Origin of the sequence: Enterobacter sp. MGH85, from assembly GCF_001037655.1 — a bacterium.
In the GTDB taxonomy this organism is placed as follows: domain Bacteria; phylum Pseudomonadota; class Gammaproteobacteria; order Enterobacterales; family Enterobacteriaceae; genus Enterobacter; species Enterobacter intestinihominis.
The window spans coordinates 55256-112926 of sequence record NZ_KQ089926.1 but is presented as its reverse complement, the minus strand read 5'-3'; the positions used below and the strand labels follow the sequence as shown (position 1 = coordinate 112926).

The 57671-nt window shown below is 50.5% G+C and carries 54 protein-coding genes and 3 pseudogenes; 20 read left to right on the top strand and 37 right to left on the bottom strand.

Annotated features, from left to right (window positions below):
• Positions 1-123: 123 nt before the first annotated feature.
• Positions 124-1128 carry an IS110-like element IS4321 family transposase gene (locus SK51_RS23190; RefSeq protein WP_000427623.1) on the top strand — a complete coding sequence of 335 codons (1005 nt, stop codon included), beginning with the start codon at positions 124-126 and terminating at the stop codon, positions 1126-1128.
• A gap of 111 nt (positions 1129-1239) precedes the next feature.
• A complete protein-coding gene (locus SK51_RS25800; protein ID WP_309401587.1) occupies positions 1240-1668 on the top strand; it encodes an EAL domain-containing protein in 429 nt (142 codons plus the stop codon).
• 22 nt (positions 1669-1690) lie between these two features.
• Here SK51_RS25800 and SK51_RS24785 read toward each other — a convergent pair.
• From SK51_RS24785 to istA, 10 genes and pseudogenes are all read right to left on the bottom strand, one after another.
• Positions 1691-1949, bottom strand: a pseudogene (locus SK51_RS24785) (IS66 family transposase); the annotation flags it as partial.
• A gap of 49 nt (positions 1950-1998) precedes the next feature.
• Complete coding sequence (gene tnpB, locus SK51_RS23185) at positions 1999-2337, bottom strand: IS66 family insertion sequence element accessory protein TnpB (protein WP_029497456.1); 339 nt, start codon at positions 2335-2337, stop codon at positions 1999-2001.
• Between the two features lie 53 nt (positions 2338-2390).
• Complete coding sequence (gene fecE / locus SK51_RS23180) at positions 2391-3158, bottom strand: Fe(3+) dicitrate ABC transporter ATP-binding protein FecE (RefSeq protein WP_004152282.1); 768 nt, start codon at positions 3156-3158, stop codon at positions 2391-2393.
• Positions 3159-4115, bottom strand: a complete 957-nt coding sequence (gene fecD, locus SK51_RS23175; protein WP_004118246.1) for a Fe(3+) dicitrate ABC transporter permease subunit FecD — start codon at positions 4113-4115, stop codon at positions 3159-3161.
• The gene (gene fecC, locus SK51_RS23170; protein WP_004118243.1) at positions 4112-5110 is read right to left on the bottom strand and encodes an iron-dicitrate ABC transporter permease FecC; all 999 of its coding nucleotides are present in this window, start codon (positions 5108-5110) and stop codon (positions 4112-4114) included. Before fecC ends, fecD begins: the two co-directional genes overlap by 4 nt.
• Complete coding sequence (gene fecB, locus SK51_RS23165) at positions 5107-6009, bottom strand: Fe(3+) dicitrate ABC transporter substrate-binding protein FecB (protein ID WP_004118241.1); 903 nt, start codon at positions 6007-6009, stop codon at positions 5107-5109. Before fecB ends, fecC begins: the two co-directional genes overlap by 4 nt.
• 44 nt (positions 6010-6053) lie before the next feature.
• Positions 6054-8378, bottom strand: coding sequence for a TonB-dependent Fe(3+) dicitrate receptor FecA (gene fecA, locus SK51_RS23160; RefSeq protein ID WP_015572122.1), 2325 nt, complete (start codon positions 8376-8378; stop codon positions 6054-6056).
• Between the two features lie 86 nt (positions 8379-8464).
• Complete coding sequence (fecR, locus tag SK51_RS23155; RefSeq protein WP_004118237.1) at positions 8465-9418, bottom strand: ferric citrate uptake sigma factor regulator FecR; 954 nt, start codon at positions 9416-9418, stop codon at positions 8465-8467.
• The gene (fecI, locus tag SK51_RS23150; protein ID WP_015572123.1) at positions 9415-9936 is read right to left on the bottom strand and encodes an RNA polymerase sigma factor FecI; all 522 of its coding nucleotides are present in this window, start codon (positions 9934-9936) and stop codon (positions 9415-9417) included. Before fecI ends, fecR begins: the two co-directional genes overlap by 4 nt.
• A gap of 429 nt (positions 9937-10365) precedes the next feature.
• The gene (istA, locus tag SK51_RS23145; protein WP_016236494.1) at positions 10366-11490 is read right to left on the bottom strand and encodes an IS21 family transposase; all 1125 of its coding nucleotides are present in this window, start codon (positions 11488-11490) and stop codon (positions 10366-10368) included.
• Positions 11491-11551: 61 nt separating this feature from the next.
• Here istA and SK51_RS23140 point away from each other — a divergent pair.
• Positions 11552-12721, top strand: a pseudogene (locus SK51_RS23140) (IS3-like element ISKpn38 family transposase); the annotation flags it as partial.
• Between the two features lie 17 nt (positions 12722-12738).
• On the opposite strand, the gene SK51_RS23135 reads toward SK51_RS23140, so the two are convergent.
• Positions 12739-13886, bottom strand: a protein-coding gene (locus tag SK51_RS23135; protein ID WP_088581786.1) for an IS3 family transposase whose coding sequence is annotated in 2 segments (ribosomal slippage) — positions 12739-13649 and positions 13649-13886 — 1149 coding nt in all. Because the reading frame shifts where the segments join, the coding sequence is not laid out codon by codon here.
• Between the two features lie 130 nt (positions 13887-14016).
• On the bottom strand, positions 14017-15006 hold the full coding sequence (locus SK51_RS23125) for a tyrosine-type recombinase/integrase (protein WP_016236492.1): 990 nt from the start codon (positions 15004-15006) through the stop codon (positions 14017-14019).
• 225 nt (positions 15007-15231) lie between these two features.
• On the opposite strand from SK51_RS23125, the gene SK51_RS23120 reads away from it, so the two are divergent.
• Positions 15232-16665, top strand: coding sequence for a hypothetical protein (locus SK51_RS23120; protein WP_048207293.1), 1434 nt, complete (start codon positions 15232-15234; stop codon positions 16663-16665).
• Between the two features lie 200 nt (positions 16666-16865).
• Here the strand turns inward: SK51_RS23120 and SK51_RS23115 are convergent, their stop codons facing one another.
• The 4 genes from SK51_RS23115 to SK51_RS23100 form a co-directional block, all read right to left on the bottom strand.
• Positions 16866-17960 (bottom strand): hypothetical protein, encoded by a 1095-nt coding sequence (locus tag SK51_RS23115; protein WP_032670851.1) that lies wholly within the window; start codon positions 17958-17960, stop codon positions 16866-16868.
• Between the two features lie 70 nt (positions 17961-18030).
• Positions 18031-18261 carry a hypothetical protein gene (locus SK51_RS23110; protein WP_015572030.1) on the bottom strand — a complete coding sequence of 77 codons (231 nt, stop codon included), beginning with the start codon at positions 18259-18261 and terminating at the stop codon, positions 18031-18033.
• 528 nt (positions 18262-18789) lie between these two features.
• The gene (locus SK51_RS23105; RefSeq protein ID WP_048207291.1) at positions 18790-19275 is read right to left on the bottom strand and encodes a GNAT family N-acetyltransferase; all 486 of its coding nucleotides are present in this window, start codon (positions 19273-19275) and stop codon (positions 18790-18792) included.
• On the bottom strand, positions 19263-19529 hold the full coding sequence (locus SK51_RS23100) for a type II toxin-antitoxin system TacA family antitoxin (protein ID WP_007869691.1): 267 nt from the start codon (positions 19527-19529) through the stop codon (positions 19263-19265). The genes SK51_RS23105 and SK51_RS23100 overlap by 13 nt, the downstream gene beginning before the upstream one ends.
• A gap of 652 nt (positions 19530-20181) precedes the next feature.
• Here SK51_RS23100 and repA point away from each other — a divergent pair.
• Positions 20182-21195 (top strand): plasmid replication initiator RepA, encoded by a 1014-nt coding sequence (gene repA / locus SK51_RS23090; protein ID WP_032670853.1) that lies wholly within the window; start codon positions 20182-20184, stop codon positions 21193-21195.
• Positions 21196-22084: 889 nt separating this feature from the next.
• Positions 22085-22888, top strand: coding sequence for a DUF4225 domain-containing protein (locus SK51_RS23085; RefSeq protein ID WP_032670854.1), 804 nt, complete (start codon positions 22085-22087; stop codon positions 22886-22888).
• Here the strand turns inward: SK51_RS23085 and SK51_RS23080 are convergent.
• The 3 genes from SK51_RS23080 to SK51_RS23070 all read right to left on the bottom strand — a co-directional run bounded on the left by SK51_RS23080 (position 22866) and on the right by SK51_RS23070 (position 24866).
• Complete coding sequence (locus SK51_RS23080) at positions 22866-23189, bottom strand: hypothetical protein (RefSeq protein WP_015572034.1); 324 nt, start codon at positions 23187-23189, stop codon at positions 22866-22868. The two genes, SK51_RS23085 and SK51_RS23080, sit on opposite strands and share 23 nt — an antisense overlap.
• Positions 23190-23203: 14 nt before the next feature.
• Positions 23204-23974, bottom strand: coding sequence for a TraX family protein (locus tag SK51_RS23075; RefSeq protein WP_032670855.1), 771 nt, complete (start codon positions 23972-23974; stop codon positions 23204-23206).
• Positions 23975-24341: 367 nt separating this feature from the next.
• Positions 24342-24866: a hypothetical protein gene (locus SK51_RS23070; RefSeq protein ID WP_015572036.1), complete on the bottom strand. Its 525-nt coding sequence runs from the start codon at positions 24864-24866 to the stop codon at positions 24342-24344.
• Positions 24867-25007: 141 nt separating this feature from the next.
• Here SK51_RS23070 and SK51_RS23065 point away from each other — a divergent pair, with 141 nt between their 5' ends.
• Complete coding sequence (locus SK51_RS23065; RefSeq protein WP_015572037.1) at positions 25008-25268, top strand: type II toxin-antitoxin system ParD family antitoxin; 261 nt, start codon at positions 25008-25010, stop codon at positions 25266-25268.
• Positions 25255-25551, top strand: a complete 297-nt coding sequence (locus SK51_RS23060) for a type II toxin-antitoxin system RelE/ParE family toxin (RefSeq protein ID WP_015572038.1) — start codon at positions 25255-25257, stop codon at positions 25549-25551. The genes SK51_RS23065 and SK51_RS23060 overlap by 14 nt, the downstream gene beginning before the upstream one ends.
• Positions 25552-25774: 223 nt before the next feature.
• Here SK51_RS23060 and pcoE read toward each other — a convergent pair whose 3' ends face one another.
• From pcoE to pcoA, 7 genes are all read right to left on the bottom strand, one after another.
• Positions 25775-26209, bottom strand: coding sequence for a copper resistance system metallochaperone PcoE (pcoE, locus tag SK51_RS23055; RefSeq protein WP_032670856.1), 435 nt, complete (start codon positions 26207-26209; stop codon positions 25775-25777).
• Between the two features lie 217 nt (positions 26210-26426).
• Entirely contained in the window at positions 26427-27827 is a 1401-nt protein-coding gene (pcoS, locus tag SK51_RS23050) for a copper resistance membrane spanning protein PcoS (protein WP_047746539.1), read from the bottom strand.
• Complete coding sequence (pcoR, locus tag SK51_RS23045) at positions 27824-28504, bottom strand: copper response regulator transcription factor PcoR (protein ID WP_001188930.1); 681 nt, start codon at positions 28502-28504, stop codon at positions 27824-27826. The genes pcoS and pcoR overlap by 4 nt, the downstream gene beginning before the upstream one ends.
• Positions 28505-28558: 54 nt before the next feature.
• Positions 28559-29437 carry a copper resistance inner membrane protein PcoD gene (gene pcoD, locus SK51_RS23040; RefSeq protein ID WP_229692861.1) on the bottom strand — a complete coding sequence of 293 codons (879 nt, stop codon included), beginning with the start codon at positions 29435-29437 and terminating at the stop codon, positions 28559-28561.
• A 55-nt stretch (positions 29438-29492) separates the two neighbouring features.
• A complete protein-coding gene (pcoC, locus tag SK51_RS23035; protein WP_000025662.1) occupies positions 29493-29873 on the bottom strand; it encodes a copper resistance system metallochaperone PcoC in 381 nt (126 codons plus the stop codon).
• A gap of 39 nt (positions 29874-29912) precedes the next feature.
• On the bottom strand, positions 29913-30803 hold the full coding sequence (gene pcoB, locus SK51_RS23030; protein ID WP_001378118.1) for a copper resistance outer membrane transporter PcoB: 891 nt from the start codon (positions 30801-30803) through the stop codon (positions 29913-29915).
• A gap of 5 nt (positions 30804-30808) precedes the next feature.
• Complete coding sequence (gene pcoA / locus SK51_RS23025) at positions 30809-32626, bottom strand: multicopper oxidase PcoA (RefSeq protein WP_000925242.1); 1818 nt, start codon at positions 32624-32626, stop codon at positions 30809-30811.
• 234 nt (positions 32627-32860) lie between these two features.
• On the opposite strand from pcoA, the gene SK51_RS23020 reads away from it, so the two are divergent.
• Together SK51_RS23020 and SK51_RS23015 are read left to right on the top strand one after the other, a co-directional pair.
• Positions 32861-33310, top strand: a complete 450-nt coding sequence (locus SK51_RS23020) for a copper resistance protein (protein WP_001023257.1) — start codon at positions 32861-32863, stop codon at positions 33308-33310.
• Between the two features lie 288 nt (positions 33311-33598).
• Complete coding sequence (locus tag SK51_RS23015; RefSeq protein WP_004388332.1) at positions 33599-34336, top strand: peptidoglycan DD-metalloendopeptidase family protein; 738 nt, start codon at positions 33599-33601, stop codon at positions 34334-34336.
• Between the two features lie 33 nt (positions 34337-34369).
• Here the strand turns inward: SK51_RS23015 and SK51_RS23010 are convergent, their stop codons facing one another.
• The 7 genes from SK51_RS23010 to silC form a co-directional block, all read right to left on the bottom strand.
• Positions 34370-34567, bottom strand: a complete 198-nt coding sequence (locus SK51_RS23010; RefSeq protein WP_004388331.1) for a DUF2933 domain-containing protein — start codon at positions 34565-34567, stop codon at positions 34370-34372.
• 40 nt (positions 34568-34607) lie between these two features.
• Positions 34608-37055 (bottom strand): Ag(+)-translocating P-type ATPase SilP, encoded by a 2448-nt coding sequence (gene silP, locus SK51_RS23005; RefSeq protein ID WP_032670859.1) that lies wholly within the window; start codon positions 37053-37055, stop codon positions 34608-34610.
• A gap of 126 nt (positions 37056-37181) precedes the next feature.
• Entirely contained in the window at positions 37182-37622 is a 441-nt protein-coding gene (locus SK51_RS23000) for a DUF411 domain-containing protein (RefSeq protein ID WP_009654300.1), read from the bottom strand.
• 86 nt (positions 37623-37708) lie between these two features.
• Positions 37709-40855: a Cu(+)/Ag(+) efflux RND transporter permease subunit SilA gene (silA, locus tag SK51_RS22995; RefSeq protein WP_009654305.1), complete on the bottom strand. Its 3147-nt coding sequence runs from the start codon at positions 40853-40855 to the stop codon at positions 37709-37711.
• Positions 40856-40865: 10 nt separating this feature from the next.
• Entirely contained in the window at positions 40866-42158 is a 1293-nt protein-coding gene (silB, locus tag SK51_RS22990; protein WP_032670860.1) for a Cu(+)/Ag(+) efflux RND transporter periplasmic adaptor subunit SilB, read from the bottom strand.
• 113 nt (positions 42159-42271) lie between these two features.
• A complete protein-coding gene (gene cusF / locus SK51_RS22985; protein ID WP_008786772.1) occupies positions 42272-42625 on the bottom strand; it encodes a cation efflux system protein CusF in 354 nt (117 codons plus the stop codon).
• Between the two features lie 28 nt (positions 42626-42653).
• On the bottom strand, positions 42654-44039 hold the full coding sequence (silC, locus tag SK51_RS22980) for a Cu(+)/Ag(+) efflux RND transporter outer membrane channel SilC (RefSeq protein ID WP_015572044.1): 1386 nt from the start codon (positions 44037-44039) through the stop codon (positions 42654-42656).
• Between the two features lie 189 nt (positions 44040-44228).
• Between silC and silR the strand changes: the two genes are divergently transcribed.
• The 4 genes from silR to copM all read left to right on the top strand — a co-directional run bounded on the left by silR (position 44229) and on the right by copM (position 47552).
• Positions 44229-44909 (top strand): copper/silver response regulator transcription factor SilR, encoded by a 681-nt coding sequence (silR, locus tag SK51_RS22970; protein WP_015572045.1) that lies wholly within the window; start codon positions 44229-44231, stop codon positions 44907-44909.
• On the top strand, positions 44902-46377 hold the full coding sequence (gene silS, locus SK51_RS22965; protein WP_015572046.1) for a copper/silver sensor histidine kinase SilS: 1476 nt from the start codon (positions 44902-44904) through the stop codon (positions 46375-46377). Before silR ends, silS begins: the two co-directional genes overlap by 8 nt.
• Positions 46378-46627: 250 nt before the next feature.
• Complete coding sequence (silE, locus tag SK51_RS22960; protein WP_032670862.1) at positions 46628-47059, top strand: silver-binding protein SilE; 432 nt, start codon at positions 46628-46630, stop codon at positions 47057-47059.
• 142 nt (positions 47060-47201) lie between these two features.
• Positions 47202-47552: a CopM family metallochaperone gene (gene copM / locus SK51_RS22955; RefSeq protein WP_032670863.1), complete on the top strand. Its 351-nt coding sequence runs from the start codon at positions 47202-47204 to the stop codon at positions 47550-47552.
• Positions 47553-47618: 66 nt separating this feature from the next.
• On the opposite strand, the gene SK51_RS22950 is transcribed toward copM, so the two are convergent.
• Positions 47619-47879: an AAA family ATPase gene (locus tag SK51_RS22950; RefSeq protein ID WP_032670864.1), complete on the bottom strand. Its 261-nt coding sequence runs from the start codon at positions 47877-47879 to the stop codon at positions 47619-47621.
• 408 nt (positions 47880-48287) lie between these two features.
• Between SK51_RS22950 and SK51_RS22945 the strand changes: the two genes are divergently transcribed.
• Together SK51_RS22945 and SK51_RS22940 are read left to right on the top strand one after the other, a co-directional pair.
• On the top strand, positions 48288-49334 hold the full coding sequence (locus SK51_RS22945; protein WP_048207284.1) for an SIR2 family protein: 1047 nt from the start codon (positions 48288-48290) through the stop codon (positions 49332-49334).
• A complete protein-coding gene (locus tag SK51_RS22940) occupies positions 49331-51139 on the top strand; it encodes an ATP-binding protein (protein ID WP_015572050.1) in 1809 nt (602 codons plus the stop codon). The genes SK51_RS22945 and SK51_RS22940 overlap by 4 nt, the downstream gene beginning before the upstream one ends.
• A 388-nt stretch (positions 51140-51527) precedes the next feature.
• Here SK51_RS22940 and SK51_RS22935 read toward each other — a convergent pair whose 3' ends face one another.
• Complete coding sequence (locus SK51_RS22935) at positions 51528-52460, bottom strand: S-4TM family putative pore-forming effector (protein WP_015572052.1); 933 nt, start codon at positions 52458-52460, stop codon at positions 51528-51530.
• A 3-nt stretch (positions 52461-52463) separates the two neighbouring features.
• Positions 52464-53459: a hypothetical protein gene (locus SK51_RS22930; RefSeq protein ID WP_032664820.1), complete on the bottom strand. Its 996-nt coding sequence runs from the start codon at positions 53457-53459 to the stop codon at positions 52464-52466.
• A gap of 618 nt (positions 53460-54077) precedes the next feature.
• On the opposite strand from SK51_RS22930, the gene SK51_RS22925 reads away from it, so the two are divergent.
• From SK51_RS22925 to SK51_RS25100, 4 genes and pseudogenes are all read left to right on the top strand, one after another.
• Entirely contained in the window at positions 54078-54368 is a 291-nt protein-coding gene (locus SK51_RS22925) for a hypothetical protein (protein ID WP_013087126.1), read from the top strand.
• A 130-nt stretch (positions 54369-54498) separates the two neighbouring features.
• Complete coding sequence (locus SK51_RS22920; protein ID WP_013087127.1) at positions 54499-55029, top strand: hypothetical protein; 531 nt, start codon at positions 54499-54501, stop codon at positions 55027-55029.
• Positions 55030-55047: 18 nt separating this feature from the next.
• Positions 55048-55824, top strand: coding sequence for a site-specific integrase (locus SK51_RS22915; RefSeq protein WP_015572054.1), 777 nt, complete (start codon positions 55048-55050; stop codon positions 55822-55824).
• A 201-nt stretch (positions 55825-56025) separates the two neighbouring features.
• A pseudogene (locus tag SK51_RS25100) lies at positions 56026-56283 on the top strand (tyrosine-type recombinase/integrase); the annotation flags it as partial.
• A 243-nt stretch (positions 56284-56526) separates the two neighbouring features.
• Here SK51_RS25100 and SK51_RS22905 read toward each other — a convergent pair.
• Positions 56527-57537, bottom strand: coding sequence for a RepB family plasmid replication initiator protein (locus SK51_RS22905; RefSeq protein WP_015572055.1), 1011 nt, complete (start codon positions 57535-57537; stop codon positions 56527-56529).
• Positions 57538-57671 lie beyond the last annotated feature (134 nt).

The following is a 57671-nucleotide window of genomic DNA, read 5'->3' as shown; positions in this document are numbered from 1 at the left end:
TTCGCTCATAGCTGCCCGTCATGCCAGCTCAAAAAACAGGCTTAACGTAGGATATTTAATGAGATGGTCACTCCCTCCTTCCCGGTACTATGCTGAGGACAGGCTTTCATTCGGAGAACTATCATGGAAAACATTGCGCTCATTGGTATCGATCTGGGTAAAAACTCTTTCCATATTCATTGCCAGGATCGTCGCGGGAAGGCTGTTTACCGTAAAAAATTTACCCGGCCAAAGTTGATCGAATTTTTGGCGACATGCCCCGCTACAACCATCGCAATGGAAGCCTGTGGCGGTTCTCACTTTATGGCACGCAAGTTGGAAGAGTTGGGGCATTCCCCAAAGCTGATATCACCACAATTTGTCCGCCCGTTCGTTAAAAGCAATAAAAACGACTTTGTCGACGCCGAAGCTATTTGTGAAGCTGCATCGCGTCCGTCTATGCGTTTTGTGCAGCCCAGAACGGAATCTCAGCAGGCAATGCGGGCTCTGCATCGTGTCCGTGAATCCCTGGTTCAGGATAAGGTAAAAACAACCAATCAAATGCATGCTTTTCTGCTGGAATTTGGCATTAGCGTTCCCCGAGGAGCTGCCGTTATTAGCCGACTGAGTACCATTCTTGAGGATAATAGTTTGCCTCTTTACCTCAGCCAGTTATTGCTGAAATTACAACAGCATTATCACTATCTTGTTGAGCAGATTAAAGATTTGGAATCCCAGTTGAAACGAAAGTTGGACGAAGATGAGGTTGGACAGCGCTTGCTGAGCATTCCCTGCGTCGGAACACTGACAGCGAGTACTATTTCAACTGAGATTGGCGACGGGAAGCAGTACGCCAGCAGCCGTGACTTTGCGGCGGCAACAGGGCTTGTACCTCGGCAGTACAGCACGGGAGGTAGGACGACATTGCTGGGAATTAGTAAGCGAGGTAATAAAAAGATCCGAACTTTGTTGGTTCAATGTGCCAGGGTATTCATACAAAAACTGGAACACCAGTCTGGCAAATTGGCCGATTGGGTCAGGGATTTACTGTGCCGGAAAAGCAACTTTGTCGTCACTTGTGCTCTGGCAAACAAGCTGGCCAGAATAGCCTGGGCCCTAACGGCACGACAGCAAACTTATGTAGCATAACGGCAGAAATACACCGGTTTAAAGAATTACTGATCTGGTTTTGCGAATACTGATATTGATGATACTAACGGCCCACCGGCCTGTTGAGGAACCTGTAAAACGGAAAGGCTCATTGAAGCCGTATATTTTCTGGAGGTTCATCAGGCGCGGAACTCATCAAGGCGCGGGAATAAAATCCCATTCAGACGCCGGATAGATTCAAGCAAGCCAACTTGTCGTCAAAATCGGTGTTGCAAAAACGGGAGTGACCATAGATTCCGTTTTCCAAGCGGCCCCCATATTGAATGGCTGACGGTACTGGATTTCGATGAGATAAAAATAGACCGTATTTTTATTGCCAATATTGATGACCCGGTGAAGCGAGCGCTACTTGTTTCTGTGGTGAAAGGGTTACGTGGTACTGGCAAACCACTGATGTTTGAAGGGGTGGAAACGCCAGGACAGTTTGAATTCGTCCGTTCTCTTGGCCCCGGTTACCTAGTTCAGGGCTGGTATACCGGAAAACCCGAAACAATATCTGCGATGAATATTCAGGGTTAAAACGATACGGGGCCCGGCCCGTATCGGCAACCCGACCCGTCAGCGTATCGCTTTCTGTCTGAAGCCGGTTCAGGTCGGCTTCTATCTGCGCGATGCGGCGGGAGATTTATTCAGAACGACTGCCGAAGTTCATCCGGCGAAGCTTATCCAGCTGCGCCTGCAGATGGTCTATTTCGCGCTCCCGGTCGGCCTGCTTTTCCAGCAGGGCGCGGTTCAGCGCTTCCTGTTCGGACAGGCGCTGTTTCAGCAGAAGGATGTCGTCAGGGGGAGGTGTTGTTCATAAGCCCGCATTTTACCAGGCTTATTCAACGACAACCAGGATAAAGAGGCCTACAACATGGTCAGGGACGTAAGCAGTCTTTTAGGCTGCCGCCAGTCGATGCCTTCCAGAAGCATTGCCAGCTGCGCCGGGGTCAGGAACACTTTGCCATCGCGGGCAGAGGGCCAGGCGAAGCGGCCGCGTTCCAGCCGTTTGGTCAGCAGGCACAGCCCGTCGCCGGTGGACCACAGCAGTTTGACCTTACTGCCGCTGCGGCCCCGGAAGATGAAGACATGGCCGGACATCGGGTCATCTTTCAGCATCGTCTGCACCTTTGCGGCGAGACCATTGAAGCCGTTGCGCATGTCGGTGATACCGGCAACCAGCCAGATTTTGGTGCCTGTTGGCAGGTGGTTATCACTTCCTTTATCTGTCCTGTGATGATCCTTATGACTTCGCCAGACTACTTCACCACACACATGGGTCTGCCAGATACCGGTTCGGGATGGATTTCCGCTTCTACGCTGAACACCGTCTTTAGAAGCTCTGGTTTCATCACTGCTTCCGGAGCACCTTGCGCCATCACGCGACCGCTTGCCAGTACCACCAGATGATCGCAATAGCGGCTGGCCTGATTCAGATCGTGGAGTACCGTCACTACGGTTTTCCCCTGCCTTTTGAGTTCAACCATCAGGCGCATCAGTTCAACCTGATGATTGATATCGAGGTAGGTCGTAGGCTCATCAAGAAGAATGAGTGGGGTATCCTGTGCCAGCACCATCGCCAGAAACGCACGCTGGCGCTGGCCGCCGGAAAGCTGGGTTAACCTGCGGTCAGCCAGATTGCGCGTCCGGGTCTGACTCATTGCCACGTTGACCCGCTCGTTGTCTTCCGCGGAGAGTCGCCCCCACAACGACAGCCACGGGCTGCGGCCGTAGGAAACCAGTTCCCGTACAGTGATCCCCTCGGGGGATAAATGGTGTTGCGGCAGTAAAGCCAGGCGGCGAGCCAGCTGGCGGGCGGAAAAACCGGCTATGGGTTTTTCATCAAGCAATATCTCGCCAGAGTCTGGTGTTAACAGGCGAGAAAAACAGTTCAACAGCGTCGATTTCCCGCAACCGTTAGGGCCGAGCAGGGCCGTGATTTTTCCGGCAGGCAGGGCGAGAGAAAGTCCATCCAGCACGGTTTGTGCGCCATAGCTGACGGTCAGATTTTCAGTACGTAATCTCATTTATCGCATTCTCACAAGCAGCCAGACAAACCACGGTGCGCCGATAATGGCGGTCAGCACGCCTGCCGGAAGCTCCAGCGGCGGATGAATGATTCGTGCCAGCAGATCGGCAATGACCAGCAACAACGCGCCCGTCAGGGCCGAAACGGGCATCAGCCAGCGGTGACGCCCGCCGGCGATCCTGCGCACCATGTGCGGCACGACGAGACCAATAAAACTTATCGGGCCACAGACGGCCACGCCGGTTGCTGTCATCGCGACAGCCAGCATCAGCCCCTGGAACCGGGTGCGCTGAACCGACACGCCGAGCGTGGCTGCTCGTGCATCGCCCAGCGCCAGCAGGTCGAGATCGCGACAAAAGCGCAGGCTCAGCGGCAAAAACAGAATGAGCAACGGCACGGCAATCTTCACAAAGTGCCAGTCGCGCCCCCATAAGCTACCCGTCAGCCACAGCAGGGCACTGTTTACATCCTGCGGGTGCAGGAGCATCAGGTAATCCGTCAGGCTCGCCCAGCAGGCGGAAAGCGCCACGCCGGTGAGCGCCAGCTTCATCGGCTGGTGGGTCTTTGCCAGCATCTTCAGCAAGATCAACCCCGCCATACCGCCCGCAAAGGCCAGCAGCGGCAGCACCATCACGGATAGTGATGGCATAAGAAGCAGTGCTCCCACAGAGGCAAGGCTGGCGGCATGGTTAATGCCGAGAATATCCGGTGATGCTAGCGGGTTACGCACAATCCCCTGTACCAGCACGCCCGCCACGGCGAGGGCTGCACCGACAAACAGTGCCAGCAGCAAGCGCGGCAGTCGGTACTCCATCAATACATAATAATGCTCGCGTCCGTCCTGCCAGTCGGTCAGCAGCGCGCGCCACGGCACGGGGATCACCCCCATATGGAGTGATAACAGCGCACAGCCTGCCAGGGCAAGGGTGATGAAAATGACCAGCGCAATTTTCATCCTCGCCTCCTCACCAGCCAGACAAAGCAAGGACTGCCAATCAGCGCCAGCACTGCGCCTGCGGGCAGATCGCCGGGGAAGGCCAGCGCGCGTGCGAGTACATCTGCCATCAGCATCAGCGTGGCCCCCAGCAGCATGCTCACCGGCAGTACGTTGCGCTGATCGAAGCCTGCCCAGAAGCGCGCCAGATGTGGCACCAGCAGGCCGATAAACGCCACCGGACCTGCCACACTGACGCACGCGCCAACCAGAAGCAGCACTAACATATTGATTATCAAACGTAGTCTCGGCAGGTTCACTCCCAGCGTATGGGCGGTACTGTCGCTGACGTTGAGCAGGTTCAGTTGATTCGCCAGCAGCAACACGACAGGGACTGCAGTGACCACCACCGGCAAGAGCTGCCAGACATCCTGCCAGTGGGCGTGGGACACTCCGCCTGCCAGCCAGTAAAAGATGCCGTAAGCATGATCTTCGGCCAGCAGTAGGGTGATGCGGGTCAGGGCCATACAAAAGGCCGACAGCGCGATACCCGCGAGGATCAGTTTGTTTCTGTCCTGGGTATGACGAAACCCGCCTCCTGCGGTCATGACCAGCAGCCAGCTCACGCCGCCCCCGCATGCCGCGATGAACGACAGGGAATAGCCTGCAACCGGCGTCGGACTCAGCGCGCTGGTAAGCGCCATAGCCAGCGCCGCGCCGCTGTTAATGCCGAGCAGTGAAGGAGAGGCCATTGGGTTGTGGGTCAGGGTTTGCAGCAGCGTGCCCGCGAGCGCCAGGCTTGCGCCGATCAGAACGGCGACCAGGCTTCGCGGCAAACGAAGGTTTTGCACCAGCGCTTCTGGTAGCGTTGGCGTGTGTCCAGGCAGCAGGGCGCGGATTGCGTCTGCTCCGGAAACAGGAATGGCCGAGTAGCAAAACAGACTCAGCCAGAAAATAATAATAAGTACTGCAACGGGAAGCCCCCACAGCAGCACCGGGTGTTTTAGCGCGGTCATTTCACATCGGTAAGCGGCTGATGGTGGAAGATTTTTACCGTGTCAGCGGCAATACGCTCTGCGGCAAAAATACCGCGCATCCGCGCCCAGGCGTTACTGTCGACTGAAGCAACCTGCTGCTTCTGCGCGGCGGTTAATATCTGCCAGAGCGGATCTTGTTGCCAGCGTTTAACAATGCTCTCTTCGCGATAGTGGGCAACCAGCAGCCAGGCAGGATTGACCGCCAGCAGTTGCTCCAGGCCGATGGACGGCATGGACGCGCCCGCCATCGCAGCGGGAACGTTCAGCCCCAGAGAAGCCAGCACGCTGCCGGTCCAGGTCTCCTGGGTATGCAGGTTGAATAGCTGTTCGCGTGATGTGCCAAAGGCCACGCGTGTCCCTGTGGGAAGCTGGCTGGCCCACTGCGCCATCTTCTCTTTATGTTGTTCCAGACGCGCCTGCATCTCTCGTTTTTTACCTACCACTTCGCCGATGATAGCCGCTGAGTGCAAATTTTCAGCGTAGGTTTCGTTGCGGGACTTAAGCAGCAGTACCGGCGCGATTTGCTGCAAGGCGGTGTAAATCCCCGCATGGCGACTGCTGTCGGCAATGATCAGGTCTGGTTTCAGGGCAGCAATGGCTTCCAGGCTCGGCTGCGCGCGCGTTCCGACGGACTGCCACGGTTTCAGGTGCGCACGCACTTCGGGCAGGATGCGTTTTGCATCGTTATCGTCGGCAATACCGATCGGGCTGACGTCCACGGCGGCCAGCGCATCGGCGAACGAGAGTTCCAGCACCACAATCCGTTGTGGCGTTTTATCGAGTGTAAACGTGCCGTGTTCGTCCTGAACCGTGGCGGCAAAGGCGTGGCCGATCACCAGCAGCAGGCCTGCAAAAAGAAAACGGATAAATGCCAACATAGTCACATTCCAGCTAAAAGCCCGGCAAGCCGGGCGTTAACACATCAGAACTTCAACGACCCCTGCATATACAGCGTGCGCGGCTGGCCTGCGTAGATGCCTTTGTTGTTGTCGTCATAAGAGCGGATGAAGTAGTCCTGGTCGAAGATGTTTTTCACACCGAACGCCAGGTTCAGATCTGCCATCTGCGGGCCAAAGTCATACGCCACGCGTGCGCCCCAGAGCATGAAGCCGGGAATGCGGCCGGTACTGCCGTCGGCGCTCTCTTTCACCGTATTGGCGTTATCCGCAAACTGGCTGGACTGGAAATCGCTGTTCAGATTGAACGTCCAGTTGCCCGGCTTGTAGTCCACGCCCAGCGTGCCTTTATGTTTCGGGGAGAATGGCACCTGATTGCCATAGGTGTCGCCTTTCTCGCGGATTTCCGCTTTCACATACGCATAGCTGGCGTAGACGGAAACGTTATCAAGCGTTGGCGTTAGCGTACCCAGGTCGTAACGTGCCTGCGTTTCCAGCCCGGTATGGCGCGTTTTGCCACGTGCAGTGACGGTGTCGTTGGTCTGGTTGGAGTCGTACTGATTGTTAAAGTTAATTAGGAACAGCCCCATTTCCGCCGTCAGCGCGCCGTCGTCGTAGCGGGTACCGAGTTCCCAGGTTCGCGCTTTTTCCGGTTCCACATTGCCGCTTTGCACAGCCTTGCCAATCTGGCTGTACTGTACGGTGCCGAACGAGCCTTCAGTGTTTGCATAAAGATTCCAGCTATCAGTCAGGTGATAGAGCACGTTCAACGCCGGAAGCGGTGCGTTATAGCTCACCTCTTCGTGCGTGCCTTTGATGGCGTTGTTCTGGTATGACTCGATATGTTCGAAACGCATACCCGGCGTGATGGTCCAGTTGCCGATGTCGATTTTGTCATCCAGATACCAGGCGTGCGCCTCGGTGCCGGAACGCGTGTCGCGGTCGTAAGGGCTTGAGCCGGACGGCAACTGCCCGCTGCTGGTGGCGGTGTAGTAACGCATTTCATGCGTTGATTCATTCACATAGCGATAGCCCACGCCCACTTCGTGCGCGGAAGGGCCGATCATAAAGCTCTGGCTGTAGCGTGGCTCAATACCGCGCACCCAGTAGTTACGCGGCGAGAGGGTGATGCGTTTGCCTTGCTCCAGGTAGCCGCTGCGCAGGGTTTGGGTGTAGAACCCCTGAATGTTGAATTTATGCTGGCTGTCCGGCTGGAACTGGTAGCCCAGGCTCGCCAGCTTGCGACGGCCCCAGAAGCGGTCATACGGGCGGGTGGATTGCCAGCGATCGGCGTCGTAATCCGCGCGGGACAGGCCGCCGGGCATGTCGGCTTCACCATCGTAATATTGCAGCAGGCTGTTGAAGGTGTGCACCTCATTCGGCGCATATTTGCTTTTCAGCATCAGGTCGTCGATGCGGGTGGCGCTGTGCTCGCGCCAGTCACTGCCGCGCGTGCCGGAGTAGAGCAGCGCGGTGCCAAAACCGTTGTCCGCTGTGCCGCCCACCATCAGGTTGTGCGTCTCTTTCGGGTTGTTTTGTGAAGAGGTTGGGCTGAGCTGACCTTCCACCCCCGCCTCGATACCAAAGTCCTGCGGAATGGCGCGGGTAACAAAGTTCACCACGCCGCCCACGCTCTGCGGTCCGTAACGCACCGCACCACCACCGCGCACCACGTCAATGGCATCCATGTTGCCGAGCGAAACGGGAGCCAGTGAAAGCTGCGGCTGACCGTAAGGGGCAAAGGGGACGGGGATGCCGTCCATCAGGACGGTCGAGCGGCTGGCGAGGCGTGGGTTCAGGCCCCGGATGCCAAAGTTCATCGCCAGGTCGTGGCTGCCGGTGCCGTTGTTTTCCGGCGCGCTGACGCCAGGGATGCGGTTAAGCACCTCACGCATGGTGGTTGCGCCGGTTTTGGCGAAATCCTCACGGCGGATCACGTCACGCGCGCCAGCATGTTCAAATACGTCGTTTTCACGCGCATCGCCCAGCCAGTCGCCGACCACGGTCAGGGCATCTTCTTTTGGCGCGGGCGCGGTCTCCAGCGTCCAGCTGTTATTTCCCAGCGGTTTTACCTGCAGTCCGCTGCCGTCCAGCAGCTGTTGCAGGCCGCTCTCGACGTCGTAATCTCCGTGCAGGCCGTTGCTCTGCTTGCCGCGCGTCAGGCTGGCGTCAACCGAGAGGGTAATTCCGCTGTGTGCGGCATACTGATTGAGCGCTTTGTCGAGCGATCCCGGTGCGATATCAACCTGTGCAGCAAAAGCGGAAAACGAGAGACCGGCCAGCGGCAGCAGGCTCAGGCGAATGGCGTTAACCAAAGGTGTTGTTTTACGATAAACGCGTAACGGCGTCATACCTTCTCCATCATCATTTTTGTTGTGTTCAGCTATGAGTCGAACGAGAAGGGTAAAAAGGACAATCGAAATGAGAATTATTTTTCTTACAGCGGTGAAATGTTTATCCAGTACCGCGTAATAGACTGAATTTTAACGGGAAGCGTTTGAGCGATAACGTTCAGGATCGCATCGGTATTTTTCAGCGGGAACGTCCCGCTCAGGCGCAGCCCGGCAACGGCGGGATCGCAGCGCAGCACGCCGTTGCGGTAACGGCTTAGCGTGGCTATCACCTCACCCAGCGGTTTATCGCTGAAGCTCAGGATGCCCTTCGTCCAGCTTGTACTCTCGTCATCCAGCGGTTTCACTGCGCCAAACTCAGAGGCGCTGAACTGCAGGCTTTCACCAGCGTTCACGATGCGTTTTTGCGCGGGGGCACTGGCGAGAAGCACTTCCACGGCGTGCTGCTGCACGTCAAGCTGCGTGAAATTATCCTGCTGGCGGACGGTAAATTCTGTCCCTAAAGCGGTGAGTTGGCCCTGACGGGTCAGGACGCGGAAGGGGCGTTGCTGCGCATCTTTCGCGGTAGTAATGGCGATTTCACCGTACCAGAGCCGGACGGTGCGCTGATGCGCATCAAAACGCACATCCGCCGCGCTTTGGGTATTCAGCGTGAGCAGGGAGCCATCTTCCAGTTGCTGACGGCTGACTGCGCCTTTGGCGGTGCGGTAATCTGCCCGCAGACCTTCGCCGGTTTCCGACTGCCAGAGTTGCCAGCCTCCGCCAGCGCCGAGCAACAGCAGTAATCCTTTCATCACGTGACGGCGGGTGAGGCGGGTATCGTGCAGCGCCCGGCTGGCAACGTCGCCAGGCACACCGCCAAGCTGGTTGCGCAGGTTTTCAACCTGCTGCCAGGCCCACTGGTTATCCTGATCCTGTTCATACCACTGTTGCCAGCGCGCTTCCTGTTGTGGGCTGACGCGCTCGCCGCTTAGCACGGCATACCAGTGGGAAGCTGAACGCAGCGCCTGACGGCGGGAATCGGTTAACGAAGGATTCATAACCCATGCTCCAGACGAAACAGCAGGCAGTGCTCGACGGCTTTCGCCACGTATTTTTTCACGGAGCTGACAGAAACACCGAGTTTGTGCGCAATCTCGCTGTATGTCAGGCCATCCAGTTGCGAAAGCAGAAACGCTTCACGTGTTTTTCCGTTTAGCCCGTCCAGCATGCTGTCGACGAGTTGTAGGGTCTCGAGCTGGCTTTCGCGTTCCTCAGGTGAAGGCGCTACCCCCTCCGGCATAAGCGCCAGCATCTCCAGATACGCTTTTTCCAGCGCGTTTCGGCGAAACAGGTCCACCATCACGCGTTTGGCGATAGCGCACAGGAAAGAGCGAGGATCGCGGATCGTCGAGAGCGTTTCGCTGCTCATTACCCGCAAAAAAGTGTCCTGGGCAATGTCATCTGCATCAAAGGCAGACTGGAGTTTGCGCGTCAGCCAACTTTTCAACCAGCCGTGATGGGTGTCATAAAGCGACTCGAACGTTAAGGAAGCTGTGGTAGTGGCACGGTCAGACATGCGGAGTGCATCAAAAGTTAATTATCACGTAGCCATATTAATATGAGAATGGTTATCATTACAATTGGAAATAAAATTGTTTCCAATAAACATTTTTAACATGTTGTTTTTCTAAGTGTTATAAGGTAGGTATAAAATGGGATGGATCCTCTGCTTCTGGCATCTGTCGGTCAGAATGACATCATGATGTGGTCAACTATGAGTGTTGCCTGAAATGTCGCCAGCCCCCGGTACAGCAGAAGTATCTCGGGCTTTCTGCGTTTGCTCCTGGTGGGTATGGCCCCCGCAAGCGGGGGTTATTGCTAACTGTCGTTTCAACAAAAAGTAACTTTTTTCACTTTGCCCCTCAGTACAAATTAGGGGCTTGCCGCGGATGTACCATGCCTGAATATCTTCGAGTGATGATTTGGTGCGGCTTTGTTGAATAAATCAGATTTCGGGTTCCACCTGACTGACCTGCTGCCAGAGCGGGGCGTGATGCTCCGGCACGGTCTGCCAGCCGGATGCAGCCGAACAGAGACGGTGCGATGCCATCTGCTGCTCATTACTGTAGATCCGCAGTTCATCATCCAGCGAGATCCGTATTGATACCGGCTGGCCACACAGGCTTTCCGGCACGCTGTAACGGTTTCCGCCAACCTCGATATAGCCATCCCAGGAGACATGACGGATATCGAAGTAGCTGGTATCGAAGTCCGTATCCGGCAACGGCTGCAGATGCTCCTGTTCCTGCGTGAAGCGCTGTTCCGGTGTCTGCCTGAACTGGCGAAGTTCCCGCCTGTCGGCAACGTCAGCCATCCACTGCTCCAGTAGCTGATTAACCTGGGCGAAGCTGTCGAACCGGCGGTACCGGACGAAGAAGTTCTCCTTGAGGTATTTCACAATCCGCTCCACCTTACCTTTGGTTCTGGCCCTTCGTGGACGGCATGCCCGTGGCAGGAAGCCATAGTGATCGGCCAGCAGCAGGAACCCGGAGTTGAACACCATCTTCCCGTTGTTATTTTTCAGCACTGCGGCTTTCTGATTATCGACCAGCACGGTTTTCACGCTGCCGCCGAAGTAGCGGAAGGCGCGGACCAGTGACTCATAGGTATGTTCAGCATCCTGCTTTGGTGCCGCGAAGACATGGAAGCGACGTGAGAACCCCAGCGTGTTAACCGCGAAGTTAACCCTGCATCGTTGCCCGGCAACCTCAGCCTCAACTTCTCCCCAGTCATGCTGGAGCTGGTAACCGGGCTGAGTTTCGAAGCGAACCGTTTTCTTCGATGGCCGCATCTTACGTTTTGGCTGGATGTAGTAACGCAACATGGAGCGTCCGCCGGTATAACCCATCGCTTTGATTTCCGCGAGGATGACCTCGCCGTTCCAGACATTCTCAGCCAGACGCATGTCGATATAGTCCATGAACGGCCTGAGTTTGGCCATTTTGTGGCGTGTTTTTCTGGCCGGAGGTTCCGGGTATTTCAGGTACCGTCTGACAGTCCGCTCAGAGCAACCAACCTGAGTGGCAATATCAACAATATACGCACCCTGCTGGCGCATTTGCTTTATCATGTAAAAGTCCTCATGAGCATGGGGAGTGCGGACGAATTCCTGGACCTTCAGGGGTTAATTTATGCATTCATACGAGGACCGGATCCGGGCCGTCGAACTCTATTACCGGTACGGAAAGAAAGCCTCCGTTGTCGTCATGGAGCTGGGATATCCTTCCACAAAACAGCTGGGCCGTTGGGTTCGGATTTATGAAGAGAAGGGCGATTTACCCAGGGAATTAAAGCCAAGAGAACGCTATTCACGGACACAGAAAATTGCTGCTGTTGAGCATTATCTTACTCACGGTGGTTGCCTGTCGTACACTCGCCGAGCCATCGGCTACCCCAGTAACGAAATTCTAAAGCGCTGGATTGAAGAGTTTTACCCAAATGCGCGTCCCCTGGTCATTCGCTCAGGCACAAACAAATGCTTCAGCCCGGAAGAGAGGTCTCAGGCCGTCCGGGAGCTCTGTAACCGACGTGGAACCGCGCGTAAAGTTGCACAAAGCATAGGCGTCAGCGTCCCGGTCCTGTACAAATGGAAGAAAGACCTTATCAGTGACGAGGCTTATCAATCCATGCGCAAACGAAAGGCAGCCCCTCAAGATAAAAATCAGGATGCTTTACTCGGTGAAATCCAGCGACTCAGGCAGCAGGTTCATCAGCTGCAGCTCGAACGTGACATACTGATAAAGGCGAATGAACTGATAAAAAAAGATCTGGGCATCAGCTTTCTGACACTGAAAAACAGGGAGAAAACCCTGATAGTTGATGCCCTTAAGAAAAAGTACCCCGTTGCTGAGTTGCTAAGCGTTCTGCAACTTGCCCGCAGCTGTTATTTTTACCACAAAGCCAGCAAACGTCTGTGCGATAAGTATGCGGAAATACGCGTGATCATGGCCGATATCTTTGAGGAGAATTACCGCTGTTACGGCTACCGGCGCCTTCACGCGATGCTTCGCGGTAACAACAGGGTTATTTCTGAAAAGGTTGTCCGCAGACTGATGGCAGAAGAGCAGCTCGTTGTTAAGCGCACCAGGCGACGACGATACAACTCTTACTGTGGCGAAATCGGCCCGGCACCGGAAAATTTACTCGCCCGGGATTTTAGTTCCTGCAGGCCAAATGAGAAGTGGCTGACCGATATTACGGAGTTCCAGCTTCCTGCTGGAAAAGTCTATCTGTCGCCGGTTATCGACTGCTTTGATGGCCAGGTTGTAAGCTGGTCGATAGGAACACGCCCGGACGCGACTGAATCGCCACGGATAATCTAGACACTTCCTAGCCGTTGATAATACTGGTTTTCATATTCTGTCGGTGACATCTGATCGCTGGAACCATGCCGACGCTTACTGTTATAAAACATTTCGATGTAATCAAAAATATCGCTGCGGGCTTCTTCCCGCGTTCCGTAGCTCTTTTTCTTTATCCGTTCGCGTTTCAACAACTGGAAAAAGCTTTCTGCAACCGCATTATCATGGCAGTTACCGCGACGGCTCATGCTGCCCTCCAGGCCGTGTGATTTCAGGAACGACTGCCACTCATGGCTTGTGTACTGACTGCCCTGATCCGAATGAACCAGCACCTGTTTTTGGGGATTACGGCGCCATACAGCCATCAGCAGTGCGTTCAGGACAATGTCCTTTGTCATCCGGGATTGCATGGACCAGCCGATAATTTTGCGTGAGAACAGATCAACAACCACGGCAAGATACAGCCAGCCTTCGTGGGTCCTGATGTAGGTTATGTCCGTTACCCAACGCTTATCCGGAGCATCCGGATTGAACTGTCGCTGGAGCCTGTTGGGCGACACGATACTGGCCTCGCCTTTACGTGCCCGCGGGCTCCGGTATCCGACCTGAGCCTTTATCCCGACACGTTTCATCAGTCGCCAGACTCTGTTCACTCCGCACTGTTGCCCGCTGTCCCGCAGATCCAGATGGATTTTGCGATAACCATAGACGCATCCCGATTCCAGCCAGAACTGTTTAATCTGTCCTGTCAGTCTCAGGTCTGCCTGATGGCGTTGTGAATGCGGCTGCTGAAGCCAGGCGTAAAAACCACTGGGATGAACATCCAGCACCCGACAGAGCAGGCGAACAGGCCAGCAACAGGTGTTGTCACGGATAAAGGCGTACCTCAGTCGGACAGCTTTGCGAAGTACGCCGCGGCTTTTTTTAATATGTCCCGTTCGTCGGTAACCCGCTTCAGCTCTTTCTGGAGACGGCGGATCTCGGCCTGAGCATCTGACTGTTCTTTATTAGCGGAAGAATCCGGACCGTACTTCTTTATCCAGGCGTAAAGGCTGTGGGTGGTGATATCGAGACGTGTTGCAACGCTGGCAACAGAATAACCGCGATCAACAACCTGTTTGACTGCTTCAGTTTTAAACTCTTCGGGATAACGCTTACCGCTCATGGGCACCTCTCTTTAAGCCATCTTAAATGACTCTGAGGTGTCTGTTAAACCCGTGGCGATTCAATCGCGTAGCCTGCGAACATATTAACCTGGTATCTTGTTAACTTAACATCTTGCCATCTTGTTAAGTTCATATCAGATCCAGACGGTCACGGGCCGTGCGCAGGCGCGCTTCTCCGCGGCGATCGTACTGCTGGGTGGTGGTGACGCTGGCATGACCCATCGCATCCTTCACCGTGATGAGATCCTCGCCGTTATCCAGCATGGCGGTGGCAAAGGTTCGACGCAAGTCGTGCGGCGCGCATTTGGCTATTCCGGCCTGGCGCTGGCGCACCTGCAGGACATGGTACACCGCCTGGTCGGTCAGGCGGTCATTCGTCAGGGTGTCAAAACGACGGATACGGGTGAACAGCGGCCCCTCTCTCTCCCCCCGAACCTGTTCAATCCACATTGTTAGCCGCTGCCAGGTACCAGCCGGCATGTATGCCAGCCGCTCCTTGTTTCCCTTACCCAGTACCCGGAGCGCCCGCTCATGGGTGACAACGTCACTCAAATCCAGCCCCACGGCCTCCGAGCGGCGCAGCCCGCAGCCGAGAATGACGGCCAGCATTGCCGCATCGCGTACCCCGATGCTGGAGTCATCGGCCTCGCAGGCACCAAACAGCGCCCGTATCTCCTCCGGTGGCAGGGCCCGGCCGCGCGGCAGGCGGCTGCCCCTCAGGTTACGTACCGCCCGGATGTGCTGGAAACTCTCGACGTCCATTAGCTTAAGCATCCAGGCTTCTTTTGCCACGCCCTTCAGTGCCGAAAGATAGGTGTTGACGGTGGCCGTGGCCCGGCCGGTGTCGCGCAGCAGTTCGGTCACGGCCATCACGTGGTGGCGCCGCAGGCTGCCCCAGCTGCAGGACTCCAGGGACGTGGCGCCGAGCATGCCGGCGACGATGCCAAGGAACGAGGCCATGGTCTGCCGGCTGCGGGGTGAATTGAGGGACAGCAGGTAGGCCCGTGCGGGACTGACCAGGGCATTACCACCTGACAGCACCGGCAGGACATCCTCATCTGGCGGAATGACCACCGGGGGCGGGAGCAGCTCGGGTTCGTCGTCGGGCATCAGGATCATGTCGGGCTCCGTCCGGGCCGGAAAGGGACCGGCGCGCTGCGTGAAAAATCGGGGTAAATGATACCGTCAGAGCGTACCGCAGAGAGTCTACTTTTTCAAAGATACATTTTAATAAGTAGAATAAATCGTATTGTATTTTTTGCACACGTTTATACTTTCATGATATGCATAGCAACTGACTAGAAAATCAACTGTGTTACAAATCGATTTTGTGAGGGAACATATATGGCACAAAAAAAAATTCTTACGATAGGTTTTGATCTGGCTGACGAAAGTGCTGAATACAGTTCTTTTGATAACAACATTTCTCTTTTAGACTGGGATGTTATACTCATAAGACCTGATATATATAGTTATATCAATAGAAAGGAGTCTACATTCCAAGGAAACCCATGTTTATCAGATAATGACTCCTTTAAATTAAAAGCGCAGTCTGAGCACTGGCGTAGAGAAATTAAAACAGCCGTAGAACATGGGAAATTAGTAATAGTATATTTATGTGATAAAACACCTGTTTCTATAGCTACTGGAGAAAAACGCACATCTGGTACTGGCAGAAATCAAAAGGTGACAAGAATAGTAACAAGTTATGATAACTATCAGTTTGTTCCCTGTGAATTAGCGCTAACAAGCGGCAAGGGTAGGGAAATGAAACTTTCAAATAATAGTTCTCAGATAGTATCATCTTATTGGAAACAGTTCTCTGCTAAATCAACCTATACTGTTACTATTGAATCTAATAATACAACAAAATTGATACTCACTAAAAACGGAGATAAAGAAGTTGGTTCGTTAATACGAAGTAATAATAGCAATGGAGCGCTGCTATTATTGCCAGACATAGATTTTTATCAGGATGATTTCATAAATGATGAAAATGAATGGACAAGTAAAGGTGAGTTGTTTGCTAAAGAATTGATACGAGAAGTGGTGTTAATGGCAAAATTGATCAACTCAAGCGGGGATATAACTCCTCCACCAAAGTGGGTTGAGTCCGAAAAATTTTTGCTAAAACAGGAAATTACTGCATTTGAGAGCCTTTTGAAAGTTGAAGAGAAAATACAGGCCATCCAGAAAGAAAAGGAGCAGATACTCAGCCAAACAAAAGATCTTGCGCGTCTTAGAAATCTTCTGTTTGAAAAAGGCAAGCCACTTGAGCATGCTATTATTGAGTCATTGGTGCTAATGGGTTTCAGTGTTTCACAATTTGATAATGGCGAGTCTGAATTTGATGCTGTTTTCGTTTCTGAAGAAGGACGATTTATCGGTGAGGCCGAAGGCAAAGATAACAAAGCAATTAACATAGATAAACTTCGACAAATAGCTCTTAATATACATGAAGATCTTAAGCGCGATGAAGTTATGGCACCAGCCAAGTCAGTATTGTTTGGAAATCCTTATCGTTTAGAGCCTGTCGAAAGCAGAAAGAAACCATTTACCGATAAATGTATCGCTTCAGCACAAGCCAGCTCAACAGCACTAATATTTACACCAGACCTGTTTTTAATTGCTAAATACCTTAAAGAAAATAAAAACAAAACTTTTGCAAAGAAATGCAGGCAGTCAATATTTAAAACTGTAGGCAGGGTTGTATTCCCACAGTTACCTAAAAAGAAGAGCGACATAGCGAGCCCTTCAGCAGAGATTCAATCATATTAATTTATAAAGTGGTATCATTTGATGCCACTTTATTTGAATCCTAGGATATATCAATAAAAACACTATCAAAAGGATGTTGATAAAATATAGATACTAAAAATTCCAAGCATCGGCTAGGTAGATATATCCATATATTGAAAAAACCGCTGCGAAAGTATCTCCAGCAACGGTCTCTTTAACATCACAACCTTTGTAAGTAATCATTTAAATAACGATATGATTTTCTTATTGTTATTGGCTTGGAAAAACATTTCTACCTTTTTATTCACCAATCCTTCAGATGCTTTTATGTCTATTTCGGCATCCATATCATCTAAAGTAAGGTAACTTTTATCATCTCTACTTAATATTAAATAACTCATGCTATTGGGCTTAACAATAACCTCTGCCGAATCAAAAAATATCTTCCCCCCGATGACCGTACCGTTCGCATGATACTTTTCAAAAATTTCTTGCTTTGCTTTCTGCTGAGTTTGCTCATCGGCAAAATCACTTATATTTGATATCTCACCCCAAAAGGCATGACTTGAATTTACTTTATAATTTGCCTTAAATGCCATTGGAGAACTTAGTTTATTTACTAGCCTAAATTTATATTGAATTTTACCGTTCAATCTCCTGGCATCAACCAATTCGATTGGATACTCTTTTTTTGCAATGTCGTAATTCTTTATTACTATATCGTTACCAAATGGGGAAATCAGAAAACCATTATTTTTGTAATCACTGTAAAACAGAGAATTGTGTATATATCCGATTGTTTTTTCAGGCGAATCGCCGCTGCTTATCAAGTAACTTAATACGCCTAGTGTTGTCGTAAATAGAGCAATGGTGAACGTTAAGACCCCAGCGCTGGGAGGAACTACATCTTGTGTCAGATATACTCGCCCATTGGCATCTTCTGATTTTATCCGCGGCCTTATTTTCTTCTCTAATTTCCTCGCACCTTCAACCAATATCACCATCGATATTTTTTCTGAAGGAAGAACTCTATCTATAAGTATTTCACCATTTTCATTTTTATAATCATAGGTGGATGATAAAACACTACAACTTAACCCATTAGGCATCTTTATAATTACATTTTTTTCTTTATCTTTTCCGTTGTTATATATACTGGAGTTCATAGTAAATGCATTATCGGCAATTGATGTGTTTTCAATTGAATTCCAACATGACAAATAAAGCTGCCTCTTTCTGAACAGAGACAGTAATTTATTCAAAACAAGAGCGACAAAAAAGGAAATTATAACCTTAAATGTATTCGACAAAATATCTTGCATTTTATTACTCATTTTTTCTTCAGCAAATTATTCTGATTTTTTTATTTCGGCTCAAAATTAGCTCTGAGCCGATAGATAGGCATTACTTGTTTTTTATTTCGCACATTTCTATATAGTGATCTTCTGCTGCATCGACAATTTTAGCCAGACTTTGCCTTTCCGGGCCATCGCGACCATCCAACCCCTCACCTTCAGGGCGATTAAACTTAACAAAATCATATACTTTTTTAACTAGCGTCCTTGCAAGTTCAGCTCGCGCGACTGGATTATCATTGGCTTGAGCATTCAGCCACTTCTCAATTTCGTTATGCATTTCTGATCCTTTCGAAAGGTAATGGGATATTATGGCTTATACATGTCAATTTCTGCCACATAGCGGTTTAGGGTTCTCTGACACCCAAAATTTACCTATGCATTGGGTGGTCTTTTTATATCATACTATTGAAACTATTTCATTTACCGGACATTTAGCCACAATATGAGATTCAACGCCTTGAATGTATCTTGCATGAGCGCTCAAGAAAGCGGCGTCAATATCTCTCAGAGTTCTCAAGCTGGGTGGCTGTAAGACGAATGGTAAGATGGCGTCGGATCCTGAGCCGGTTTTTTCGTTCAATGAGATTAAACTCCGTTCCGTATGCCTTCATCAGTCTCATCCTTTGAAAGTAGTGAGCACTGTGGTTAGACTGTAGCGCGGACATGTCTATTTGGTCAGAGACGGACATCTCAATTTAGCTACTACAACATTGGTGCGTATAACAAAGATTATGTTAAATTCAATAGTAAAATCATTATAAATCAATATCTTAAATATCGAACAAGCCCCTTTCTTCCTCAAACCTCACTGTGGTAACTTTAAAAACAATGTCCGTTCCTGAGTTTGTGATGCCTTAAAGCCATGGTGAAGATAAAAGTTTTTGGCTTCTTCAGTCAGTGCATGAACCATAATCGCACGGACTCCAATATTCTCAGCTACACGGTAACAGCGCAGAACTGCATCATGCAGTAAATCGGCCCCGAGCCCTTGGCCACGGTATGAAACATCAACTGCCAGGCGAGCAAGTATGATTACGGGAATTGGATCTGGCATATTGCGCCTGAGGCTTCCCATTGCTTCCACGTGGTTAACGCTGCCGGTGGCCAGAGAGTAAAAACCGACAACCTGTTTAGTGTCTCTTTTACAAACGACGAACGTTCGTGCTGCACCAAGAGCTTTGTTTTTTAATCCCCTCTGTTTAAGCCAGTCATCAAGTACTGCCTCACCACTGACGAACTCTGCTAGTTGATGGGAGCTGGATAATGGTTCTGGTGCTGTTACACGTCCCACTGAGGTTTCCTTGCCAGAAGTTTATCAATAGCCGCCTCATCCGAAACCGGTGCATCGAGCATATCGATAAACTCTGCATACTGCTCATCGTTAAAATTAAATACGCGACGATCGAGGATCACATTCTCCGCAGCCTGACATGCCATTTCCAGGATGAAGTCCGTGCGTGATTTATGGAGAATCTCTGCTGCAGCATCAATAAGTGCTCTTTGAGATTCTTTAGCTCTAAGGTTGAGCTGAACATCTGATTTCATGAGTGCGCTCCTTGTATAGCGATTGCTTTACAAGCATATCATATGGATTCTGTATAGCAAAAGCTATACGGTTTTTTAAGTGCAGTGAACATACGAAAGAGTCAACTTGCAACTATTAGGTAAAGCTCTTCCTCTAAATTATTTTCCTTGCTCTGGCCTACCAAATCAAACCCAACGCCCTGAATTTACTGCGTGCGATGCTTGCTAGCAGTCTCATCCGGACAATTAGCATGAAAACTATGGATTGTTATCTGGTCTAACATCTGGAAAAGTTACTGATGAGAAGGTAGTATTCGGATCGTCAGCGATCGTCTTGTGGTGGGACAGATTGTTGATTCAGATTACTTTTGTGTCCTAACTCAAACTGACGGTTTGACTGCTTTGTGGTGAGGCAGGCGGGTGGCAAAAGATGGTTTTACGGAAGAAATGCGGACTTCCGGAAACAGACAGGGACAGGACGTGTCCAGTAAAACGTTCAGGAGCAGGTAACGGGATTTCCCGGAGCCTGAATGCACAAACCCCCCGACATCTGTCATCATCTTGGCGGAAGACACAGATATCAGGGGGTCCAAAAGCAGGCGCGTGGCCTGTGAAGGATTATAACGCATGCACCACATAACACAACACCCGGCCGCCATAAGAACAGGCCGCCGTGAATGACAATCAGATTTCTGTTCACTGGTCAGATCTACCGAAAGATGAGCTAACCCGTTTCTGCCAGGATGTCGATGCCGGCACTCAGGGTAATTTCCTCATTGCACCGGTCAAAAAACTGACCCGCCGCAAACGCGGTGAGCATTCCACAAAAGCCAAATGTGAGAACCCGGCCTGGTATCGCCCGGAGCATTATAAAAAGCTCTCCGGACAGCTCGGTCATGCCTACAATCGCCTGGTGAAAAAAGACAAAGAAACCGGGCAGGTCAGCCTGCGCATGCATGTTTCTCGTCACCCTCTCTATGTCGCCGGCCGCCGTAAGGCGGGACGTAAATATGGCTTCCGTCCGGAACGTCAGCGCCTGCTCGATGCGCTCTGGCCAGTGCTCATCAGCTTCTGTGATGCCGGCAAGCATACCGTCGGCATGTGTATCTCCCGTCTTGCAAAAGAACTCAGTGCAAAGGACGCAAAAGGCAATGTCATTCCTGAAACGGAGGTGACGGTGTCACGCCTTTCACGGCTTATTGAGGAACAGGTACGGTTTGGCGTTCTGGGCCTCGCAGAAGAACGCGCCTGGGATCGTGAATCCCGCACCTGGTTGCCAACGTATGTCTATATAACCCCCGTGGGATTCCAGATGCTGGGCGTCGATATGGACAAGCTGTTTAAAGAGCAGGAGAAGAAGCTCCGTCAGAGCGCCGAGCGTGAGCAGCTGATCCGGGAAGGAGTGATGAGCGAACATGATGATGTTCAGGCCCACTCTGCGCGGAAATGCTGGTCTGGCCGTAAGCGTCGGGAGGCACTCGTTTACCGCCGCAAAAAAGGCGCGGAGCGTAAACGTGCCAACAATCTGATTAAGCTGCCGGCAGATGAACGACTCCATGCAATGTCTGAATGGATTTACCGCACCCTCCCGCCTGACGAAGCGTACTGGTGCACATCTGAGCGCCTGAAGGCTCTGGCCATCCAGCATCTTTACCAGCTGGATCTGGCGCTTTCTCCCCCGGACTAGTCACAGACGACACAACAGTCTTCTTGTTTACGGGCCCCTCACTGGGGCTTTTCGTGCTGGTTTTTTTCGGCCACTCTGCTCATTTTTCAACCTTCACTCCGTTCTCCTTCCGGTCACCATGACGTTCTGCTTGTCGTTATGGCCCCCAGTGGCCACTGTCTCTTTTTTTTACACAGAAATCCGCAAACGAATAAGTGAAGTAACCCGGAAACGAATAAAAGACATTCCGCAAAACAGTCTTACTTCACCGTTTTTATCTCTCTGTTCATTTCATTCCAGAGTAGATCTTTGTCTGCAGTCACTCTGTGGATAACGAAAAATGCCTTCGCATGCAGCGGCCTCACGGCCTCGCGCTCAGAACAAAATCAAAAGTACCTCCCGTCGCAAGCGCCGGGCCCCTTTCTGGCCAGAACCCGGCACCGCATACATACCTAACCCCTGCTAAACCGACGCCGCCCCGGCCCAAAGGGCCGGAACACCCTCGCTTTAAGAGGGATGTTGTAACTAGAAATCAGAGCCGCTGCAGTTTGAGTCGCGGTAAGCTCACTGTACACGCTCGTAAGCGCCTCACGGCGCTAACGCGGAGATACAGCCCGTCAGCGGCCTGTGGCCTCGACGTGCTCACTCCGACCGCGCACATCACAATCAGGCGTGGCGGTTAACGGATATGGCTTTGCAGGGTAAGGGATGGGACAGGCAGAACCTTTCAAACCGCAGCGGCTTACGCCGGTCACGGCGCCCATCAACATTCTCGCCCTGTCTGGCCTCAGCTGGCGCCTCCATGCCGCGATGCGGCATCGGTGAGTTCTGCAGGACTGCATGCCCATTTTTTGTTGTCAAAAATCGTTTCGGGAATATGCTTTCAGAAACAGATAAGCGAGGCGATAAAATGGACACGTTGCTTTTACCCGGCCAGAATCCCCGTGCCTGGGCGGAAACCATGATCAACCTGGAGGCCCGGAAGCTGGTGAATACGGCCAACACGGTGGCGGCCATGCACCTTCAGGATGGTTTTATCCGGATTCAATTTGTGGATGAGATCAGAGCATTCATCATGACCCAGTTTGAAGCCGCGCGCCGGGCAAAAACGGATGATGACTGTATGGCCTGTCTGCGGGCCTTACGGGCTGAAAATGCCAGCCTGCTGGAGCAGTCCCGATCGCTCAAAACCGGCTATGCAAAACTCTATGCCGAGGTGAAGGTTGTCCGGGACGAGAACAAAATTGTGGGCTACATCATTTCTGCGGTCGACGTCGTGGTGGCCGGTGCGGCCATTTTTGGTGGGATCGTCATGATGTCTTCGATGACGCCGGTGGGCGTGGTGGCCGGCGCGGTGATTGTCGTAAATGGATTCAATACGATTTCACGGGAAGCCGCGCACAACTTCCTCGGAGATAAGCAGACGGAAGGTATTTTCGCTGACGGCTCGATGGAGATCGCTGAATTTCTGGGATTCAGCCGGCAGCAGGGTCTGGGAACCTATAAGACGGTCACACTTTTCAGTGAAGTCTACGGTGCGTATGGCCTGAGGCTGAAACCCGAAGCACAACGGCTGTGGTACTGGACCAGGCCCGATTTTTTCAGGAAAGTATCCAGCACGCCACGTCCCGCGATGGCGCTTAAAATTGCGGGATGGGGGGTTAAAGCCAAAGTGGCGCTTGATTTGCTGACTATTGAGCCTTCCGGGAAATAGTTTTCTGCAGGCGGAAAGCTTTCCAGCCCAGCGCAGGTGGAAAGGTCACCCAGGCAATGATAAGGACAACAAGGGAGCTCATGCCCCCGGAAAGAATGTGTGTCCGGCTGCCGGCGATGAGGGTGACCAGCATAACCAGAACCAGCGCGACCGTGATCCATGCCGACACCCGGAAGCGCCGTGACAGCGCTTCGATGAGATGCTGCATGGTGCCTCCGCCTGCTGCAAGTCGGCCCTGTAAGTTATCCACTTCGCTCTTGCTGAAACCTGCCTCAAGCAGGTCTTTCTCACTGATAGCCATTACGTCCTCCCTAATCAGGCGAAAGTATACTGTATCAGAACAATAATCCCCAGGTGACCAGCGTAAGCATAGTAAAAGAAATTACGCGGCATGAAACGCTGGCGGCCTTCCGGACAGATTTCCCTGCAGAAAGAAACCACCACCAGGGGGAATACCAGAGTAGGCAGCGTGGCCAGTAATAATGTTTCTGCGGGCAGGTTCGGGATATGCGACAACCCGTTTAAACAAATCAGTGACAGCACGACGCCAGCGACCGCCATTCGCTTCCCTCCGGGCATGCCACTGCCTGATAAGGTTGCCATACTGATGGCCAGCGTAATTCCTGCCAGCCCGTAGCTTTCCGGCTCCAGTGGCCAAATCATTAGGGCCAGGATCAGATATCCCGCAAGCATTCCTTTCCGGCCGTGCCGGTACTGCAGGGCAAGCAGCTGCGTGACGCCGGCAAATACGAACAGAATGTTCAGGGCCCACCAGGGCTGGTGATGCAGGAAGGCCAGGCTGAACACCGGCTGCGTAATGATTGCCCAGATCCACAACCGATTGGCTCTCTTCTGAAGTCGTTCCGGGGTGCGCTGTACGTTCATCGCCCATATAAGCGTGAACAGGGGGAAGGCCATCCGGCCAAGCGCATACATCATCGGCCAGGCTGGCGACAGAAACACCGTATTGGTGTGGTCGATAATCATGGCCAGAAGTGCGAGGAGCTTGACCATATCGAGAGCAGCGGGACTGAGCTGGCACGCGTTCCGGATACTGGGAAGAACGTTGGGTACTGAATGATTCATGCTGTATATTCCCCTGGCGACACGCGGTTAACAGCCAGCCCTGAACATAATGCCAGAATGCCCTGCCAGTTTGCGATGTGACCCTGACCTTTAGTTTCTCCAGAATCTTGCGCACCGCAAATTCTGATTTATCACGCAGCACGCGCATTGCACCTGCCACATCCTTATTCTGAATACAGATATTTAAAATATGAAAATCGTTCATAACACTCCCTTCCTTACTACATATATCGGCAAATATATTGATATATTTAGTTTAAGGAGTGCAATTGCTTATTATTTTACCATATTTTGCATGGAAAGATTTTTATAATTATAAAACATGCTGCTGCAAAATAACTTAATATACATCTCAACCTAAAACCGATTATTCCTGGCTGATATCCGAAGATTGAGCAGGATGAAGCTTTGCATAATCTTCTCGAAGCGATTTTGCCGCGGGTTTCCAGGCTTTCGCCCACTCATCATCCATTCTTCCTACACCAACAATCTTCAGTGCGACAGCATAGGGGGTGCGCCCTTGCTGTTTTGAAAGCCACAGGATGTGATCATCAATTCTGTCATCAGGTATATCGTCGATAATGGAATGGATAACATCGAGATCCTCTGGCAGCCACGGCTTTCCAGTACGGGGAAACACCAGGTCCGGTTCGCGCGGTTTCTTTACCTTCTCGTTTTTAGCGATCTGTCTGGCTTCTTTCTCCGCAGAAATGAGCCGTAGTCGCTCCTTAAGCCCACCCAGTGTGGCAACCGTTTTAATTAAATTTTCTCGCTGTTCGCGAGTAATGCTTTGCTCATCGCAGATCAGGTCGTTCAGGGTATCGATGAGTGTATCTACCCGATTTTCTGTTAATTTCATTTCCAGTTCTCGCTTAAGGCTACAACTCAGCATTCTATTAGATATCTATTTGATTTCGCATCCCTGTTGATCTCATAAATGCAGTCCATAGTCTCGATCACTGAGCATGGAAGCCTGATGCTAAAATGATATACTGATGTAAGAACAAATCTTACATAATGAAACGGAGGGGTTATGGCCCGTACGATGACGGTGGACGTGGGTGATGAGCTGCGCGAATTTATCGATTCCCTGGTTAAGGCTGGTGATTACCGTACCCAGAGCGAGGTCATGCGAGATGCGCTGCGTCTTCTGCGAGAGAAGCAGGCTGAATCCCGCCTTCAGGAACTGCGCGATCTGCTGGCCGAAGGCATCAGCAGCGGCGAGGCGAAACCATGGAACAAGGATGCATTCCTGAATAATGTCAGGGCCAGGGTGGCAAATGAAAGAGATTGAGCTGACACCCAAAGCAGAAGAAGATCTGGAAGCAATCTGGGGCTACAGCTTCCGACAGTTCGGGATTGTTCAGGCGGATGCGTATATCAGCCGTATAGCAGCGGTTTTTAACGTGCTGGCCATGCATGACATCGGCACGCATCGCGCTGAGCTGGGAGACAATATCTGCTCGTTGCCGGTGGAACAGCACATGATCTATTTTGTGCCATCGCATTCGGTGGTTACGGTCATACGTATTCTCAGCCAGTCTCAGGATACGGCACGGCATGAACCCTGGATATAATCGGGCAAGAAACTTTAAATACATAAAAATCAATTACTTAGTTCGTGTAATCTATCTTATGTTAAATTTAGTCCGTCGTTCATTTAGTTCATAACAGGCCGCAGACTACGATTAATCATACACAGACATAATCTTTCATTTGGTTTAAAAAAAACGCTCCCGATCGGGAGCGTAAGCCAGTGACTTCGGCGTCAAATGAGGGTCTGACAAGTGGAGCTGCGGGTTAATTCTGGGTGATCTGGCTGCGATGCTTTTCAGCCTGCTGCTGATGAATAACGGAAGATTGACCATTATTCGCCTTCTCATGCATAACAGCGGCTTTCTCATGCTCGTTCATTTCGGAAAATGATTTTGCTGTTTCGTTAGAAGCTGCTGGCTTGGATTTCATCATTTTTTTATGCATTTCAGCCATGTCCTGATGGGCAGCAGAATTGCCGTTTTGCATCATGTCATGGGACATTGCGGCCTGATCGTGACTGCTCATATCCATCATTGTCATGCTGTCTCCCTGAACTGCGCTTTTTTCAGCAGATGACTGCATCTGATGGGCAGGAGCCTGTGCATTATTTACCTGGTCATGCATGTTCATTGTCTCTGCAGCCATGGCGGATGAAGCGACAGCCATAATGGCAACAAATGATACGAGAATCTTTTTCATGGTTGGGTCTCCGGTGTTTACATACCCAAACAATCAATGGCTTATAACAGAGAAAGCAGTTGATCTCAGGGCGGGTTAATCATCACTCCAGGAACCAGGTGATTGTGTTATCACGCTGCTCCTGATTTATGAATAATTATAAAAAACCGCCTCTGTTTATCGCGTGACTGAATGATGACAATTTTGTCACCTTCCAGGTTTCTCCTGAACAACGGGATTAATCCATTAACAGGCGCACTTTGAACACAATTTCACGCCCCTGCTGTTCTGCTGACAGCTCGCCGCCGTGAGCATGAATGATCGACCTTGTAATTGATAATCCCAGCCCCGCGCCTTCCGTGTTGTGGACCCTTGATGAATCTGCGCGATAGAAGCGGTCAAACAAACGTTCAAGATTAGCGGGAACCGGGCCAGACATCATATTCGTAATCATCACGTTCACACAGTCACTGTCACGCTCAAGGCGTATCGCTGTACAGGTGTTATCGGGAGAATACTTGATTGCATTGGAAAGCAGGTTACTGAAAGCACGTCGCAGCATATCGCTGTCTCCGGCAATAACGCCCTCTCCTTCAACCGTGATTGTCTTTCCTGTTTCGTCTGCCAGGGGCTCGAACAACTCACGTAATTCATTCAGTTCGGCTGCCAGATCCACATCATGTTTATCCAGCCGCAGCAGACCATGCTCTGAACGTGCCAGAAAAAGCATGTCACTGGTCATTCGTGACAACCTTTTCAGTTCTTCCAGGTTAGCGAATAAAATTTCGCGGTAATGCGAAACATCCCTTTCCTTAGCCAGTGCAAACTGCGTCTGCATCATCAGATTACTGACTGGTGTGCGCAGCTCATGCGCGATGTCAGACGAGAAATCTGACAGTTTCCGGAATGCCCCCTCCAGGCGATCAAACATATTATTGAACTCCTGCATGGTCTCAGAGATTTCCGGCGGAGCCAGATCGGGATTTAGACGCTGATCCAGGCTGTGTACAGTCATGGAGGAAGCCAGACTGGTCATTTCCCGTAACGGTTTCAGACCAATACGTGTGGTCAGCCAGCCCAGAAAAACAGAAATAAAGACCAGACCGATATTGAACCAGAACAGCCAGGTACTGAGTTTGTCCATCAACAGGGTGTGATACCCAGTATCCGTGGCAACCGTAATGATGACATGTTTGCTTTTACCCTGTTCCGGCGTCACGGCAACCCGCCGCGAGATACTGCGGTACACGGTGTTATTTTCTTCCGTCTGGATCATATAGTCGAGAATATCACCCGACTTATTAAGCAGGACCGCTGGAACAACAGAATTTTTGGCATAGAGTTCAACAATTTTTTCATTTTCCATGTTTTTTATAGAAATGAATAAACCATTGTGCCCTACCATCGCATCGTTTATTTTTTCTGATAATGACTTAATATCCGTTTTGTTCCGGAACGTCTCTGTTTTAAGAAACTCTTCGGTGAGCTGAAGTTTACCTGTCAGAAAATCGCGGTCCTGATTATCGAAATAGCCATTAAGGGTGCTAATCAGGATAAAACTTGATAACCACCATACCGTAAGCATCACCGCAGAAAAAATCAGGCTCAGGCGTGTGGTCAGGGAAATTTTGAACCTCACTCTTCTCTGATCTCCAGGACATATCCGGCACCGCGAACGGTATGGATCAGTTTTGGCTCAAAGTCATCATCAATTTTACTTCTCAGACGTCTCACGGCGACATCAATCACATTCGTATCACTGTCAAAATTCATGTTCCAGACCAGGGACGAGATAAGACTCCTGGGTAACACTTCTCCGGTGCGTTGCAGCAGCAACTCAAGCAGAACGTATTCTTTACCGGTGAGATGGATCTTCTTCCCCGAACGGATCACGGTCCGGCGCACCATATCAACGGTCATATCGGCGATGGTGCAGACTGTTGCGGCCTGCGAGCGTGCCCGGCGCAGTAGGGTTCTTACACGTGCAACCAGCTCCGTAAAATCAAAGGGCTTAATCAGGTAGTCATCTGCGCCAAGCTCCAGTCCTTTCACTTTGTCCCGCACGTTGTCCTTTGCGGTTAAAAACAGGACCGGTTCTTCGTGCCCGGACTCCCTCAGTGCGCTGATGATTTGCCACCCGTCGAGGAAAGGCAGCATCACGTCCAGTATTATCAAATCATACTGTCCCTTCGACGCGGCCCCGAGACCATCGCGGCCATTATTAAAGAGATCGGCCTGATAGCCTTCCTCAACCAGTCCCTGCTGCAGGTAACGACCTGTTTTTTGTTCATCTTCAACGATTAAAATACGCTGCATGGTCAACTCGCTGATATGAAAGTAAAAATCTCACGCATGAGCTTTGGCTGTCCCCTAGCTGACCTGAGACGGAGCAAGCATTCCGAGCCACGCTACGGCGCCCAGAATGATAATCGCAACAACGAATTCTGTCAGGATGCTGTTTCGCATCAGGGCAACGCTGCGATCATAATTCCCTTCCCTGACCATAACTTCAAGCCGGGGACCCAGGTGAAACCGGTTTGCTGCAGCCAGAAGAAGCATCAGAACAAACAGAGCCGTCTTGGCAAGCAATATCCTCCCCCAGGAACTGTTGAACAAGGGCGTTAAGTTACCCTCAGCAATATACAGATAGTTGACCAGCGCACTCAGGATCAGGGCTACAACAATCACCGTTCCTGCCGTGGCAAATTTTGCCAGGGAGTCAGATATCACAATGACGCTCTGTGCATTATGCTCGTTTCTGCGCATCAGCAGGATAGCAAATGCAACCAGAGCACCTGTCCAGGCACCTGCAGCGCCGAGATGGGTCAGATCGCTCAGTAAATGGAGATAGTAATGCAGACCGTCATGCATAACGGCGTGTCCTCCCCAGGCAAGTGTAGCCAGCGCCACGCCCCCACTCATCGTCATCAGCAGGCAGGACAATACTCTCTTATTAGTGTAAAGGAACAAAGCACCGAGTGTGGTAAACAGGGCACAGAGCCTGACAATCCAGCTAATACCCACATCAGTTTCTTCTATCACCATCTCGATAACATGGATGGATAATTCTCTGAGGTCAGTTACTCCACTCATGGCATTAGATACCAGGAGCATATTAATGCCAGTAAGAATGATGCCTGTAACAACAGCAAAGGTTATAAACGACCTGAAATTAGTCAGGTTATAGGTTTCATGTCTGACACCACTTATTCCATATATCTGAAAAAATGGCAATCCAAATATTACCATCAAATCCAGATAAAGAAGAAAACGAATAACAATCATAATCAGGTCGTTCATAATATTACTTCACTGTAAAGGTGTAATTACCGGTAATAGGGTGCGTATCTGAAGAAACCGCGCGCCAGTCAACACGATAAGTGCCAGCGGGTAAAGGCTCTCGCGGAATAATGACCATCGATTTAGGGTCAGCGCCTGGCGCCACTTTTGCCGCGACCGGCATCGGAGAATGTGATGACATGCCTTTCATACCCGTCATCGTTAATTTTGCACCTGAGAATTTCACGGTCAGATTTTCCGAGAAATTAAGCTGAATCTTTTCCGGGGCCGCTACGGCTGAATCAGCCTGTGGCACAGAGCTTTTTAATTCCGGATGGGCCATAGCAGAGAAAGCAACGCCCATAACGAGGCCACCTGTAAGAATGGCTTTATTTAAAATCGACATTTTATTTACCTGTTTAGTTGAGTGTTTTATATCAGTGCGTTAAAACCAGATTCTGGCTCCCGCCAGGAATACTACCTGATGGTCTTTCTCACCTTCTCTTTTCGCCATATCGGACGTTTTCCCGTAAAGTTGATTCCAGGAAACGCCTATATAGGGTGCAAACTCACGGCGTATTTCATAGCGCAGCCGGAGCCCCAGCTCTGTGTCAGTCAGTCCCCTGCCGCGACCCCGCGATTCATCATCCTGACTGTAGAAATTCACCTCATAGGATGGCTGGAGTATGAGCCGGTTAGTCAGTAAAACGTCGTATTCTCCTCCCAGACGAAGGGCTGCTTTTCCGCCATTACTGACAAAACCCGTAATTTCAGACTCAAAATTATAGAGTGCCAGCCCCTGAAAACCGACAGCAGCCCAGGTCCGGGCAGAAGCAGGTCTGAAATCCTGCCTGACACCCGCAACCAAATCCCACCATGGGCCAACCGCATGTCCCCAGAGTAACTGCGCTTCAGCCGCCTCCGTTTCCCCATTGCTTCGTTCACCTTCACTCTTTAGCCAAATCCGATCTGTGTCGCCTCCAATCCAGCTGTTAACACTCCAGCTGAAATTGTTGGTGTTATCCGACCGTTGCCATTCCAGTTGATCCAGCAGAACCAGATAATTAATCGCACTGTCGTGAATCGCATGCCCCTGTAAATTGCCGAATGCAGCCTTCCGGTCGGCATCGGTAACAGGCGGAATTGGAGTTCTGCTCTCAGTTACAATGGGCTCCATTGACGTCATCTCAGTGAAATTCTCATCTGCTGGCATCTGCATGGCAGACATGTCGTGCCCGGCGTGGGGATCTGCAGAGACGGAGCCCGCCGCAATAGAAAGCTGTGAGGTAAACAAACCGGCGACCAGAACAGGTATGGCCTTCAAATTTCTCTTCATTCGCATCATTCCTCCACCCGGACTTCACGAAACATTCCCATTTCCATGTGATAGAGCAAATGGCAGTGATACGCCCAGCGGCCAAGCGCATCTGCTGTCACTCTGTAACTGCGTTTTGTACCAGGGGGAACATCTATTGTGTGTTTACGAACCATGAAATTACCGTTTTCATCTTCCAGATCGCTCCACATACCATGCAGGTGAATGGGGTGAGTCATCATGGTATCGTTGATCAGCGTGATCCTGAGCCGCTCACCGTATTTCAGCAGCACCGGTGCGGCATCTGAAAACTTGATTCCGTTAAATGACCAGGCAAACTTTTCCATGTGGCCGGTTAAATGCAGTTCTATGGTACGGCCAGGTTCACGTCCGTCAGGATCCTCAAAGCGGCTTTTCAAATCCGCGTACGTGAGAACCTTTCTTCCGTTATTTCGAAGACCAATACCCGGATCATTTAATTTCGGAGAGACGCTCATCGCCTGCATATCAACCAGTGGGTTATCCGTTTCTGACGCAGGATGACTTTGCATACCCGGCATTCCGGCCATCCGGGAATGATCCATACCGGCCATGCTGCTGTGATCCATGGGCGCGGAGGATGTCCCGCTATCCGGAAGGTCAGCACCGTCCATAGACATCATCTCTCCGCTGTTATCCATGCCTCCCATCTGGCTGTGGTCCATTCCTGCCATATCATGTCCCATTCCCCCCATACCCATATCTTCCATGGTCAACAGAGGACGGGGATCGAGGGGGGGAACGGCAGCACTTAACCCCTCTCTCGTGGCCAGTGTCCCTCGAGCGTAACCGGTCCTGTCCATGGATTGTGCGAAGATGGTATAGGCCTCACCCTGAGGCTCCACAATGACATCATAGGTTTCGGCAACGGCAATCCTGAATTCGTCAACGGTAACCGGGTTTACATACTGGCCATCTGCAGCCACGACCGTCATTTTCAGCCCGGGGATACGGATATCGAAATAGGTCATTGCCGAGCCGTTGATAAACCGTAAGCGTATCTTTTCACCGGGACGGAACAGTCCGGTCCAGTTTTTCAGCGGGGCCTGCCCGTTCATGAGATAGGTGTAGGTGTAGCCACTGACATCCGCGAGGTCAGTCGGATTCATTTTCATTTCAGCCCACATTTTCCGATCGGCAATGGTGGCTGACAGCCCCCTGGTATTCACGTCGCGGAAAAAAGAGCCAACGGTTGGTTTATTGAAATTGTAGTAATCCGACTGTTTTTTTAATTTTTTCAGCAGGCTGTGAGGATTTTCATCGGTCCAGTCAGACAACATGACCACATGCTCACGATCGTAAGCAAACGGTTCTGGCTCCCTGGCATCGATGATAATGGCACCGTATACCCCCTCCTGTTCCTGCAGACCGGAATGGCTGTGGTACCAGTAAGTCCCGTTCTGCTTAACCTTAAAGGTGTAAACGTAGGTATCATCAGGCTCTATGCCCATAAAACTCAGCCCCGGAACACCATCCATATTGGCCGGAAGAATAATGCCGTGCCAGTGAATGGACGTCTGTTCATTAAGACGGTTTTTGACCTTCAGGGTAATGGTGTCACCTTCTTTCCAGCGAAGAACGGGCCCCGGCAGGCCTCCATTGATTGTTTTGGCCTGACGCTCACTGCCCGTGATATTGACGGCCGTTTCACCAATGGTCAGGTCAAACTGAGTACCCTGCAGGGATGCGGCAACTGGCAGGCTCAGACTGGAACGCGCATTGAAACTCCATACGCCAAGACTTCCGGCTACGCCAGAGAGGGTTAACCCCTTCAGGAAAGTTCGTCGAGACGTTTTCAACAGCATGCGCATTCCCTTATTTAAAGTATGGTTACTGACAGAATTCGAGAACCGATTTAAATTAAATTACTGGTTCATCCACTTACAATGAAATGAATCTAGCACACCTTAAGAAACAAATTCATTACAATCGTGTAATGTACATAGCTGTATTACATTTACGTCATCTTCCCCACAGGTTGATTATTTTTATATATGATCATAAGGACATCTTTTATGTACCTCAGAAGGTAATTACACATGAATATATTAATCACGACCACTGCGTTTACAGCTTTATTTTGTGGGGCAGCTTTTGCTCAGTCCAGTGATATTGCCCATGAAGCACATCGATTTGTTAATAATGCCTCAGCCGTCAGTCATGTGAATTCCTCGACGCATGAAAATTTACCGGACAGGGTTAATAAAAACAACACGCCCTCATTCTCTGAAATGAATGAACATGAAAGGGCCATTGTTGCTCATTCATTTATGAACAACAGCGCGTCCTATGCGCATCAGAAAATGATTGAGGAACATAAAAAAATGCTGTCCGGCAGTGATGCAAATTCAAAGACCTCGTCTTCTTCTTTTAACGAACTGAATGCCGGAGAAAAAGCCGCTCTCGTGCATGAGCAGGTCAATAATGCCGGTGCGGAAGCACATCAGACGCAGGCAAGAAAGCTTCGCGGGCTGTATTCGACCAGGTAACTGCAGGCGGGTTAGTGCTTAGCGTCAGGTGCGCAGCAGGGCTTTACTGACGGGTTACGTAGCAGGACATGAGCCCCATATTGCTCTGCCGTAACCTGTTTCAGTCCCGTTAATCATCACCGTCGGGCTGGTCATACAGTTCCCAGAGCTTCAGGAGCAAACGGGAAACAAGATATGTTACAAAAATGACGACCATCAACGGTGCTCCCGATTAACTGACAGATGACACGCCTCCTGAAAACCCCTAGCATACGCCGCAGTGTTCATGCTAACGGCGAATTCCAGTAAATGTATTCTACCGATGTCGTAAAAGAAAATGCCTACCTTTCAGCCACCCGCTCGGGGCTGGAATCGAACGAGATCGCTACTCTTCAGCGCTCCTTGCCTTCCCGGTTTAATCTGCGGCATTTGAAAAAAAATGAATCATTAAAACTCGTACTGCAAAAGAAAGCGGGAAAATCACGTGTCGTGGCCTATAAATTTACGTCCGGTTCATTTAATTACACGGCGTATCGTATATCAGATAAAAAGTTCTATAACCTTTCCGATACTTCCGGGAAAGGCAGTCTCGATTATCCGTTACCGGCCACAGCAAGACTCAGTTCGCCTTTCAATCCTGCAAGACTTAACCCGGTATCGGGAAAAGTGAGTCCCCATAATGGCATTGATTATTCCATGCCCATGAACACGAAAATAGTCAGCGTCATCGACGGAAAAATCACCCGGGCCGAATACAACAGTACCATGGGATATTTTGTTGAAGTAACGGGAAAAGCCGGTGTTAAAACTCGCTATCTCCACCTCAATAAAATACTCGTTACTAAAGGGGCCAGGGTTACCCGGGGAGACGCTATTGCGTTATCCGGTAACAGCGGACGTTCATCCGGTCCTCATCTGCATTACGAGCTGGTCATCAATAACAATCCTGTTAACTCACTGGCGTTCCGGACGGCGGCACCCGCTGATAACAAACTCGAACAGCATGCCTTTGCGCATGCCAGAGACTACGAACGATACCTGGACTGATAACGGGACCGCGACGCGGTCCCGTCTGCCGGATTAATTTTTTTTATCGTTTTCACTTCCGTGATGTTGATGATCTCCATGCCCCCCGTGACCGTGGAAAAGATGCATGAGCGGACAAAGCAGCAGTAACAGATATGGCCAGTAGCCTGCCACATGTGACCAGTGTTCGCGCAGGAGAGCAAATGCCGCAATCGCGGCGACAGCAATAAGCGCATAGGTGGTACTTTTCATACCGGACTCCTTCTGTTCGTAACTGACCCTTCACTCAGGGTTATTTCCCGAGCCTGACACTTTTCAGACGCAACGCATTCACAATGACGCTGACGGAGGAAAGAGCCATGGCCGCCGCCGCAATAACTGGCGACAGCAGTATTCCATACACAGGATAAAGCAGACCTGCAGCCACAGGCACGCCAAGTGCGTTGTAGATAAATGCAAAAAACAGATTCTGTCGGATATTTTTCATGGTGATTTCTGACAGATGACGGGCCCTGTTCAGTATCATCAAGTCGCCTTTGAGAAGGGTGACTCCGGCACTTTCAATTGCCACATCTGTACCCGTTCCCATGGCTATACCCACGTCAGCCGCTGCCAGCGCCGGGGCATCATTCACACCGTCTCCGGCCATCGCAACCACATGGCCAGACGCTTTCAGTCGGGTTATCACTGCTTTTTTGCCATCCGGCAGAATCCCGGCTTCAACCTCATCTATTCCCAGTTTCCGTGCGACTGCTTCAGCGGTAAGCTGGTTATCCCCGGTGAGCATAACGATGCGGATCCCCGCCTGACGCAAAGCTTTAAGCGCATCCGGCGTGGTTGCTTTCACGGGATCCGAGATAGCTATCAGGCCTGCAAGGTGCCCGTCTGTGGCCACATAGATAACGGTAGCGCCTTCCATCCGCAACGTATCCGCAACGGCCTTTTGATTATCAATAACGATACTGTTTTCCTGCATAGCCAGTTCATTACCAATAACAACCCGTTGACCTTCGACATCGCCTGAGACACCTTTACCCGACGGCGCATTGAAATGAGTGACTGCGGGTATTGCGATCCCCTTTTCCTGTGCTGCTTTAACTACTGCCATACCCAGCGGATGCTGCGAGCCTTTTTCCACTGCGGCCGTTACACGCAAAAGAGATGTTTCCCCACCCGGATTGAGACTGATAATCCCTGTCACCGTCGGCGAACCTTCCGTGAGCGTGCCTGTTTTGTCGACAACCAGCGTGTCCACTTTTTCAAGACGCTCAAGGGCTTCGGCATTCTTGATTAACACCCCGGCCTGGGCTCCTTTGCCCACCCCCACCATTATCGACATCGGCGTGGCCAGCCCCAGCGCGCAGGGACAGGCAATAATCAGGACCGACACAGCCGCAATGAGACCGTGCGCCATCCTGGGCTCGGGCCCCCAGACAGACCAGATCATGAAAGCAACAACCGCGATAAGTATCACCAGAGGAACAAACCAGCCTGAAACGCTGTCAGCCATTCTCTGGATGGGGGCCCGCGAACGCTGTGCATCAGCGACCATCTGAACAATTCGTGAGAGCATCGTTTCATCACCGACTTTCTCTGCACGGATGATAAGACTACCTGTCTGATTAATGGTCCCCCCGATGACAGGGTCACCCTCCGTTTTGGTAACAGGCATAGATTCCCCAGTCACCATCGATTCATCAACGGTTGTTTTGCCTTCGACCACGATACCGTCGACCGGAATACTCTCTCCAGGTCTGATGCGGAGCTTATCGCCAGGCAGGACATCTTCCGCATTAATATCCGTTTCATGACCGTCTTGATCCAGCCGCCTGGCGGTTTTGGGGGCAAGGTTAAGAAGCGCAGTAATGGCACCTGAGGTTTGTTCCCTTGCCCGCAATTCAAGGACCTGTCCCAGCAGAACAAGCACCGTAATAACTGCTGCGGCTTCAAAATAAACGGCCACCAGGCCATCCATGTTTCTGAACGATGCAGGAAACCAGGAGGGGAAGACGGTTGCAATGACGCTGTAAACCCAGGCTACGCCGGTCCCCATTGCAACAAGGGTAAACATATTCAGGGAGCGGTTACGTAACGACATTACGGCCCGGGCGAAGAATGGCCAGCCACACCACAACACGACAGGGGAGGCCAGAAGCAGCTGCAGCCATGTGTTGTACTGTGGCGGTACTGTATTCCTCAAGTCGGGAAACAGATGAGATCCCATTTCGAGTACCAGAACCGGAAACGCCAGCAACAACCCCAGCCAGAAGCGTCTTGTCATGTCGTGAAGTTCATCACTCGGCCCCGTGGATGCCGTAGCTACGAGCGGCTCCAGTGCCATTCCACAGACAGGACAGCTTCCGGGACCACTGCGGCGTATCTCCGGGTGCATCGGACATGTCCACACACCTTCAGAATTCTCTTTTTCCGCCTGGTGGTGAGGCTGTTTTATCTGATCAGGGCTGACTTCGTGATGATCGTGGTGATGGTGATGGGAATGTTCACTGGCATCTTCGGTAAGATAACGATCGGGATGGGCTGTAAATTTACTCTCACAGCTGGCGGAGCAGAAATAAAGTTGATGGTCCTGGTATCGAATGCTGCTGTGCGCCCTGTCGGGCAGGATGGCCATCCCGCACACGGGATCTCTCACCTTATGCAATACGTGGCCCTCGTCCGGGGATAATGTCTGCTCAGAAGCAGTCTGGTTGTTGTGTTGCACTGCATTGTCATTTTTCACAGTAACTCTCCTTATGCATACCGAAGCATCTTCTGTCTTCAGGGTATGTCATGGATGCGATTACCACGAATATCGCCGGCACAGGAGTGCCTGCTACCGGCGTCCCGTTATCAGCCGTTCCGCTGACTATTCGATTCGCTGGAAGACTTTTTTACTTCCATCCGGTGAGAATGCGATAACATCGTAAGCCTCTTTTCGGGCTCCCATCTCCATTCCCGGGCTTCCTGCTGGCATACCGGGGGTGGCGAGACCGTATATACCCGAACCAGACTGCATTGCCTTATGTATCGTTGTCGCAGGCACATGGCCTTCAATGATCAAATTACCGGCAACCGCGGTATGACAACTTCGTAGTCCTGCAGGAATAGCATGCTTTTCTTTCAGGGCTGACAGCGCCTGATCATTCATGACGTGAGTTCGTACTTCAAACCCGTCTTTTTCCATCGCCTTGCCCCACAGGGAACAACAGCCACAGTTTTCAGATTTGTACATATCAATCACTTTTTCACTCGCCATTGCGGGCAGTGAAAGGCCGAGAGCCAGGGCCACCAGGACCACTTTTTTCATACTCACCTCTGTATATTATCGATATAACCCCTGACGTCAGGATGAATCAGTACAGAAGGGCACCCACAGAGGATGCCCTTACAGGGTTATGACACGCTTTTTTTATGTCTGCGCAGCCAGATTAATTTGTAGGCGGCAGGAATTATGAACAGGGACAGCAGCGGAGCCGTGATCATCCCACCAATCATGGGTGCCGCGATACGGCTCATGACTTCTGAACCTGCACCGGTTCCCCAGAGTATTGGCAGCAGACCCGCAATGATCACCGCCACGGTCATGGCTTTCGGCCGGACACGCAGCACGGCACCATGATAGAGGGCTTCATCAAGACCTTCCGGTGTGAACGTCTCTTTACGGGACAATTCCGGGTGCACTTCAATGGCATGACGCAGATACATCAGCATGACCACGCCAAACTCTGCTGCCACCCCGGCCAGAGCGATAAACCCCGTTCCGGTTGCGACAGACATATGGAAGCCCTGCCAGTACAGGAACCATATCCCGCCAACCAGGGCGAACGGCAGGCTCATCAGGATCAGCAGGGCTTCATCAACCCGGCGGAATGCCAGATACAACAGGATGAAGATGATCATCACCGTCATCGGCACCATCAGCTTCAGTTTCTTGTTGGCATGCTCAAGCAGTTCAAACTGTCCGGAGAATGACACGCTGGTACCCGGTCTCAGTTTCACTTTCTGACTGATCGCCGTTTTAATGTCATTAACCACCGATACCATATCCCTGCCGCGCGCGTCAATGTAAATCCAGCTGGCTGGACGGGCATTTTCCGTTTTCAGCATAGTCGGCCCGGAAACGACCTTAATATCCGCAACATCGCCCAGCGTGATCTGCTGCTTCATCGGGGTCAGGATCGGCATCTGTTTCAGGGCCTGCGGGCTGTTCCGGTAATCCTGCGGATAGCGGATATTAATCGGGTACCGGGCCACGCCTTCAACCGTTTCCCCTACCGTCGCGCCGCCGATGGCTGATGAGATGAACAGCTGCACATCGCCCACCGTCATTCCGTAGCGGGAGGCTTTTTCCCGGTTGATATCCACATCAATGTAGCGCCCGCCTTCCAGTCGCTCTGCGAGAGCAGACACTACGCCGGGTACGGTTTTGGCGACCGCTTCGATACTCTGCGCCGTTGCATCGATATCGGACAGAACCGTTCCGGACACCTTGATACCTATCGGGCTTTTGATCCCGGTTGAGAGCATATCAATACGGTTACGGATTGGCGGCACCCAGAGGTTTGCCAGCCCCGGTAAACGGACGGTCCTGTCGAGTTCTTCAATAATCTTGTCAATCGTCATGCCTGGACGCCACTGATCCTCAGGTTTGAGCTGGATCGTGGTTTCAACCATTTCGAGCGGTGCGGAATCCGTGGCGGTCTCTGCTTTACCGGTCTTGCCAAATACAGAGGCCACTTCAGGAACGCTTTTGATTAACTTGTCCGTCGTCTGCAGGAGCGCTGCAGCTTCAGCCGGAGAGACACCCGGCAGGGTCGACGGCATATACAACAGGTCGCCCTCGTTAATCTTCGGCAGAAACTCACCGCCCACCTGGCTCAGCGGCCAGATAACGGTGAAAATGGACAAGGCCGCAACCAGCAGGGTTGTTTTTGGCCAGTGGAGAACCCGCAACAGCAATGGATGATACGCTTTGATCAGTACCCGGTTCAGGGGGTTACTGGTCTCTGCAGGAATTTTCCCCCGGATCCAGAATCCCATCAGAATCGGAATGACGATGATGGCCAGCGCGGCCGCGCCCGCCATGGAGTACGTTTTCGTGAATGCCAGCGGGCCAAACAGACGTCCTTCCTGACCTTCCAGGGTAAAGATAGGAATAAAGGACAGGGTGATGATCAGCAGGCTGATAAACAGTGCGGGTCCCACTTCAACGGAGGCATCGGTAATCACCTTCCAGCGGGTGGCGTTGTCAATCTGCTCACCCGGATGCTGATGATCCCACTCCTCAAGCCGCTTATGCGCATTCTCAATCATCACAATGGCGGCATCCACCATCGCACCGACGGCAATCGCTATCCCTCCCAGCGACATGATATTGGCGTTCAGTCCCTGGAAGTGCATGACGATAAAGGCGATACACAGACCAAGCGGCAGAGAGATAATCGCCACCAGGGCAGAACGTACGTGCCACAGGAACAGGGCACAGACGATGGCCACCACGATAAACTCTTCCAGAAGTTTGGAACTGAGGTTATCAATCGCCCGGTCGATGAGCTGGCTGCGATCGTAGGTGGTCACGATTTCAACGCCTTCCGGCAGGCTGGCCTTCAGCGTCTCAAGTTTATCCCTCACTGCCGTGATAACGTCGCGTGCATTTTTACCCGACCGCAGGATCACCACGCCGCCAGCGACTTCGCCCTGGCCGTTCAGCTCGGCAATACCACGCCGCATTTCAGGCCCGGTCTGCACGCGGGCAACATCCCGCAGATAAACCGGCACGCCGTTCTCGCCTGTTTTCAGGACGATGTTATTAAAATCATCAATGCTCTGAAGATAACCGCTGGCACGGACCATATACTCAGCTTCGGCCATTTCAACGGATGAGCCACCGGCCTCCTGGTTAGACGATTCAAGGGCCTGTTTCACTTCGGGCAGGCTGATACCATACTGAGACAGTTTTACCGGATTGACCTGAATCTGGTACTGTTTCACCACGCCGCCAACCGAAGCGACCTCAGCCACGTTCGGGATGGTTTTCAGCTCAAATTTCAGGAACCAGTCCTGCAGAGAACGCAGTTCTGAAAGGTCGTGTTTTCCGCTGCGATCGACAAGGGCATATTCAAATATCCAGCCCACCCCCGTGGCGTCCGGACCGATTTCAGAACTCACACCGGCGGGCAGTTTTCCCTGTACCTGGTTCAGGTACTCCAGCACGCGGGAACGGGCCCAGTACAGATCGGTGCCGTCTTCAAAAATGACATACACATACGAATCACCGAACTGTGAAAAACCACGCACGGTTTTTGCGCCAGGCACGGACAGCATGGTGGTGGTAAGTGGATAGGTGACCTGGTTTTCTACAATCTGCGGGGCCTGGCCGGGATAGCTGGTTTTGATAATGACCTGCACATCTGACAGGTCAGGCAAGGCATCGACAGGCGTGTTAATAATCGTCCATGTGCCCCAGATGCTGAGAAACAGGGCCCCCATCATGACCAGGAAACGGTTGGCGACAGAGCGCCGGATAATCCATTCAATCATCGTCGTCTCCTCAGTGCCCTGAATGCATATTTACAGGCTGGTCAGACATTGCTGGCATACTGCTTTCTGTTTTTTCAGGGTGGCGCATACGTTCCAGTGCGCCCGTAATATTGGCTTCAGAGTCAATGAGGAACAGGCCACTGACCACCACGGTATCGCCTTCATTCAGGCCGGAGCCGATGCCGGACTGTTGCTGTGACTCATGCAGAACGTGGATCTGTTTCGGCACAAACTTGCCTTCATCATCAACAGTAATCACGCGCTGTTCTTTGCCGGTATCGATAACGGCCTGGCTTGGTATCAGCAGCATCTCCTGGCTTCTGGTATTCAGTTTCAGATAGGCATTCATGCCCGGCTTGAGAAACTCATCCTTATTAGAAACCTGGAGACGGACCTGAAGCGTACGGGTTGTCTGATCCACGCTGGGAAGAATATTCCATTTTTCGACATGGAATGTTTTATCCGGATAAGCCGGTACCGAAATTTCAAACTGCGACGTATCTTTCAGCAGATAGGCGATAGATTCTGGCACTGCAGCGCTGATCCAGACCGGGTCCATTCCCTGAATCTGAGCCACCACCTTATCTTTCGAAATATTCATGCCGGTGCGCAGGTCAAATGCAGTAATGACACCATCAATAGGTGCTTTAATGGTAAAACGGGTCTGAATGCTCCGGGTAGAACGCAGTCTCTGAATATCCTCTTCCGGCATACCTGCCAGGCGAAGCCGTTCCAGAACGCCTTTAATTTGCGTGGAAGTACCACCGGTGCTGGATAACAGAAGGAATTCACTCTGTGCTTCCACCCAGTCCGGAATGGTAATATCGATAAGTGGCGTCCCCTTCTTCACATGATCGCCAATCGTCATGGGGTAGACTTTTTCGACAAACCCGTCAGAACGCGCCTGCACAATAACAAACTGATACTCGTTATAGCTGACATTAGCCGGGATTGTCTGAGAATAATTCAGCATTCCTCGCGTGACTTTTTGCGTTTTTAATCCCAGATTCTGAACCTGGGTTGGGTCGATACGGATCCCGCCACTGCTTTTATCGCCACTGTCATCAGCATATTTTGGCACCAGGTCCATATCCATAAAGGGCGATTTTCCGGGTTTATCAAATTTGGTATCCGGTTTCATTGGGTCATACCAGAAAAGCACCTTTCGTTCCGGTGCCTTTTGTTCTGTTTTTTCTGTCTTTTGTGCTGAGTTTACATACTGCCAGGCAGTAACCGATATCAGCCCCCCTGCTATGAGGCTGCTGATAATTATTGCAGCATAATTTATCTTTAAAGAAGCCATACAATTTTCCGCTAAAAAATCAAAACACCTGGCATATGCGCCTGACGGTTAACTCACACATATACCTATGTGAATGTACAGGCGCACAGGATGTAATCGCTCCGGACAGCCAATCAGGACTGCGTCACGTTAATGCTTTTAAGTAAAGAAATATTACCCTGCTGAATAAACGAGAAATCGACATGGTTGCCGGTTTTCAGGGCATTGATAGCGTCGTCTGCATTAACAAAAGTGAAGCGCATGGTCATTGCAGGCCAGCCCACCGCAGGGATTGCTTCGTGCGAAATGGTGATCTTTTTACTATTTATATCAATTTCTTTAACGACACCGGTGCCCTTGATAACCTGCTGTACCGAAGCATCACTGGCAGTATTCATATCGCCATGCTGATGTGTTTCAGCATGAAGACCGGCAGAAAACATGACAGAGAAGGCACCAAATAAAACGGCTTTAAGTGAATTACGCATTTTAAATTTCCTGATTAATGAAATAAATTTACTCTACCCAACCGCCACCCAGTGCGGTAAACAGATTAATTTCGTTAACCTGCCGGGAATAGGTAAGATCGAGAATGGTTTGCTGCGTAGCGAAGAGAGAACGCTCTGCATCCAGCACTTCAATGTAACTGACAGCACCACTGGAATATAATCCTCTGGCACGCTGGAGAGTTATCTGAAGTGAATCAAGATAACGCTGCTGTGACTCAAGTTGCTGGCTAAGGCTGTCGCGCAGCGCAAGCGTGTCGGAAACATCCTTAAAGGCTGACTGAATTTTTTGTTCGTAATTAACCACCGACTGTTGCTGGCGAATTTCAGCCAGCTTCAGATTGGCTTTATTCCTGCCAGCATTAAATATAGGAATTTCAATTTTAGGGATAAAATTCCACATTCCACTTCCTGACGTAAACAGGCTGGACAGCTCCGTACTGCTTGCGGAAAGACCACTGGTCAGGGTAATTGAGGGGAAAAAGGCCGCTCGCGCTGCGCCAATATTGGCATCAGCCGCTTTCAGCTGATATTCCGCTTCCATAATATCCGGTCGCTGCAGCAAAATTTGTGAAGACAGATTTGGTGGCAATTTTACTGGGGCTATCTCCCCGCCTTTCATCCCTTTTTCTGGCGGCAGTGCACGGTACGTTCCCAGCACCAGTTGCAGGGCATTGTTTGCCTGAGCCAGATCGCCTTCTCGTTTGGCTATCTCAGCGCGGGTACTTTCGATTTGTCCCCTGGCCTGTTCAAGCGCCAGCACATTCGTACTCCCGGTCACGAGCTGTTGCTCAACGAAAGCATAGGACTGTTCGTAATTTTTCAGCGTTTCCCGCGCGATACGGAGTTGTTCATACGCCAGTTGCTGGCTGAAATAGCTTTGTGAAACGCTGGAGACCAGCAGGATATGTACAGCCCGACGGGCTTCTTCGCTGGCAAAGTAGTTCTGGCGATCAGCGTCACTCATGTTCTTAAGTTTGCCGAAAAAATCGAGCTCATAACTGAACTCCAGACCTGCGTCGTACTTCTGTGTGGTCGGCTTGTCACCTTTCAGACCACCGCTGTAGGTGATCCCGGATGAGGCATTCAGCTGGGGATAACGATCTGCATCCGTGACGTTGAACTGGGCCCGGGCCTCTTCAACCTTCAGTGCAGCCATTCTCAAATCACGGTTATTAGTCAGGGCTTCAGTAATCAGCCGGGTGACCTGGGGATCGACAAAAAAGTTACGCCAGCCCGTATCCTGATAGCCATTCACCGCTGGCGTCAGGCTGTTACGGGACAGTGAAAACTGCTGGGGTACCGGTGCTGCCGGACGCTGATATTCAGGCGCCAGAGAGACACAACCAGCCAGAATGAAGATTGTGCTGATGCTGAGTAGTTTTAATTTGAACATATTGCTTCTCGTCCAGGCAGACCTGGTAAATGGTTCAAATGAAGTCCAGAGTATTACCAGGGTTACTTTACAGAATGCACTCTGTTTGTCGGGTGACAGAATAATGACAATGTTGTCATTTTTACGGTAATTCGTTGATTACGATCGTGTGCGCAATAGAATGACATTAGCAGCCAGACGGGGAGCAAGATGAAAATATTGATCGTCGAAGACGAAATTAAAACAGGTGAATATCTCAGCAAAGGGCTTACAGAGGCAGGGTTCGTGGTGGATCACGCTGATAATGGTCTTACCGGATATCATCTCGCCATGACAGCCGAGTATGATTTAGTCATTCTGGACATCATGCTGCCTGATGTGAACGGCTGGGATATCATCCGCATGCTGCGCACTGCCGGAAAGGGTATGCCGGTCTTACTACTGACGGCCCTCGGCACGATCGAACACAGGGTCAAAGGACTGGAACTGGGAGCGGACGATTATCTGGTTAAACCCTTCGCGTTTGCCGAACTGCTCGCCCGGGTAAGGACCCTACTGAGGCGGGGAAACACGCTGATCACGGAAAGTCAGTTTAAGGTGGCTGACCTCTCGGTTGATCTCGTCTCCAGAAAAGTCAGTCGCGCCGGAAACCGCATTGTGCTCACCAGTAAAGAGTTCAGCCTGCTGGAATTTTTCATTCGCCATCAGGGTGAAGTGCTACCCCGCTCCCTGATTGCCTCTCAGGTCTGGGACATGAATTTTGACAGCGACACTAACGCGATTGATGTCGCCGTAAAGCGACTTCGCGCGAAAATAGACAACGATTACGGGACAAAGCTGATCCAGACAGTCCGAGGCGTGGGCTACATGCTGGAGGTCCCGGATGCATAGCAAACCGTCCAGACGCCCGTTCTCGCTCGCGCTGCGGCTGACCTTTTTTATCAGCCTGTCCACGATACTGGCTTTTATCGCCTTCACCTGGTTTATGCTGCATTCGGTTGAAAATCATTTTGCCGAGCAGGATGTCAGCGATCTGCAGCAAATCAGTACCACACTGAATCGTATAATGCAGTCCCCGGCGGATCCGGATGAAAAAAAAATAAGCAAAATAAAGGAGTCGATTGCCAGCTACCGCAACGTTGCCTTTTTGCTCCTCAACCCCAGGGGGGAGGTGCTCTTCAGTTCAGCGCAGGGGGCAGCACTACGCCCGGCCGTGAATTCAGCAGATTTTAACGAGCACAGCCGCGCACGGGATGTCTTTCTCTGGACGGTGGAAGAGCCTGCGGATCCGATGCACGCCGAATCCGGAATGAAAATGGACACCTACCGGATTATCGCCTCCTCTGGTCAGGCGATTTTTCAGGGTAAACAGCAGAACTATGTCATGCTGACTGGCCTCTCCATAAATTTCCATCTCCACTATCTCGATGCGCTGAAAAAGAATCTGATTGCGATTGCCGTCGTGATAAGCCTGCTGATTGTTCTGATCATTCGTATCGCCGTCCGGCAGGGACATCTGCCCCTTCGTAATGTCAGCACGGCCATTAAAAACATCACTTCCGAGAATCTTGATGCGCGGCTGGAACCGACACGCGTTCCCATTGAGCTGGAGCAGCTGGTTATCTCTTTCAATCATATGATTGGAAAGATTGAGGATGTCTTTACCCGCCAGGCCAATTTCTCTGCCGATATCGCCCACGAGATCAGAACGCCCATCACCAATCTGGTGACGCAGACTGAGATCGCACTGAGTCAGGACCGGACGCAGAAGGAGCTCGAGGATGTCCTCTACTCCAGTCTTGAAGAGTATAACCGGATGACCAAAATGGTCAGCGACATGCTGTTTCTGGCCCAGGCGGACAATAACCAGCTGATACCTGACAGGGTCAGATTTGATCTCAGAGCGGAAGTCCTGAAAGTCTTCGAATTTTTCGAAGCCTGGGCCGAAGAACGCAATATCACGCTCAGGTTTAACGGGATGCCCTGTCTGGTTGAGGGCGATCCACAAATGTTCAGAAGAGCAATCAATAACCTGCTGTCCAATGCCCTGCGTTATACCCCGGAGGGACAGGCCATCACCGTCGCCATCAAAGAACAGGAAAATGTTTTTGACCTGGTGATTGAAAATCCGGGAAAACCAATCCCTGAGGAGCATTTATCAAGGCTGTTTGACCGTTTTTATCGGGTGGATCCGTCCAGGCAACGAAAAGGAGAAGGCAGCGGCATCGGTCTTGCTATCGTGAAGTCCATTGTGGAAGCACATCACGGAAGAGTAAATGTGGAATCGGATATACGTTCGACACGTTTCATTTTATCCGTACCCAGACCGGAGAAAATGAATCCGGCACCTCAACACTGAGAATAAAGATGTAAATGACAAAGATGTCATTAGCCTGTCATGCAGCAAACAGAAGCCATTCGATATAATTAGTGCAACTTATCAGGAAGGCTGGACTGCTTCATATATACCCAGGGTTTAAATACGCCAGGAGCTGAGTATCCAGCCATCTGCCGGAGAAATAAGTACTGCGGAACCTGTTTCAGTTATGGAACTGAAAAAACCGGTTGTACTTCCCCGGACATCACTAATTCAGAAATGGAGAGTTATCATGAAAAATATCGTCTTAGCTGCTGTTATGGGTCTTGGCTTAATCTCGTCGGCGTGGGCCTCAGGGACTATTGATATTCACGAACAAGTTAATAATGCACAGGCACCAGCTCATCAGATCCAGTCAGCTTCAGCTACAAACGCAATAAAGGGGTCTACACCACAAATGGCCAGTATGAATCAGCATGAACAGGCCGTTATTGCTCATGAAACCATGACGAACGGATCGGCGGATGGGCACCAGAAAATGGTGGAAAGTCATCAGAAGATGATGGGAAATAACTCCGTTTCCCCTACCGCGCCGTCAACGTCGTATGCCGCGATGGATGAGCATGAAAGAGCGGCGGTAGCCCATGAATTCATGAATAACGGTCAGTCTGGCCCACATCAGGCCATGGCCGAAGCGCATCGCCGCATGATCAATGCAGGCTGAATGCGACGGTAGTATCCGTGCTGTTACCTTTTCCTTGATAGATTGTCCTTAAACGACGTTGCTACATTTTTGCCCCCGTCAGGGGGCTTTTTTATCTGACTCAGCTACAATTAACCGGTACCTGCCTGAAAGGAATTATTATATGAAAATCAGAAACTCGCTTTTTGTTATAATAATGTTATCGCTGCCAGCCGTTTCCGCTGAACCCTCGGACATGAAAATGTCAGATATGTCCTCATCGGCATCGTCGCAGGAATATATGAAGGGCATGAAAGACATGCATGACAAAATGATGGCCGCCGTTAATGAGTCCGATCCCGACAAGGCCTTTGCAAAAGGTATGGTTGCACACCATAAAGGGGCAATTGCCATGGCGGAAACCGAGCTCAAATACGGAAAAGATCCCGAAATGAGAAAGCTTGCGCAGGACATCATAAAAGCGCAGAAAGGTGAAATCGGGCAAATGAATAAATGGCTAGACAGCCAAAAATAACAATTGCAAAAACGCCATGATAAGCGTAAATTTAAATCACTCCCGGGCACGGGAGCCTGTTAAACGTCAAATAATTAAAACCCGATTAATTTCGGGTTTTTTATATTTTGTCCTCAGATCCTGTGTTGTGGGGCGCAATATATGCACCTGCCTATTTTTTTCTGAGTTAATTCCTTCTGCTTCGAAAAAAATAGCCATCGCTTCCGGAAGCGTAGATTTCCCTAAGTCATTAGGGCAGACAATGCCCGTCATTACATCATCGTTAATGATTTCTGTGGTGTTTCTGTCGCCCCTGAAATTTTTATTTTTTACTTTTCTGAGCCACATATACAGTCCTGTATGCAGTGAAGCATTGTTACCGGAACCCTTCTCAGGCTGGTATACAGGCGTCTCAGGTCAGGACGGGCGGCAGACGCTTTTTATGACCCTTGTTTTCTGCGGAGCGGGCCTGAGAACATTTATTGCTTTATGGTGAACAAAGTCATTATCGGATGCTGAAAATGGAATAATCCTCCAATCGCAATAATCTACCTACTTTCTTGACCTATCTACAACAATCCCTCTCTTCTTATGCCAGGATCCGAAAACCGTCAAAGCCGGAAGCAATGCAACTGCCTACCTGATTCGTTTAGCTCTGTTCGTATACGATTCAGGGAATGAAATTTAAACAGGATGCATCACTTGATGAAACATGTAAGATAAATCTTATCTACGATATTTAAGGAAAGGCACAGCGTGGCGACTTATCGGGCTTACTACGGTCAGGACAGAGATCGTGAATATTTTGAACGCATATTTCAGTCAGCAAACATCAATTTTATCATTGGCTCAGGAGCATCACTGCCTGCAATCAGCGTGCTAGGTGATATTGAAAGCGAACTTGAGGCTCTGATACGCGCCGGAAAGGATGATGAATACTTCAGTAAGTCTGAGTCTTTTTTGGACAATGTATGGAAGGCAAACAATGTCCTCCTTAAGCGAAGCAGGCCCGCAGAGGTAGTCCTTCCTGCTTTAATTGATGATGTCGTATCGACACAAAACAATTACGCGAAGTTCATGCGTGCATTAGAAATGCTTCTAACGAGGCGGCGCACTGGATTGCTACCGCGGCGCATCAACCTCTTTACGACTAACTATGATTTATTCATTGAGGATGCGGCGGTTAAAAATAACAACGTCATTCTGAATGATGGTTTCCGTCAACGCGCCGATATTTACAACCGGACGGTATTCGATGCCAAATGTTTTTATCAGACCATACACGCAACCGGGAACCTTTATAATTACAGCGTGGAACTACCTACGGTGAATCTCATCAAGTTGCATGGATCCCTTTCCTGGCATAGCTATAATAAGGAAATCTACTATTCCATTAAGGATATGAAGCCAGTTGCGTTCAATACACCAAAGGAGAAGCAGGACTGGGTTATGTCTCATCAACTGGTTCTGCCGCGCAAGGATAAATTTCGTGAAACCTTACTTAAAAACGTGTATTACGACCTGCTACGGACTTACTCAAATGAGCTGGATAAAGAAGGCTCTTTGCTTATAGTTTTCGGGTTTTCTTTTGCGGATGAGCATATTGAAACCCTTACCAAAAAAGCGCTGCGAAACGCCACGCTCAAGATTGTAATATTCGCCTACAACGTGGCGGCGAAAGACCTATTTCTTGATAAATTCCGTGATTATTCCAACGTTGACGTAGTTTTTACGCCTGGAGTTCCGTTGGACTTCAAAAAGATGAATGAAATTATAACCAGCTTTCTGGGAGGCATGAAATGACCTCCGCTTTTGTTAACGAAGAAGCAGTATTAAGGATCGGTGAGGTTCGTGAAGTGTCGGGCAGAACACTCAGTGTGCTTGTCGATAAAAATAAAAATCTGAGTGACCTTTTCTATCACGGCAAGGTGCTTAAAAATGTTTCAGTGGGCAGCTTCATTGAAGTCAAGAAAGGCTTCATGACTCTGATTGCAAAGGTAGAAACCGAGAAAATTGTCGAGGAAAAAGCACCTGTTGGTAGCGGAAGCGATTCGCTTCGCTTCCGTCGCTATCTTACGGCCTCACTGGCAGGCTACATTGACCGGAACGGGCGCTTTACTGGCGGAACACGCGAGTTGCCCCTTATCGGCAATGAAGTTTTTCTGATGTCTGAGGAACAACTTCATCTTATCCACTCGATCGCACCGAAGGGCGAGGCCGGGCTGAATTTTTCTCGCACAGATCTCGAAGATATTGATATCACACTCCCGATAAACGGCCTTCTTAACTCACACATTGCCATCTTCGGTAATACTGGCAGCGGCAAGTCCAATACTCTGGCCGCGCTTTACCAGCATGGCTATGAGGCCCTGAAAAACCTACTAGGCGAAGGATTCAGGAGTCAGTCACGGTTTCTTTTATTTGATTTCAATGGTGAATATGGTGGGAGAAGCTGCATTACGCGCGACAAGGTTGTTTACAATCTTAGCACGCATGATGAAGAGGGTGATCGCATTCCGATGCCTGCTGAGATACTGCTTGAGCATGAGATTCTCTCTGTCCTGACGGATGCTACCGACAAAACGCAGAAACCTTTTCTGAAGCGAGTGCTTGAATTCAAAAAGCGAGTGGAGTCGAAGCAGAACCCTCAGTCCTATTTTCGTGAAATTCTGAAACGGCGGGTCACCGAAACTCTGTTTGGTTGCGAAAAGAAAAAAAGTGACGACCTGATTGATTTATTCCGCCCCGTACTGAAGGACGAAGACCTGATAGCAGATATTGACTTTTTTTATAACAACGGCGGTGTATGGCGAACTAAGACAGGTGTTTACTTTTCTAATGAAGAAAATACGCATCAGTGCAATATGTACCGCAGGGCTCAGAATTATGAATTTCCCGACGATATAATGGAAGAGTTGCTGGACTATATGTATGTTCAGCTAATTATTGAATATCTTTCAAGCCGCTCAAATCCTGAACATCTTTCTCCTGTCATCAACCGAATGAGCGGACTCAAAAAAGATATTCGTAAAATTTTCAATACAGCATCCGGCGGAACCATCTGGGCAGCAACGAACTTTGTTGTCCTGAACCTTAATATGGTCAATCTGACCATGAAAAAAACGCTTCCACTTTTGATGGCCAAATGGGCTTATTCAGCAAAAAAAATGGATAAGGCACCGTCCACTCTCCATCTCATCATAGACGAAGCACACAATATCCTTTCGAACACCTCGTTTAGGGAATCAGAAAGCTGGAAGGATTATCGGCTCGAAACGTTTGAAGAGATAATTAAGGAGGGCAGAAAATTTGGCGTCTTTGTGACGATATCCAGTCAGCGACCAAACGATATCTCCCCGACTATCATTTCTCAGGCACATAACTATTTCATTCACCGGTTGATAAATCAGAACGATCTGTATGCTATTGAAAAATCCGTTTCCTACATAGACCGCATGACTGAAGAATCTATTCCAACGCTTGCAACCGGCACCTGCATATTCAGTGGCGTGATCTGCCCTATGCCACTTAAGCTTCGTATAAACGAGCTGTCTTTCCGCAAAAAGCCGCACAGCCATACGCTTAATTTTGAAGACCTAATGCTTTAGCCACGGCTGCCGCTTCTTTGAGAAGAACGGCAGCCTGTCTACGCGTAAGTTATCCCCGTTCAGTACGTGCAGCTCAGCTAATGCGGGAATCGCGTCCGGCTCGATCACCTCCATAAACGCCGCCTCAAGCTATAGATTCTTCTTGTAGTACTAGTAGTAATTACAAAAAGTGCTTTTATGCTTTTTAAGCATTGCTTTTGTATTTTTAATAATGTCATTTTTTATCCCTCACTCCTTTCTTTTCCAGAGATCCGAAAACCCTGAAAGCCGGATGCTAACTATCTGAGGTGAAGGTGACTATGTGTTTACGCTGGCAGCCACGCAACCTGAATGGTTTATCGTGATGTGCTCCGGCATACGTAAATCCTACACCGGAGCTAAGGAGGGATTACTCCTGAAGGTGCAGCTCCTTCAGATTCGTTTCAAAGTAATCAACATAAATTCGCTCATTTTTGGGCTTCATTATCAGCTGAATACCGTTGGGAACGGGCGGACATGAGGCCCGGTAGGCGAACATCTCATCCTGGATATTCCGGAGCGTATAACCCAGTTGCTCTTCTTCTGTCCTTCCGGACACCCTGATCCCGGATAATTCCTTCTCAACGTACTTTTTCAGCTTCTCGCTTCTTTTCATACTGCTGCGATTATCCAGAAACTGAAGCAAGAAATAGCGGATGACCGGCAGTGTGAACACCACATAGAAGAGGATCTCATTCAGTCCGGATTTCATGGCGATGCCGTAAACAAGCATCGCGACAGGCGAGACAATAAAAGCTGAAAGATAAAACACGTGCAGCACCTCCCTGAGCGATTTGTCCCAGCCGAGGTTTTTTCCGTGGCACAGGAGCGCCATTACGGCCAGCGGCGCGTCATACACCTTACTGACGTACCACCCCTCTTCGCCAAATCGCTTTCGTGCTTTTTCCGGACTGTCCCTGAAATAGGCAGCTTCCCGGATGATGTCATCGCGAGGGATCTCCTCCACCTTCAGGTCATTGCGCCGGATGCCCAGTACCCGGCAGTCGTACATTTCCTGGATTGAGGCTGCCTTCCTGCGCAGTGCTGCGATGTGTCCGCTGATGATAATGTTAAAAGTAAGCACCAGGAGTCCATACAACCCCAGCAGTGAAGACAGCAGCTCTGAATCGACAAATCCCCGGCTCCGGTTGTATACGGTAACGAGCGAAAGCAGGAGCGGCACGATGATGCTGAAGATAAAATTCAGCCTGTTCCAGTTTTTTACCCTGTCGTAAACACGGGCCTGCGCATACAGTAAATCCAGGTTTTCTCTGGTCGACTGGTTCGTGTAAATGGCATTCATGGTTCACCCGTAAACAGGAAAGAACGGCCCGAACACATCGCGCCATTTATTGATGGATTTTTCATACTCATTGTTCTCCTCAAACCATCTCGCCTCCGATACCTTCTGCGCATCGAGATAACATCTGTCAGAAATCGCCTTACGCGCCTCGGCTGAAAGAGAGTTGATATCTCCCTGTATGCCTTTGGGATCGTTGACGGAGAACTGTACGTACAGACCGAGATGGCGGAAAAGCGCTTCCAACTCCATATCGACAAACGATGAGCAGGCTGCCCTGCCGGCGTAATAGTCCAGAATCAGCGTCTCCAGCAGGTAGGAACTCATGGAGGGCATCGTCGGTCGCCGCTGCCAGTACTTGACTGCTCTGATGACATTCAGCACATTGCCGTCATTCTGCACATTGACAGTTGTGACTCTGTCCCTGTCTTTGCGGGGGTCGGTAAACTTCCAGTGGCCTTTGCCGTCGGGGATCAGATAGTAAGTCCGTCCAAAGGCATCTTCGCTGGTAATAAAGCAGGGTACGATATCAAAATTCCAGTCCTTGCTGACCAGTTTCAGCGTGACGGCTTCCTGGTTACGCCTGATATCAGCCTGCGCGTACTGGGCAATGTCCTGCAGGCGGTTTTTAAAGGCATTCAGAATTCTGACGGAGCAGATAGTGTCAGCTCCGGAATGCCGATATCCGTGCAGGCGCGACCCCTCGCCGGAAGAGGTCAGAGTGATCCGGTCACTCAGAACGTTATAGGTGGCACTCTGCGCGGATAAGCCGAACATCAGATCGATATCGTCCAGAGGACGGATTTTGGTTCTTCTGGCAAAGGATCCAAAGGCAATATGGATCGCTGGATAACTCACCGGAAATTTATCGTCCTTCTCAAAATCATTCATCTTACCGATAAGCCAGTCGCGACTTGCACGCGCGTCATCGGTATCTGCCTTTTTGAGATTCACGATATCTTTCATAAATTCGTTAAAGGCAGCTATTACTGTGGTCGCCATGTTCAGTCCTTTAATTATTTATTGCAAAAGGCGCAGGGCTCTGTCGTACATCTGAACACTCCAGTGCCCTGGAAGAGTCGGTACAGTTTATTCTTAGTACCACAAGTTCACTACCGTCTCGCTCTCTACAAGGGCATATAATTTACATGGGAAATAAGAGCCTCGTTCTTTTACTGAAGATAATGCAAATATTTTTAATTATTGTTACCAAGTAAGCAATAGTGCGATTATGTTCAATATTTATCATTAGTATTGCGTTATCAGCACAAATCCTTCTTCTCTCCTCCTTAGATCCGAAAAAAGCAAGTTCCGGATCACGGCGATTTTCTGCGCTGATTTGTGAAACGAAAATTAAAAATGTGCTACACTTTAAGTAGTTAGATAACTTTCACCCTCTCCGCATCAGACCGACCTGACGAGTAAATCCTGTTAATCTGTTCATCATCGCTTCCGAAAACTTTGCTATTATGAATTTTTCGGAAGTCTAAAAGAGTGAGATCCGGTAATTGCGGGCGGTGACTGTTATTCTGCTAATCACTGCGGGCGGGCAACGGAATGTTCTGCTGGCGATGATAAATAAATAGAACTAATAGATATTAAATAATAAGGAAGTTGATTATGAATATGAAAATTACACTGAGTGTTTTATTTGAGGCTCTCATAATCCTTGGGCATGACAGAGTCTGGATGGAAGAATCGGAGTTTGAGCACATATACGGATACGGCTGCTACCGTGAGATACACACTTGGGACGATCGCACAGTTGCCTGGTGGGATGATGCTGATGACACATGGTATCTGTCCACAGAAGTCGATGTGATAACTCCTTTCCTTGGCCCTCTCCCAAAGAAAGAAGGAGAGCTCTCCGAGGAAAAATGCTTCCAGTTAATGACTCTTGGTCGCTACTGATAGCCGACAGCAGCATTTAATGAGTGGTCGGCTGGACACCCTCTGGCGGCCACATGTCACTCGATAGTGTAGTCCGGCGGGATTTCTCCTTGAAGATGATCCAGACATTAACGTAAAGGATACAGGAACGATGTGTAAACTGACCGGTTTTATAATGGGGCTGACGATCCTGCTGGGTGTGACTGCACGGGATGCAGGGGCGGCAACGCTCAGTGAAATGCGGATGGTTAATGCCAGTCAGAAACCCGGGATGGTGATTATCTGCAGCCGGACCTCGGAGATTCCGCAGAAAGGTGAATCCCCCGTTCGTATAGAAAGTCTCCTCAGGGGCGTGGTACTGCAGAACGACGGTGATCGCATGATGTTTGACGTGACCTATACACAGCGAAACGCTGAAGAGAGTATTCCTTTTCGTACGGAAAAATACCGGCTGACCACTGAGCTGGAAGCCACCCGCCAGAAAATGGCCATCGATCCTGAGACGATAGAACTATCGCTTCCGCGTGCCCGCGGTCTTGAAGAAACTTTTCTCGCGGGGATGAAAGCAAGCCCGGTTTCGTTTGAAGATTACACCAATTACCGTGTCAAATCTGCTACCGAGTATCTGATCCTGCCGGGTCCGGCATCCCCGGATGCACCGGTGATGCACTGCACACTCTAATGACAATGGTGACATAACATGATGCCAGCACTGCCAGGCCATAGCGGGGCTTTTTCCTCTGCTCAGCTGCCGGTGGCCATCGATTACCCGGCCGCGCTGGCACTGCGCCAGATGGCGCTCGTTCAGGACGAACTGCCGAAATACCTGCTGGCGCCGGAAGTGAGCGCCCTGCTCCACTACGTGCCCGATCTTCACCGTAAGATGCTGCTGACCACCCTGTGGAACACCGGCGCCCGTATTAACGAAGCACTGGCCCTGACCCGGAGTGATTTTTCCCTGGCCCCGCCCTACCCGTTCGTGCAACTGGCAACCCTCAAACAGCGGGTGGAGAAAGCGGCCCGAACGGCCGGCCGTGCTCCGGCCGGCAGCCAGCCTCATCGTAACGTTCCGCTTTCCGATCCGCAGTATGCCCGCCAGCTGGAAATGATGGTGGCCACCCTGAAAATACCGCTGGAACGCCGGAATAAGCGCACCGGCAGAACGGAAAAGGTGCGCATCTGGGAGATCACCGACCGTACCGTTCGCACCTGGCTGGGCGAAGCTGTTGAAGCGGCAGCCGCCGACGGGGTGACGTTCTCCGTGCCGGTGACGCCACACACGTTCCGCCACTCCTACGCCATGCACATGCTGTATGCCGGAATTCCGCTGAAGGTGCTGCAGAGCCTGATGGGGCACAAGTCGATCAGCTCGACGGAAGTCTATACAAAGGTATTTGCGCTCGATGTTGCTGCAAGGCATCGTGTGCAATTTTCAATGGCAGAGGCTGATGCTGTTGCCATGCTGAAAAAAAGATAACTAAATTTGTCAAAATTTACAGACAGTTGTAATGACATCCACTTATTCGATAATAAATTAATCTTGCGTTACGTGAAAACTGACAGGGGTCCAGGCTGTACCAGGCCGGAATTCACGTAACGCACTTTACGTCTTCTTCATTACTTACCTTTTCGTTCCGATCCTGTTCATCCCTGCATTGCCCCCTTTTCTTCATAACGCATTTCACTGTTGCCGAAAGCCCATGGGGTCGACTTTGCGACCGCGGCCGCACTCAGAAGGATGGCCACTTTAACCGGCGCCACCCTGGCGTACCTACTCGTCCCCGAAGTGAGAGCCCTACTCTTCTATATGCCGGATCTTCACCATTAAATGCTGTTCTCTACTTTCTGGAACACGGGAGTGCGGATCAGTGAATCCCGGACGCTGCCCCCGGAATCCTTTGATCTCGGTGGGTTAAGACCCTTTGTGAAAGTACTGGGCTAAGGGCATCCGCCCTGACGAACAATATTGACTAAGTGATGAAAGTAAACATATCGCAGTGAAGATGTTGAGCAGACTGCCCGCTCTTCCACACACCGCAGTCAATATCAATACTCCGGTAGGCCTATCCGCATATCGCAGTCAAGGCAAGCAAAACCTAAACGGAATGATGAATCAGTATAAATTGACTGTGGTATGCGCTCTGCATACCACAGTCAACAAACTCTAAAACGGCATTCCTCAGTCATTTCCCGGTTTCACGCTGGCGAGCGCTTTTGCTAGTTTCTGAGGATCAATACCTGCAGCCTTCAGGGCTTTAATAACTTCGTCATAGTTCTGCTCAGGTACTTCCTCTTCCGGCTCACGGGGAACAACGACCTTGCTACTGATGAGTTTCGGATTACGGTAATGCACGCTGAAGTAGGTGGCCCGGCCGCGTTTGAATTCGGTGTAATCCAGATAGCCGATATCCTTCAGCTGCGCCATGGCTTTGCGCACCGTGTGGTTCTGCGTGTAGAGGTTAGACGTCAGGTTGAGTCTGTCTCGCATACGCTTCATGGAGATGGGGGCCGGATTCTGTGGCAGACTTTCAATGTAGGTATAGAGTGCCTGTGCGGACTCCTTGCGCTGCAGGGCATCAATGGCTTTCAGACGCAACAGGACCCGCCTGTCCATCTGATAAAGCTCAAAGAGCTTGGGCTCTGCCCTGATCTCCACGACATCGGCAGTGATGTCGTAATAGGCAGACTGAACCAGGTGCGTAGTCCACCCTTTCGTTTCACTCTGAAACTTGAGGGTTACGGATGCCAGCTTGAACAGGGAGTTGCTTATCCTGTCACGCATTTTCTTGTTAGAGCGCCGGGAGTCAAAGCCACACATTTTAACAAACTCAACAAAAGACAGCTTGAGCGTGTCATCCTTAACGCCAAAATCATACATTGAACGGATGATTCCAAGCCAGACTTTGAAGTCCGTATCCATATCGAGGCGCGATCCGGTGATCCTGACATCGGTATACCCTTCACTCCGGGCAATGGACAGCTGTACGAGCTCCTCAGTCGCATCCGTGACGTTTTTGCGGTTCGTCTTACTCCTAGAGGTCGATTTGAGGGTAGGAACGAACAGACCAAGCCTCATGAGCGCAACAGGCTGAACAGTACTGGCGCTGTTGACATCCAGCTTAACAACTTCACCCGTTGTCTTATTGACCTCCTGAAGATTCAGGGGTAACTCATTATTTTCCATAGCCATTTTATTAACCCGCGGTTATCCACAAACGAAAGTATATACGCATATCACAGTCAACGGAAATACATACCCCAGTTAATACAATTGCATACCGCAATAGTTGATCTCGCACACAACAGTCAACATACCACACACCA

What these genes read in the sequence shown, in the direction of transcription:
- SK51_RS23065 (WP_015572037.1), top strand. Translation starts at nt 25,008, where the DNA reads ATGGCCCGTACGATGACGGTGGACGTGGGTGATGAGCTGCGCGAATTT.
- SK51_RS23080 (WP_015572034.1), bottom strand. Translation starts at nt 23,189, where the DNA reads ATGGCTATCAGTGAGAAAGACCTGCTTGAGGCAGGTTTCAGCAAGAGC.
- SK51_RS23015 (WP_004388332.1), top strand. Translation starts at nt 33,599, where the DNA reads ATGTATTCTACCGATGTCGTAAAAGAAAATGCCTACCTTTCAGCCACC.
- SK51_RS23110 (WP_015572030.1), bottom strand. Translation starts at nt 18,261, where the DNA reads ATGCATAACGAAATTGAGAAGTGGCTGAATGCTCAAGCCAATGATAAT.
- fecR (WP_004118237.1), bottom strand. Translation starts at nt 9,418, where the DNA reads ATGAATCCTTCGTTAACCGATTCCCGCCGTCAGGCGCTGCGTTCAGCT.
- silC (WP_015572044.1), bottom strand. Translation starts at nt 44,039, where the DNA reads ATGTTCAAATTAAAACTACTCAGCATCAGCACAATCTTCATTCTGGCT.
- silB (WP_032670860.1), bottom strand. Translation starts at nt 42,158, where the DNA reads ATGGCTTCTTTAAAGATAAATTATGCTGCAATAATTATCAGCAGCCTC.
- SK51_RS23115 (WP_032670851.1), bottom strand. Translation starts at nt 17,960, where the DNA reads ATGAGTAATAAAATGCAAGATATTTTGTCGAATACATTTAAGGTTATA.
- copM (WP_032670863.1), top strand. Translation starts at nt 47,202, where the DNA reads ATGAAAATCAGAAACTCGCTTTTTGTTATAATAATGTTATCGCTGCCA.
- silE (WP_032670862.1), top strand. Translation starts at nt 46,628, where the DNA reads ATGAAAAATATCGTCTTAGCTGCTGTTATGGGTCTTGGCTTAATCTCG.
- SK51_RS23075 (WP_032670855.1), bottom strand. Translation starts at nt 23,974, where the DNA reads ATGAATCATTCAGTACCCAACGTTCTTCCCAGTATCCGGAACGCGTGC.
- SK51_RS23120 (WP_048207293.1), top strand. Translation starts at nt 15,232, where the DNA reads ATGGCACAAAAAAAAATTCTTACGATAGGTTTTGATCTGGCTGACGAA.
- istA (WP_016236494.1), bottom strand. Translation starts at nt 11,490, where the DNA reads ATGATAAAGCAAATGCGCCAGCAGGGTGCGTATATTGTTGATATTGCC.
- SK51_RS22930 (WP_032664820.1), bottom strand. Translation starts at nt 53,459, where the DNA reads ATGGCGACCACAGTAATAGCTGCCTTTAACGAATTTATGAAAGATATC.
- SK51_RS22940 (WP_015572050.1), top strand. Translation starts at nt 49,331, where the DNA reads ATGACCTCCGCTTTTGTTAACGAAGAAGCAGTATTAAGGATCGGTGAG.
- fecE (WP_004152282.1), bottom strand. Translation starts at nt 3,158, where the DNA reads ATGAGATTACGTACTGAAAATCTGACCGTCAGCTATGGCGCACAAACC.
- pcoR (WP_001188930.1), bottom strand. Translation starts at nt 28,504, where the DNA reads ATGCAGCGTATTTTAATCGTTGAAGATGAACAAAAAACAGGTCGTTAC.
- SK51_RS22950 (WP_032670864.1), bottom strand. Translation starts at nt 47,879, where the DNA reads ATGTGGCTCAGAAAAGTAAAAAATAAAAATTTCAGGGGCGACAGAAAC.
- SK51_RS23125 (WP_016236492.1), bottom strand. Translation starts at nt 15,006, where the DNA reads ATGATCCTGATGCCCGACGACGAACCCGAGCTGCTCCCGCCCCCGGTG.
- SK51_RS22935 (WP_015572052.1), bottom strand. Translation starts at nt 52,460, where the DNA reads ATGAATGCCATTTACACGAACCAGTCGACCAGAGAAAACCTGGATTTA.
- SK51_RS22920 (WP_013087127.1), top strand. Translation starts at nt 54,499, where the DNA reads ATGTGTAAACTGACCGGTTTTATAATGGGGCTGACGATCCTGCTGGGT.
- pcoA (WP_000925242.1), bottom strand. Translation starts at nt 32,626, where the DNA reads ATGCTGTTGAAAACGTCTCGACGAACTTTCCTGAAGGGGTTAACCCTC.
- silS (WP_015572046.1), top strand. Translation starts at nt 44,902, where the DNA reads ATGCATAGCAAACCGTCCAGACGCCCGTTCTCGCTCGCGCTGCGGCTG.
- fecC (WP_004118243.1), bottom strand. Translation starts at nt 5,110, where the DNA reads ATGACCGCGCTAAAACACCCGGTGCTGCTGTGGGGGCTTCCCGTTGCA.
- cusF (WP_008786772.1), bottom strand. Translation starts at nt 42,625, where the DNA reads ATGCGTAATTCACTTAAAGCCGTTTTATTTGGTGCCTTCTCTGTCATG.
- SK51_RS23020 (WP_001023257.1), top strand. Translation starts at nt 32,861, where the DNA reads ATGAATATATTAATCACGACCACTGCGTTTACAGCTTTATTTTGTGGG.
- pcoB (WP_001378118.1), bottom strand. Translation starts at nt 30,803, where the DNA reads ATGAAGAGAAATTTGAAGGCCATACCTGTTCTGGTCGCCGGTTTGTTT.
- pcoD (WP_229692861.1), bottom strand. Translation starts at nt 29,437, where the DNA reads ATGGTAATATTTGGATTGCCATTTTTTCAGATATATGGAATAAGTGGT.
- SK51_RS23000 (WP_009654300.1), bottom strand. Translation starts at nt 37,622, where the DNA reads ATGAAAAAAGTGGTCCTGGTGGCCCTGGCTCTCGGCCTTTCACTGCCC.
- fecD (WP_004118246.1), bottom strand. Translation starts at nt 4,115, where the DNA reads ATGAAAATTGCGCTGGTCATTTTCATCACCCTTGCCCTGGCAGGCTGT.
- pcoE (WP_032670856.1), bottom strand. Translation starts at nt 26,209, where the DNA reads ATGAAAAAGATTCTCGTATCATTTGTTGCCATTATGGCTGTCGCTTCA.
- fecB (WP_004118241.1), bottom strand. Translation starts at nt 6,009, where the DNA reads ATGTTGGCATTTATCCGTTTTCTTTTTGCAGGCCTGCTGCTGGTGATC.
- fecA (WP_015572122.1), bottom strand. Translation starts at nt 8,378, where the DNA reads ATGACGCCGTTACGCGTTTATCGTAAAACAACACCTTTGGTTAACGCC.
- silR (WP_015572045.1), top strand. Translation starts at nt 44,229, where the DNA reads ATGAAAATATTGATCGTCGAAGACGAAATTAAAACAGGTGAATATCTC.
- SK51_RS22925 (WP_013087126.1), top strand. Translation starts at nt 54,078, where the DNA reads ATGAATATGAAAATTACACTGAGTGTTTTATTTGAGGCTCTCATAATC.
- SK51_RS23070 (WP_015572036.1), bottom strand. Translation starts at nt 24,866, where the DNA reads ATGCTGAGTTGTAGCCTTAAGCGAGAACTGGAAATGAAATTAACAGAA.
- SK51_RS22905 (WP_015572055.1), bottom strand. Translation starts at nt 57,537, where the DNA reads ATGGCTATGGAAAATAATGAGTTACCCCTGAATCTTCAGGAGGTCAAT.
- SK51_RS23190 (WP_000427623.1), top strand. Translation starts at nt 124, where the DNA reads ATGGAAAACATTGCGCTCATTGGTATCGATCTGGGTAAAAACTCTTTC.
- SK51_RS22915 (WP_015572054.1), top strand. Translation starts at nt 55,048, where the DNA reads ATGATGCCAGCACTGCCAGGCCATAGCGGGGCTTTTTCCTCTGCTCAG.
- SK51_RS23010 (WP_004388331.1), bottom strand. Translation starts at nt 34,567, where the DNA reads ATGAAAAGTACCACCTATGCGCTTATTGCTGTCGCCGCGATTGCGGCA.
- SK51_RS23100 (WP_007869691.1), bottom strand. Translation starts at nt 19,529, where the DNA reads ATGAAATCAGATGTTCAGCTCAACCTTAGAGCTAAAGAATCTCAAAGA.
- silA (WP_009654305.1), bottom strand. Translation starts at nt 40,855, where the DNA reads ATGATTGAATGGATTATCCGGCGCTCTGTCGCCAACCGTTTCCTGGTC.
- pcoC (WP_000025662.1), bottom strand. Translation starts at nt 29,873, where the DNA reads ATGTCGATTTTAAATAAAGCCATTCTTACAGGTGGCCTCGTTATGGGC.
- SK51_RS23085 (WP_032670854.1), top strand. Translation starts at nt 22,085, where the DNA reads ATGGACACGTTGCTTTTACCCGGCCAGAATCCCCGTGCCTGGGCGGAA.
- SK51_RS23060 (WP_015572038.1), top strand. Translation starts at nt 25,255, where the DNA reads ATGAAAGAGATTGAGCTGACACCCAAAGCAGAAGAAGATCTGGAAGCA.
- fecI (WP_015572123.1), bottom strand. Translation starts at nt 9,936, where the DNA reads ATGTCTGACCGTGCCACTACCACAGCTTCCTTAACGTTCGAGTCGCTT.